Origin of the sequence: Neobacillus driksii (assembly GCF_013409995.1) — a bacterium.
In the GTDB taxonomy this organism is placed as follows: domain Bacteria; phylum Bacillota; class Bacilli; order Bacillales; family Cytobacillaceae; genus Neobacillus; species Neobacillus driksii.
Genome location: NZ_JACCBX010000010.1, coordinates 115344 through 173014 on the forward strand (window position 1 = coordinate 115344; position 57671 = coordinate 173014).

The 57671-nt window shown below is 38.6% G+C and carries 56 protein-coding genes and 2 other annotated features (1 of these 58 only partly in view); of the genes, 46 read left to right on the forward strand and 10 right to left on the reverse strand.

Translation table 11 applies throughout. From position 1 onward, the window contains the following. Positions 1-377: the 5' end (the start) of a M24 family metallopeptidase gene (locus F4694_RS21740; RefSeq protein WP_179601822.1), read on the reverse strand. Its footprint begins 721 nt before the window's first position; 377 of the gene's 1098 nt are visible here — the first part of the coding sequence; the start codon lies at positions 375-377; the stop codon falls past the left edge of the window. Positions 378-552: 175 nt separating this feature from the next. Here F4694_RS21740 and F4694_RS21745 point away from each other — a divergent pair, with 175 nt between their 5' ends. The 3 genes from F4694_RS21745 to F4694_RS21755 all read left to right on the forward strand — a co-directional run bounded on the left by F4694_RS21745 (position 553) and on the right by F4694_RS21755 (position 2983). After that, on the forward strand, positions 553-1233 hold the full coding sequence (locus tag F4694_RS21745) for a metal-dependent hydrolase (RefSeq protein WP_179601824.1): 681 nt from the start codon (positions 553-555) through the stop codon (positions 1231-1233). Between the two features lie 66 nt (positions 1234-1299). Beyond that, positions 1300-1536: a hypothetical protein gene (locus F4694_RS21750; protein WP_179601826.1), complete on the forward strand. Its 237-nt coding sequence runs from the start codon at positions 1300-1302 to the stop codon at positions 1534-1536. A 127-nt stretch (positions 1537-1663) separates the two neighbouring features. Continuing rightward, positions 1664-2983 carry a CBS domain-containing protein gene (locus tag F4694_RS21755; RefSeq protein WP_179601828.1) on the forward strand — a complete coding sequence of 440 codons (1320 nt, stop codon included), beginning with the start codon at positions 1664-1666 and terminating at the stop codon, positions 2981-2983. A gap of 37 nt (positions 2984-3020) precedes the next feature. On the opposite strand, the gene F4694_RS21760 is transcribed toward F4694_RS21755, so the two are convergent. Continuing rightward, positions 3021-3329, reverse strand: coding sequence for a YtpI family protein (locus tag F4694_RS21760; protein WP_179601830.1), 309 nt, complete (start codon positions 3327-3329; stop codon positions 3021-3023). 95 nt (positions 3330-3424) lie between these two features. Here F4694_RS21760 and F4694_RS21765 point away from each other — a divergent pair, with 95 nt between their 5' ends. After that, positions 3425-4369: a DHH family phosphoesterase gene (locus tag F4694_RS21765; RefSeq protein WP_218895783.1), complete on the forward strand. Its 945-nt coding sequence runs from the start codon at positions 3425-3427 to the stop codon at positions 4367-4369. Between the two features lie 38 nt (positions 4370-4407). Here the strand turns inward: F4694_RS21765 and ytrI are convergent, their stop codons facing one another. Continuing rightward, positions 4408-4911: a sporulation membrane protein YtrI gene (gene ytrI, locus F4694_RS21770; RefSeq protein WP_179601832.1), complete on the reverse strand. Its 504-nt coding sequence runs from the start codon at positions 4909-4911 to the stop codon at positions 4408-4410. After that, entirely contained in the window at positions 4908-5243 is a 336-nt protein-coding gene (locus F4694_RS21775) for a YtrH family sporulation protein (protein WP_045524254.1), read from the reverse strand. The genes ytrI and F4694_RS21775 overlap by 4 nt, the downstream gene beginning before the upstream one ends. A 152-nt stretch (positions 5244-5395) precedes the next feature. On the opposite strand from F4694_RS21775, the gene dnaE reads away from it, so the two are divergent. From dnaE to F4694_RS21815, 8 genes are all read left to right on the forward strand, one after another. Further along, positions 5396-8758, forward strand: coding sequence for a DNA polymerase III subunit alpha (dnaE, locus tag F4694_RS21780; protein WP_179601833.1), 3363 nt, complete (start codon positions 5396-5398; stop codon positions 8756-8758). 128 nt (positions 8759-8886) lie between these two features. Continuing rightward, entirely contained in the window at positions 8887-10125 is a 1239-nt protein-coding gene (locus tag F4694_RS21785) for an NAD(P)-dependent malic enzyme (protein ID WP_179601835.1), read from the forward strand. A gap of 7 nt (positions 10126-10132) precedes the next feature. After that, a complete protein-coding gene (locus tag F4694_RS21790) occupies positions 10133-10756 on the forward strand; it encodes a FadR/GntR family transcriptional regulator (RefSeq protein WP_308806510.1) in 624 nt (207 codons plus the stop codon). 200 nt (positions 10757-10956) lie between these two features. Then, entirely contained in the window at positions 10957-11832 is an 876-nt protein-coding gene (accD, locus tag F4694_RS21795; protein ID WP_179601837.1) for an acetyl-CoA carboxylase, carboxyltransferase subunit beta, read from the forward strand. After that, positions 11826-12800, forward strand: a complete 975-nt coding sequence (gene accA / locus F4694_RS21800) for an acetyl-CoA carboxylase carboxyl transferase subunit alpha (protein WP_179601839.1) — start codon at positions 11826-11828, stop codon at positions 12798-12800. The genes accD and accA overlap by 7 nt, the downstream gene beginning before the upstream one ends. A gap of 294 nt (positions 12801-13094) precedes the next feature. Further along, positions 13095-14054 (forward strand): 6-phosphofructokinase, encoded by a 960-nt coding sequence (gene pfkA / locus F4694_RS21805; RefSeq protein WP_179601841.1) that lies wholly within the window; start codon positions 13095-13097, stop codon positions 14052-14054. Between the two features lie 34 nt (positions 14055-14088). Beyond that, positions 14089-15852 carry a pyruvate kinase gene (pyk, locus tag F4694_RS21810; protein WP_179601843.1) on the forward strand — a complete coding sequence of 588 codons (1764 nt, stop codon included), beginning with the start codon at positions 14089-14091 and terminating at the stop codon, positions 15850-15852. 80 nt (positions 15853-15932) lie between these two features. Beyond that, a complete protein-coding gene (locus F4694_RS21815) occupies positions 15933-16319 on the forward strand; it encodes an FxsA family protein (RefSeq protein WP_179601845.1) in 387 nt (128 codons plus the stop codon). A gap of 38 nt (positions 16320-16357) precedes the next feature. Here the strand turns inward: F4694_RS21815 and ytvI are convergent, their stop codons facing one another. After that, the gene (gene ytvI, locus F4694_RS21820; protein WP_179601847.1) at positions 16358-17464 is read right to left on the reverse strand and encodes a sporulation integral membrane protein YtvI; all 1107 of its coding nucleotides are present in this window, start codon (positions 17462-17464) and stop codon (positions 16358-16360) included. Positions 17465-17565: 101 nt separating this feature from the next. Between ytvI and F4694_RS21825 the strand changes: the two genes are divergently transcribed. The 11 genes from F4694_RS21825 to coaE all read left to right on the forward strand — a co-directional run bounded on the left by F4694_RS21825 (position 17566) and on the right by coaE (position 30023). After that, positions 17566-18027 carry a DUF441 domain-containing protein gene (locus F4694_RS21825; protein WP_179601849.1) on the forward strand — a complete coding sequence of 154 codons (462 nt, stop codon included), beginning with the start codon at positions 17566-17568 and terminating at the stop codon, positions 18025-18027. 352 nt (positions 18028-18379) lie between these two features. Beyond that, entirely contained in the window at positions 18380-19498 is a 1119-nt protein-coding gene (citZ, locus tag F4694_RS21830; protein WP_179601851.1) for a citrate synthase, read from the forward strand. 150 nt (positions 19499-19648) lie between these two features. Continuing rightward, on the forward strand, positions 19649-20917 hold the full coding sequence (gene icd, locus F4694_RS21835; RefSeq protein ID WP_179601853.1) for an NADP-dependent isocitrate dehydrogenase: 1269 nt from the start codon (positions 19649-19651) through the stop codon (positions 20915-20917). Between the two features lie 113 nt (positions 20918-21030). Further along, a complete protein-coding gene (gene mdh / locus F4694_RS21840; RefSeq protein ID WP_179601855.1) occupies positions 21031-21969 on the forward strand; it encodes a malate dehydrogenase in 939 nt (312 codons plus the stop codon). A gap of 76 nt (positions 21970-22045) precedes the next feature. Further along, on the forward strand, positions 22046-22522 hold the full coding sequence (locus F4694_RS21845; RefSeq protein ID WP_179601857.1) for a MaoC/PaaZ C-terminal domain-containing protein: 477 nt from the start codon (positions 22046-22048) through the stop codon (positions 22520-22522). Positions 22523-22647: 125 nt separating this feature from the next. Further along, entirely contained in the window at positions 22648-23364 is a 717-nt protein-coding gene (locus F4694_RS21850) for a response regulator transcription factor (RefSeq protein WP_179601859.1), read from the forward strand. Continuing rightward, on the forward strand, positions 23361-25124 hold the full coding sequence (pnpS, locus tag F4694_RS21855) for a two-component system histidine kinase PnpS (protein ID WP_179601861.1): 1764 nt from the start codon (positions 23361-23363) through the stop codon (positions 25122-25124). Before F4694_RS21850 ends, pnpS begins: the two co-directional genes overlap by 4 nt. Before the next feature lie 18 nt (positions 25125-25142). Continuing rightward, the gene (polA, locus tag F4694_RS21860; RefSeq protein ID WP_179601863.1) at positions 25143-27776 is read left to right on the forward strand and encodes a DNA polymerase I; all 2634 of its coding nucleotides are present in this window, start codon (positions 25143-25145) and stop codon (positions 27774-27776) included. Positions 27777-27830: 54 nt separating this feature from the next. Further along, positions 27831-28658 (forward strand): DNA-formamidopyrimidine glycosylase, encoded by an 828-nt coding sequence (gene mutM, locus F4694_RS21865; RefSeq protein ID WP_179601865.1) that lies wholly within the window; start codon positions 27831-27833, stop codon positions 28656-28658. 89 nt (positions 28659-28747) lie between these two features. Next, positions 28748-29389 (forward strand): sporulation membrane protein YtaF, encoded by a 642-nt coding sequence (gene ytaF, locus F4694_RS21870; protein WP_179601867.1) that lies wholly within the window; start codon positions 28748-28750, stop codon positions 29387-29389. A gap of 25 nt (positions 29390-29414) precedes the next feature. Next, positions 29415-30023, forward strand: a complete 609-nt coding sequence (gene coaE, locus F4694_RS21875) for a dephospho-CoA kinase (protein ID WP_179601869.1) — start codon at positions 29415-29417, stop codon at positions 30021-30023. 707 nt (positions 30024-30730) lie between these two features. On the opposite strand, the gene F4694_RS21880 is transcribed toward coaE, so the two are convergent. Then, entirely contained in the window at positions 30731-31651 is a 921-nt protein-coding gene (locus F4694_RS21880; protein ID WP_179601871.1) for a nuclease-related domain-containing protein, read from the reverse strand. 206 nt (positions 31652-31857) lie between these two features. On the opposite strand from F4694_RS21880, the gene F4694_RS21885 reads away from it, so the two are divergent. The 13 genes from F4694_RS21885 to F4694_RS21945 all read left to right on the forward strand — a co-directional run bounded on the left by F4694_RS21885 (position 31858) and on the right by F4694_RS21945 (position 42890). Then, positions 31858-32889: a glyceraldehyde-3-phosphate dehydrogenase gene (locus F4694_RS21885; protein ID WP_179601873.1), complete on the forward strand. Its 1032-nt coding sequence runs from the start codon at positions 31858-31860 to the stop codon at positions 32887-32889. 322 nt (positions 32890-33211) lie between these two features. Then, the gene (speD, locus tag F4694_RS21890) at positions 33212-33586 is read left to right on the forward strand and encodes an adenosylmethionine decarboxylase (RefSeq protein ID WP_179601875.1); all 375 of its coding nucleotides are present in this window, start codon (positions 33212-33214) and stop codon (positions 33584-33586) included. A gap of 105 nt (positions 33587-33691) precedes the next feature. Next, the gene (locus tag F4694_RS21895; RefSeq protein ID WP_179601877.1) at positions 33692-34090 is read left to right on the forward strand and encodes a hypothetical protein; all 399 of its coding nucleotides are present in this window, start codon (positions 33692-33694) and stop codon (positions 34088-34090) included. 85 nt (positions 34091-34175) lie between these two features. Beyond that, positions 34176-34637 (forward strand): transcriptional regulator NrdR, encoded by a 462-nt coding sequence (nrdR, locus tag F4694_RS21900; RefSeq protein WP_179601879.1) that lies wholly within the window; start codon positions 34176-34178, stop codon positions 34635-34637. Between the two features lie 52 nt (positions 34638-34689). Continuing rightward, positions 34690-36078: a replication initiation and membrane attachment family protein gene (locus tag F4694_RS21905; protein WP_179601881.1), complete on the forward strand. Its 1389-nt coding sequence runs from the start codon at positions 34690-34692 to the stop codon at positions 36076-36078. 12 nt (positions 36079-36090) lie between these two features. Next, complete coding sequence (dnaI, locus tag F4694_RS21910) at positions 36091-37020, forward strand: primosomal protein DnaI (RefSeq protein ID WP_179601883.1); 930 nt, start codon at positions 36091-36093, stop codon at positions 37018-37020. Between the two features lie 149 nt (positions 37021-37169). Next, the gene (gene ytxC / locus F4694_RS21915) at positions 37170-38042 is read left to right on the forward strand and encodes a putative sporulation protein YtxC (RefSeq protein ID WP_179601885.1); all 873 of its coding nucleotides are present in this window, start codon (positions 37170-37172) and stop codon (positions 38040-38042) included. Between the two features lie 413 nt (positions 38043-38455). Next, positions 38456-40393: a threonine--tRNA ligase gene (thrS, locus tag F4694_RS21920; protein ID WP_179601887.1), complete on the forward strand. Its 1938-nt coding sequence runs from the start codon at positions 38456-38458 to the stop codon at positions 40391-40393. A gap of 171 nt (positions 40394-40564) precedes the next feature. After that, positions 40565-40697 (forward strand) — a sequence feature (ribosomal protein L20 leader region). Positions 40698-40809: 112 nt separating this feature from the next. Beyond that, a complete protein-coding gene (gene infC, locus F4694_RS21925; RefSeq protein ID WP_034676878.1) occupies positions 40810-41313 on the forward strand; it encodes a translation initiation factor IF-3 in 504 nt (167 codons plus the stop codon). A 17-nt stretch (positions 41314-41330) separates the two neighbouring features. Continuing rightward, positions 41331-41531 (forward strand): 50S ribosomal protein L35, encoded by a 201-nt coding sequence (rpmI, locus tag F4694_RS21930; protein WP_034676880.1) that lies wholly within the window; start codon positions 41331-41333, stop codon positions 41529-41531. 33 nt (positions 41532-41564) lie between these two features. Next, the gene (rplT, locus tag F4694_RS21935; RefSeq protein ID WP_133367531.1) at positions 41565-41921 is read left to right on the forward strand and encodes a 50S ribosomal protein L20; all 357 of its coding nucleotides are present in this window, start codon (positions 41565-41567) and stop codon (positions 41919-41921) included. 56 nt (positions 41922-41977) lie between these two features. Further along, entirely contained in the window at positions 41978-42235 is a 258-nt protein-coding gene (locus tag F4694_RS21940) for a DUF1294 domain-containing protein (RefSeq protein ID WP_179601889.1), read from the forward strand. Positions 42236-42302: 67 nt separating this feature from the next. Continuing rightward, entirely contained in the window at positions 42303-42890 is a 588-nt protein-coding gene (locus F4694_RS21945) for a TVP38/TMEM64 family protein (RefSeq protein ID WP_179601891.1), read from the forward strand. 5 nt (positions 42891-42895) lie between these two features. Here the strand turns inward: F4694_RS21945 and F4694_RS21950 are convergent, their stop codons facing one another. After that, on the reverse strand, positions 42896-43279 hold the full coding sequence (locus F4694_RS21950) for a sigma-w pathway protein ysdB (RefSeq protein WP_179601893.1): 384 nt from the start codon (positions 43277-43279) through the stop codon (positions 42896-42898). 98 nt (positions 43280-43377) lie between these two features. Between F4694_RS21950 and F4694_RS21955 the strand changes: the two genes are divergently transcribed. Together F4694_RS21955 and F4694_RS21960 are read left to right on the forward strand one after the other, a co-directional pair. After that, complete coding sequence (locus F4694_RS21955) at positions 43378-43869, forward strand: dUTP diphosphatase (RefSeq protein ID WP_179601895.1); 492 nt, start codon at positions 43378-43380, stop codon at positions 43867-43869. A gap of 63 nt (positions 43870-43932) precedes the next feature. Next, the gene (locus F4694_RS21960; RefSeq protein ID WP_179601897.1) at positions 43933-45018 is read left to right on the forward strand and encodes a M42 family metallopeptidase; all 1086 of its coding nucleotides are present in this window, start codon (positions 43933-43935) and stop codon (positions 45016-45018) included. Between the two features lie 238 nt (positions 45019-45256). Here the strand turns inward: F4694_RS21960 and F4694_RS31845 are convergent, their stop codons facing one another. Beyond that, positions 45257-45550, reverse strand: coding sequence for a hypothetical protein (locus F4694_RS31845; protein ID WP_218895784.1), 294 nt, complete (start codon positions 45548-45550; stop codon positions 45257-45259). A 5-nt stretch (positions 45551-45555) separates the two neighbouring features. Beyond that, a complete protein-coding gene (gene sspI / locus F4694_RS21965) occupies positions 45556-45762 on the reverse strand; it encodes a small acid-soluble spore protein SspI (protein WP_179601899.1) in 207 nt (68 codons plus the stop codon). A gap of 111 nt (positions 45763-45873) precedes the next feature. Here sspI and F4694_RS21970 point away from each other — a divergent pair, with 111 nt between their 5' ends. The 3 genes from F4694_RS21970 (at position 45874) to pheT (ending at position 50462) form a co-directional block, all read left to right on the forward strand. Beyond that, entirely contained in the window at positions 45874-46623 is a 750-nt protein-coding gene (locus F4694_RS21970) for a TrmH family RNA methyltransferase (RefSeq protein WP_179601901.1), read from the forward strand. A gap of 60 nt (positions 46624-46683) precedes the next feature. Further along, positions 46684-46927, forward strand: a binding site (T-box leader). A 71-nt stretch (positions 46928-46998) separates the two neighbouring features. Further along, positions 46999-48036 carry a phenylalanine--tRNA ligase subunit alpha gene (pheS, locus tag F4694_RS21975; RefSeq protein ID WP_179601903.1) on the forward strand — a complete coding sequence of 346 codons (1038 nt, stop codon included), beginning with the start codon at positions 46999-47001 and terminating at the stop codon, positions 48034-48036. 11 nt (positions 48037-48047) lie between these two features. Continuing rightward, a complete protein-coding gene (pheT, locus tag F4694_RS21980) occupies positions 48048-50462 on the forward strand; it encodes a phenylalanine--tRNA ligase subunit beta (RefSeq protein WP_179601905.1) in 2415 nt (804 codons plus the stop codon). A gap of 394 nt (positions 50463-50856) precedes the next feature. Here pheT and rnhC read toward each other — a convergent pair whose 3' ends face one another. Beyond that, a complete protein-coding gene (gene rnhC / locus F4694_RS21985; protein ID WP_308806523.1) occupies positions 50857-51789 on the reverse strand; it encodes a ribonuclease HIII in 933 nt (310 codons plus the stop codon). Between the two features lie 251 nt (positions 51790-52040). Between rnhC and zapA the strand changes: the two genes are divergently transcribed. The 5 genes from zapA (at position 52041) to F4694_RS22010 (ending at position 57463) form a co-directional block, all read left to right on the forward strand. Next, complete coding sequence (zapA, locus tag F4694_RS21990; RefSeq protein WP_179601907.1) at positions 52041-52301, forward strand: cell division protein ZapA; 261 nt, start codon at positions 52041-52043, stop codon at positions 52299-52301. Between the two features lie 7 nt (positions 52302-52308). Further along, the gene (locus tag F4694_RS21995; RefSeq protein ID WP_179601909.1) at positions 52309-52863 is read left to right on the forward strand and encodes a CvpA family protein; all 555 of its coding nucleotides are present in this window, start codon (positions 52309-52311) and stop codon (positions 52861-52863) included. Positions 52864-52943: 80 nt separating this feature from the next. Continuing rightward, a complete protein-coding gene (gene polX / locus F4694_RS22000; RefSeq protein WP_179601911.1) occupies positions 52944-54665 on the forward strand; it encodes a DNA polymerase/3'-5' exonuclease PolX in 1722 nt (573 codons plus the stop codon). A gap of 13 nt (positions 54666-54678) precedes the next feature. Then, positions 54679-57036 carry an endonuclease MutS2 gene (locus F4694_RS22005; RefSeq protein WP_179601913.1) on the forward strand — a complete coding sequence of 786 codons (2358 nt, stop codon included), beginning with the start codon at positions 54679-54681 and terminating at the stop codon, positions 57034-57036. 19 nt (positions 57037-57055) lie between these two features. Further along, positions 57056-57463, forward strand: coding sequence for a DUF350 domain-containing protein (locus F4694_RS22010; RefSeq protein ID WP_179601915.1), 408 nt, complete (start codon positions 57056-57058; stop codon positions 57461-57463). Positions 57464-57671 lie beyond the last annotated feature (208 nt).

Sequence of the window (57671 nt, forward strand, 5' to 3'; positions counted from 1 at the left end):
GTAAAAGCAGCATTTGGAAATAACGATGTCAAACGCTCATAACGTTCTACGTTCATATGTTCTTTTTCAATTGCGACGGTTCGGACAGTACTGATTCTATTATTGATTGAGGTATGTACTAATTCCCATGGGTTATCGATATCGCTATAGCCGATAATTTCTTGGTTCCAGCCTGAGCTTTTGACATCATGGACCTCCATTCCAGGACACACAAGGAAGGGCTCTTCTTCTTGAAAAACGGCTAGAGCAAGTAAACGTTCATGTGGATTTGAGAAAAATCCGCTTAAATAATATACATTTTCAGAAGAGGTGATAAAGCTGACTTCAATCCCATTTTCCTTCATCCATGCTTGAAGCTTGTGCAAACGTTGATTCATTTTTTTTCTCCTCCTAAACTATAAATTCCTATTTGAGGGTATCAATTTTATGTCCATGTGTAAACAATCTTACTATAGCATGTGCTAATTTACCCTATTTATGGATATAAATGAGGAAGGATTTTAGAAATTTTTATGGAAGTACATACTATAAAGTTTTTGGAGGAGATGGCTGATGAAAATATCTTATCATGGACATTCGGTTGTTCAAATTGAATTGGATGGGAAAAGAATCATCATTGATCCATTTATTAATGGTAATCAATTAACGGATTTAAAAGTGGAAAATCTAAATTTAGATGTCATTATCTTAACTCATGGTCACAATGATCACGTCGGTGATACCGTTGAGTTAGCCAAAAGAAACAATGCACTAGTAATCGCTAATCATGAGATTTCTACATTCTTAAGCTGGCAGGGTGTCAATACGCATGCTATGCATATTGGCGGGGCCCATCAATTTGATTTTGGAAAAGTAAAATTAACACAAGCATTTCATGGATCAAGCTATACCACAGAAAATAATGAAATAATCTATTGCGGTATGCCTGCGGGTATCCTATTTATGGCAGAAGGAAAAACAATCTATCATGCTGGTGATACAGCATTATTTTCGGATATGAAACTTATTGGTGAGAGACATCCGATTGATTTAGCATTCCTGCCAATTGGTGATAATTTTACGATGGGGCCGGAGGATGCAGCCTATGCAGCAAACTTGTTAGGAGCTAGAACAATTGTCCCAATCCATTACAATACATTCCCGCCAATTAAGCAGGATCCTAAACAGTTTATTGAAATGCTTGAAAATAAGAATGGGAAAGTTCTAGAGCCTGGCGAATTTATAGAATTATAATACTTTTTTATCCCTTCTATGCATAAAGTAATACAAGCAGTTAGTATGGAGGGGAGACGAAAACAATTGAAAAAAAACAGATATTTACTTTGCCTTTTACTTTGTGGATTCATGCTTTATTTTGCTGTTCCAAGACTATCGATACAAGCAGAAGGTCTTGAAGGGATTTTTTCGATTTCATGGCTTGCGTTTGCGTTAATTGTTATTGCGGGAAATCTCACAGCAATGTTATATAGCCCAAAAACAGCAGCCAAAAAACGACAGCAGCTTAGAGTTAACAAAAAATCACGCTCTTATTATTGATAACCATACTACAAGGGGAGCCTGTAAAAACGGCTCTTTTTGTGTTGGTTTATTATTCAAATTAATGGTATAAATAATATATCAATTCTTATTATTAATTAAAGGGTTAAAGAAATGGGTGAAGGTCTTGGCTACAAAACATGAACAGATTTTGCAATATATTGATGAACTTCCTGTTGGGGAAAAAATATCAGTACGGCAAATCGCCAAGGCGATGACTGTTAGTGAAGGTACAGCTTACAGAGCAATCAAGGAAGCTGAAAATAAAGGCTATGTAAGTACAATCGAACGTGTAGGTACGATTAGGATTGAACGAAAGAAAAAAGAGAATATTGAAAAGCTTACTTTTGCAGAAGTCGTTAATATTGTGGAGGGTCAGGTTTTAGGCGGCAAGACTGGCTTACACAAAACGCTGAATAAATTTGTTATCGGTGCCATGAAACTTGAAGCAATGATGCGCTATACTGGTCCTGACAATCTGTTAATCGTCGGAAATCGTACACAGGCTCAGGAACTTGCATTGAAAGCTGGTGCTGCTGTCTTAATAACCGGAGGATTCGATACCGAGGACCATATCAAGAAGCTTGCTGATAGTCTAGAAATGCCGATTATTTCAACAAGTTATGATACGTTTACAGTGGCTACCATGATAAACCGGGCTATTTATGACCAGTTGATAAAGAAAGAAATTATACTGGTGGAGGATATCTTAACACCACTTACTGAGACTTTTTATCTTAAAACTTCTGATAAGGTTTCTAGGTGGCATACTCTTAATCTTGAAACTACACATAGCCGTTATCCGGTTGTAGATCAGAACATGAAGATTCAGGGGATGGTAACTGCTAAAGATATCATGGGGCAGGAGTCTGATACGACCATTGAAAAGATTATGACAAAACAGCCGATGACTGTTTCTGGTAAAACAAGTGTGGCATCAACCGCACATATGATGGTCTGGGAAGGAATTGAAGTTCTTCCGGTTGTTGATGATACCAATCGTCTTGAAGGGATCATTAGCAGGCAGGATGTATTAAAAGCCTTACAGATGAATCAGCGTCAGCCGCAAGTAGGAGAGACACTTGATGATATTGTTACAAACCAAATGGTGTTAATGCGTGGAAAAGCCAAAGGGGAAGAAGTGTATACCTGTGAAGTTACTCCCCAAATGACAAACCATCTGGGTACGATTTCTTACGGGGTTTTTACCACGGTTGTTTCGGATGCTGCGAACAGGATATTACGGAGCTATAAAAAAGGTGATTTGGTTGTTGAGAATATGACCATTTACTTTTTAAAGCCTGTTCAGATGGAAAGTATTTTAGAAATTTATCCGAGAGTGCTGGAAGTGGGCCGTAAATTTGGTAAGGTCGATGTCGAAGTCTTTAATGATGGGATCTTAGTTGGTAAGGCTATGATGATGTGTCAGCTGATTGATCGAAATTAGAAAATGAAAAAGCCGCTTGAAAATAAGCGGCTATCATTTATTTAGCATTGTAACTGGCTGCTTCTTCTTCGGCATATGGGAGATAATGTTTATACTTTTTAAACCCAACCCAAGTAAAGATTCCGCCATACACAATAAAGATGATTGAGACAATTAGGGTGACCGTCGTTTGCGAAATAAAGAATAAATGATTAATGCCAAATAAGAAGACAAATAGACCAAGTGCTATATTCGATTTGGCACTGAGCCATTTCTTTTCCACTGGACGGCTGGTTCGAAAGTATTTGGTTTTATAAAATAAATAAAAAGCAAATAGTATGACTATGAAAAAAACTAGAACTGACATTACCTTTCCTCCAAGTTAAAAATTCTCTTATTAATTGTACATATTATTTTAAAAAAATACTACCCTTGCTTCAAAACAATAGAGAGGTGATCACATTGAATGAAAAAATTTTAGAAATGATCGAACAATATGAGACCATAATCGTACATCGCCATGTGCGTCCAGATCCAGATGCATACGGTTCACAATGTGGATTAGTTGAGATTCTAAAAGCATCATATCCAAATAAAAAGGTGTATGCAGTTGGAAAAGAAGAAAGGTCGCTCCATTTTATGCGCCGTCTGGATTCTATTCCTGATGAGGTATACAAAGGAGCACTGGTTATTGTTTGTGACACCGCTAATGAGGAACGAATTTGTGATAAAAGATATTCATTAGGGGATAAACTAATCAAAATAGACCATCATCCCAACGAAGATCCTTATGGTGATTTATTGTGGGTGGATACAACGGCAAGTTCATGTAGTGAGATGATTTATGAATTTTATTTATTTGGTAAGGATAGAGGGTTAAAATTAAATGATGCTGCTGCAAGGCTTTTATTTGGCGGGATTGTTGGTGATACAGGAAGATTCCTATTTCCAAGCACGACAGACAAAACCTTTGCTTATGCAGGGGAACTCATTCATTATGATTTTTCTCGTACCGAGCTTTTTGACAAAATGTACGAGCGTGATACCAATATTATTAAATTAAACGGCTATATTCTTCAAAACTTTGAAATGCAGGATAATGGTGTAGCTTCTGTGATGCTAACAAAGGAGCTATTGGATGAATACAACGCAGAGCCATCAGAGGCTTCATTACTAGTTGGGACTTTAGGCGATGTAAAAGGTATTAAAGCATGGGTGTTTTTTATTGAAGAAGAAGATCAAATCAGGGTACGTTTACGTTCAAAAGGTCCAGTCATTAATGGTGTTGCAAGAAAGTTTAAAGGCGGGGGACATCCACTTGCTTCTGGTGCATCAATCCATTCGTGGGATGAGGTTGAGAATGTAGTAAAAGAACTAAGCGCTGTTTGTGACAACTATCAATCATAATGCAAAGAATCGGCCGCGTACGCAGGCCGATTCTTTGATTATTGTTCGAATTCTATTTCTAATTGAATGGAAAGGGTGGTGAAGATAACCATTTCCTTGACCTTAAGTTTGTATCGTTTGTCGTTTATTTTAACGGGTTTATTTTGAATAATTTTCTTGATTAATTCTTTGCTTTTATAGACGGTATCAATGTCCTTTGCAAGCATCATACTAATATCATCTTTTACGGAGTCTTCAATTTCAGAAACACTTAACATATCCAGTTTGTATTTTTCCCCGTTGATTATTTTGACGTTGATTTTTTGAGTCGTCAACTGCTCAATCGTCCGCTTATTTATTTCTTTATATTCTTCCTGCCAAATCTTTTTTTCGTTTTCAAGGTCAATAATTTTTTCGCTCTGTTTATCAATGAGTGCAGTATGCTTCTCTTGCCACACTCCAAAAATATAGATAAAAATACACCAACTTATAGCGCCGCCTATAGCCATTCCTGCAAAAAAACGCTGCCATGAAGGTCGTCGATAATAGGGAGGAATTCTCACGATATATACTCCTGTGTTAACCAATTAATAATGAGTGCGCCTGTCTGGGCACCGCCTAATGCTGAAAGGATAATAAGGAGCTGTTTAAAAATGTCCCTTGTTTCTGCATTAAATAACCCTCTCTCAAAGGTGTAAACTGCATCAAAGGTTCCGCCGATAGCAGCGACAATTGCCCATATTCTTAAGTCTGTCGACAGCCTGTAAACAGCTGTAAGCGGTGGTTGTCCAGTTAGAAAGGCAGCGATTCCACCAATTAAGGAACCGCCTAGAATAACGCCCAATGCAATAAAATAACTTTCAATAAATGTAGGAAAAAAACCAATTTCTTTCATAACCTCAACCGCCCTCACGGAATATCAATACCCTTATACATTTATATGGACAAACAAGCTTGATTATGAATTTAAAAATAAGAACATATTTTCCTTTTTTTGAGTTTGGCTCTATAATATAAGTAAGAGTTTTTATTGGAAGGGGTGACAAAATGTCTTTTATTCACCTTCATGTTTATAGTGCTTATAGCTTGTTAACAAGCACAGCTTCGGTTCAAGAATTGGTTCATAATGCAAAGAAAAAAGGATTTAAGGCGATTGCATTAACCGATAGAAATGTGATGTATGGAAGTATTGAATTTTATAAATTATGTCTCAAAAACAATATTCAACCGATTATGGGGTTAACCGTTGATGTAGAAAGTGAACACAGGGAGGAAGAATCATTTCCATTAGTCCTGCTTGCTGAAAATGAAAAGGGGTTTAAAAACCTTTTAAAAATTTCTAGTGCCGTTCAAACGAAAGCGGCAACCGGTATTCCTTTTAAATGGTTAAAACATTATGCAGAAGGACTTATTGCCATTTCTCCAGGGATTGAAGGAGAGATTGAACAAAATCTATTAAGCAATCAACCTGAAGAAGCGATCGCTATCATAAAAAAACTTCAGCTTATCTTTGGCAAAAAGTCATTTTTTTTATGTGTCCAAAACCATCACTTAGAGGACGAAGCAATCGTAACAAAGAGGATTCAAGGTATTGCCGAGGAGCTAAGTATTCCATTAGTGGCTACAAATAGAGTTCATTACATAGACCAAGAAGATATGTTTGCTCATGAATGTCTATTAGCAATAAAAAATGGTGATAAACTTCAGGATGAGCACCGGGAAAGACTTGAAAGCGATCAATTTTATTTAAAAAGTGCAAATGAAATGGTAGAGGCATTTCCTGAATTACCCGAGGCCTTAGAGAACAGTATTACAATCGCAAGAAGGTGCATGGTAAATATCGAATTGAACAAAACCTATTTACCTGAATATCCGACAGAAAATAAGCTGTCAGCGGAAGATTACTTGGAAATTCTCTGTCAGAAAGGGTTAAAGGAGCGCTTTACTTCCCCTTCTAAAGAACACTATGAACGATTGTCTTATGAATTGTCAGTCATTAATTCCATGAAATTTAGTAACTACTTTTTAATTGTTTGGGATTTTATGAGATATGCCAGAGAGCATGGTATTTTGACCGGTCCAGGCAGGGGATCTGCTGCAGGATCACTTGTTGCCTATGTTTTGTATATTACCGATGTGGACCCGTTATCACATCAGTTATTATTCGAACGCTTTTTAAATCCAGAGCGAATATCGATGCCGGATATAGATATAGATTTTCCGGATCATCGTCGGGATGAAGTAATTGAATATGTTGCAAAAAAATACGGTGAATTACATGTTGCACAAATTGTTACGTTTGGAACCATGGCTGCTAAGGGTGCGCTAAGAGATGTTGGCAGGGCTTTTGGATTGAATACGAAGGAATTAGAACAGCTGTCTAGACGCATTCCCGCGCGTCTGGGAATTAGCCTTAAAGACGCCTATAAAGAATCGCAGCCACTTAGAGCCTTTATTGATGAAAGCCCAATGAATCGAAAACTCTATGAAACCGCATTAAAACTTGAGGGACTACCTCGCCATACTTCTACACATGCTGCAGGTGTCGTTATTAGTGAGAAGCAGCTCATTGAGTTAATTCCCATTCAACAGGGACATAATCAGGTGTATTTAACCCAGTATTCAATGGAGCATCTTGAGGAAATAGGCTTACTGAAAATGGATTTTCTTGGGTTGAGAAATTTATCATTAATCGAATCGATCTTATCTTCTATTCAAAAGAAAACGGGAAGAAAAGTGGATATTAAAACGATATCATTAAATGATGAAAAAACATTCGAACTTTTGGCAAGAGGAGAGACCACAGGTATTTTTCAGTTAGAATCAGACGGGATGAGGAAGGTATTATCGCGCTTACAGCCGTCACGCTTTGAAGATATCGTTGCTGTTAATGCTTTATATCGTCCAGGACCAATGGAGAATATTCCGCTTTTTATTGACCGAAAACATGGGAACGAAGCAGTGGAGTACCCGCATGAGGATTTGAAACCAATCCTGGAGAATACATATGGAGTCATTGTATATCAGGAGCAAATAATGCAAATTGCCTCAAAAATGGCCGGTTTTTCCCTCGGTGAAGCAGATTTGCTGCGGCGGGCGGTAGGGAAAAAACAAAAGGATGTTTTGGACAGGGAACGAAACCATTTTGTCCAAGGTGCTTTAAAGAAAGGTTATAATGTCGCACTTGCAAATGATATTTATGATTTAATTGTTCGATTTGCAAATTATGGTTTTAATCGAAGTCATGCTGTGGCATACAGTTTGATTGCATACCAGCTTGCCTATTTAAAAGCCAATTACCCCCTTTATTTTATGGCTGGGTTGTTAACATCCGCAATTGGGAATGAAACCAAAATAGCCCAATATATTTTGGAAACAAAACAAAAGGATATTGAAATCCTGCCTCCTTCCATTAATTACAGCGGGTTTTCCTTTCAAGTAGAGAGGTCTGGTGTCAGATACAGCCTTGCAGCGATTAAAAGTGTAGGTGCGGCAGCATTAAGAGAAATTTTTCAAGCAAGGAAAAGTAAAAAGTTTGAGGATTTATTTGATTTTTGCACAAGGGTATCTTCAAAAGCAATTAATCGAAAGACACTGGAGGTTCTCGTTCATTCTGGAAGCTTTGATGAATTTAAAGAAGATCGTGCAGTCCTGCTTGCAAGTTTGGATGTTGCCCTGGAACACGCGCAATTATTTAAGGTGGATGAATCAAGCCAAGTGGAATTATTTCATGAGGAATTCCAGCTTAAGCCGAAATATGTCCAAGTAGATCCTATTAGACTAGAGGATAAGCTTGCTTTTGAAAAAGAGGCTCTTGGCTTTTACCTGTCAGATCACCCAGTCTCGATTTTTGAAAAAAGACTTAAACAAGCTGGAGCAAATGCTTTATTTGAATTCTCGGCGAACCAAAGACGAGCTGCTGCTGGTGTGTATATAACATCTATACGGAAAATCAGAACAAAAAAAGGGGATTCCATGGCTTTCCTAAATGTAAGTGATTCAAGTGGTGAAATGGAAGCTGTTGCTTTTCCAGCAGTTTACAAAAAATATTCTCACTTGATGGAACCCGGGGGGTTTGCTGTTATAGAAGGGAAAGTGGAGGAACGTGAAGGGAAGCTTCAATTTATTGTTCAACAAGCCTCTGAAATCGATACATGGTTGAATACAAAAACAAAGCAGGACTCAATATTATATTTAAAAATAGCCAATGAAAAACAAGACGAGCACTCCCTAAACCACTTAAAACAATTATTTAAAGCAAATACTGGGCAAACGAAAGTAGTTTTACACTATGAAACCAGCAGGAAAACGATCAGACTGGGTAGTGAGTTTATGATTCACCCAAGCGATAATCTCATGAAAGGATTACGTGATTTTCTGGGAACAGACAATGTAGTTTTAAAAGAATAATTCTTTACAACTCTTGCAGATGTGTTATAGTGGTAAATGAAGATGGTGTGGTCTGACCACTAAAAAACAGACTATGATTCATTGTATTTATCGATATCTTTTTGTACTAATTGAAGGGGTGACATATCTTGACATTACGGGAAGAAGCACTACATATGCATCGAATTAATAAGGGAAAGCTTGAGTCAAAATCAAAAGTACCAGTAAGAAATGCCAAGGATTTAAGTTTAGCGTATTCTCCGGGCGTTGCCGAACCGTGTAAAGATATTTATGAAAAGCCTGAAACGGTTTACGATTACACAATGAAAGGCAATATGGTTGCTGTAGTTACTGATGGTACAGCAGTGTTAGGTCTTGGTAACATTGGACCAGAAGCTGCGCTCCCTGTAATGGAAGGGAAAGCAGTTTTATTCAAAAGCTTTGCCGGCGTCGATGCCTTCCCAATTTGTTTAAACACAACCGATGTAGAGAAGATTATTGAAACTGTTAAGTTGCTCGAGCCAACATTTGGCGGCGTGAATCTTGAAGATATCGCTGCACCAAATTGCTTTGTTATCGAGGAACGATTAAAAAAAGAAGCGAATATTCCTGTTTTCCATGATGATCAACATGGTACCGCTATTGTTACAGCAGCTGGTCTTGTTAACGCTCTTAAGCTGATTGACAAAAAAATCACTGAAATCAAAGTGGTCGCAAATGGTGCTGGAGCTGCTGGAATTGCCATTATAAAATTATTACACAGCTATGGGGTTCGAGATATTGTTATGTGTGATACGAAGGGTGCCATTTACGAAGGACGTCCGCAAGGTATGAATGACGTTAAGGCAGAGGTTGCAAAATTCACAAATCGTGATAATCTTACTGGTAGCCTTGAAGATGTAATAAAAGGTGCTGATGTATTTATTGGTGTATCGGTTGAAGGTGCTTTAACAAAAGAAATGGTTGCTTCAATGAACAAAGATGCAATCATATTTGCTATGGCAAACCCTAATCCAGAAATTATGCCACAGGCAGCAAAAGAAGCGGGAGCAAGAGTGGTAGGAACGGGTAGATCTGATTTTCCAAACCAGGTAAATAATGTCCTAGCCTTCCCTGGAATTTTCCGTGGTGCTCTAGATGTCCGTGCCACACACATAAACGAGGCAATGAAAGTGGCAGCCGTTGAGGCAATAGCCAGTTTAATAAATGAATCTGAATTAGATGAGGATTATGTCATCCCTGCACCATTTGATCCTCGTGTTGCTCCGGCTGTTGCTGCTGCAGTAGCAAAAGCAGCCATGGAAACAGGTGTTGCACGTATTAAGGTTGACCCTGAAGATATAAAAGAAAAAACAATGAGGCTCGCTATCATAGGTAAAAGTGAGTGATTGTTAAGTGACGAATACTAAAGTATATCTTGAGATTGTGAAACAGCTAAGAGAGATGATAGCTGCAGATAATTTGAAATCTGGAGATAAAATCCCATCTGAGCGGGAATTATCAGAGCGCCTGAATGTCGGGCGCTCTTCCGTTCGGGAAGCATTAAGAGCATTAGAACTGTTAGGCTTAATCGAAACGAGACGCGGTGAAGGCACCTTTATACGCGATTTTCGAGGAAATCAACTTGTACAGCTGCTGGGGACCTTTATTCTTCAGGATGAAAAGGCAAAGTTAGACGTTATTGAAACAAAGAACCTAATAGAAATGGATCTTCTTCGGTTAGTCCTAAATCGAGCGGATGAACAGCAGGTAGTAAAGCTAAAGAGCTTGGTAAAAGCCAAACAATTAAATGATGATCAATTCTTTTATGAACTTATTGAACTAGCAGACAATTATCTGTTTTCAAGAATATGGTTAATATTAAAGGACTATCACCATTCTTTGAGTTTACAAAACGAGGAGTACAATCGTGATAGCTATTTAATGTTAATCGAAGCCTTGATTGAAAAAGATGAGGAAAAAACATTATCTGCTTATCGCCAATTAAGAAATTTGTCTATTTTAACCGACAAATACTAACAGATTTTGAAGTATTTTTCCTTTATAGTGATAGACAAGCAATCAAGCCCAATTGGAAGTGGGCATTTTTAGTTTTTGGGTGGTCTGACCAATTATCGAGGTTAGGTTTGAATTGTCATTATTTAAGGCAAGACTTCAAATAAAGAATGATAAAAAAACTTGCCGATTGGCAGATTTTCGAACAAGGAGGTTTGGACAAATTGCTTAAAGATCTTTTTACAAAAAATACGGTAAAAAAGAAAAAATATGCAACGATTCCTACTGAGGCTGCTAAAAGTGATGTACCTGAAGGGATTATGACTAAATGTCCATCATGTAAGACGATAATGTATACGAAAGAATTAAATAAAAATTTGAAAGTATGTCTACATTGTGGATATCACTTTGCCATGAACGCAAAGGAGCGTATCATCAGCTTTTTAGATGAAGACAGCTTCATTGAAATAGACGAAAACATGGTTTCCGAGAATCCATTAAACTTCCCAGATTACTTGGAAAAAGTAGAAAAAGACCGTCAGAAAACGAAGATTAATGAGGCAGTCGTAACAGGCTCGGGAAGTGTCAACGGAAATAAAGTTGTATTGGCTATTATGGATTCTACTTTTAGAATGGGCAGTATGGGTTCTGTTGTAGGTGAAAAAATAACTCGTGCGATCGAAAAAGCTGATGAAATGTCAGTGCCTTTTATTATTTTTACTGCCTCTGGCGGTGCTAGAATGCAGGAAGGTGTCCTCAGCTTAATGCAAATGGCCAAAACAAGTGTGGCATTAAAGAGATTTAGTGAAAATGGCGGACTTATTATTTCGATTATGACGCATCCTACAACTGGCGGTGTTTCTGCAAGCTTCGCATCATTGGGAGACTATAACTTTGCAGAACCAGGTGCATTAATCGGTTTTGCAGGGCGTAGAGTTATCGAACAATCCATTCGTGAGGAATTGCCTGAGGACTTTCAAACAGCAGAGTTTCTCTTAAAGCATGGTCAACTGGACGCGATTATTACTCGTCCAGATTTAGTTGATAAAATCACAAACTTACTCGAAATTCATCAACCTGGAGGTGAGCTCGAATGGTAGGGGAATTAGAATTTGAACGCCCAGTCGTGCAATTAAGAAATAAAATTGCCGAACTTAAAGAGTTTACCAAAACTGCAGATGTAGACTTATCATCCGAAATTGAAAAGTTAGAATTACGACTTGAAAAACTTGAAAAAGATATTTATAACAATATAAAGCCATGGGACCGTGTTCAAATTGCCAGACATCCAAATAGACCGACTACATTAGATTATATCTCTAATCTATTTGACGGTTTCTTTGAATGTCACGGAGACAGAACATTTGGTGATGATGAAGCTATTGTCGGCGGTGTGGCCAAGTTCCGCGGGCTTCCAGTAACCGTCATTGGTCATCAAAGAGGAAAAGACACCAAAGAAAATATCCGCAGGAACTTTGGAATGCCTCATCCGGAAGGCTATAGAAAAGCACTTCGTCTAATGAAACAGGCAGATAAATTTAATCGTCCAATTATTTGTTTTATTGATACAAAAGGTGCCTATCCAGGAAAAGCTGCAGAAGAACGGGGACAAAGTGAAGCCATTGCCCGTAACCTATTTGAAATGGCCGGTCTTAAGGTCCCAGTTATTTGCATCGTTATTGGCGAGGGTGGAAGTGGTGGTGCGCTCGCATTAGGGGTGGGCAACCGCATGTACATGCTTGAGAATTCCACGTACTCTGTTATTTCACCAGAAGGTGCTGCTGCTATATTATGGAAGGATTCTGCACTAGCGAAGAAAGCAGCGGAGTCCATGAAAATTACAGCACCAGACCTAAAGGAACTGGGAATCATCGATGATATAATCCCAGAAATTAAGGGTGGGGCACATAAAGACGTTAAGGGTCAATCAGAAGCAATTGACAATTTCCTTAAGAAATCTTTAAAGGAACTTTTAGAACTCTCAGAAGAGGAACTTATTGCAGATCGATATAATCGATTTAGAACGATTGGTGAATACTCATTTATAAAGGATTATATTAAAATTTAAACGTGCTCTAAGAGCACGTTTTTGTATTTGGGACTTACTTCCTTTTTCACATTTATGTCAAAAATTATCCAATAAGTGTAAATGACTGCGTTTCCATTTCTTGGTTAAGCGGTTTCACTTTACAGATTATTTCGCCTATTTTTTTTACTAATATGATTGAGTTGTTATAGGGGTCTATTTAGTGGTATTTTATAAATATTACCGGCTTTTTAGTTTATAATAAATGAAGTACACGTATAAAGATAACTTCTATTTAGATATACATATTTTAGTAAATCCCATGAGGTGGTAGAAATGAAAAAAATTGGTGTATTAACAAGTGGTGGAGACTCACCAGGAATGAATCCTGCGATCCGGGCTGTAGTTCGAAAGGCTATATATCACAACGTTGAGGTATACGGAATATATGGTGGATACACTGGACTAATCTCTGGAAAAATAAAAAAACTTGAGCTCGGCTCTGTCGGTGATATTATTCATCGCGGTGGTACCATGCTGCAAACAGCACGATGCCCAGAATTTAAAACACCAGAGGGACAGCAAAAAGGAATTGAGCAGTTAAAAGCACATGGTATTGAAGGGCTAGTTGTCATTGGCGGCGATGGTTCTTATCGTGGTGCAAGAGCTTTAACTCAACAAGGATATCCATGTGTAGGGGTACCTGGTACGATTGATAATGATATTCCTGGAACAGAACTAACAATTGGATTTGATACTGCATTAAATACAGTTATTGACGCCTTGGATAAAATCCGCGATACGGCTACATCACATGAGAGAACCTTTGTGATTGAAGTAATGGGCAGGGATGCTGGTGACATCGCTTTGTATGCTGGTCTCGCAGGCGGTGCAGAAACCATCCTTATCCCTGAAGAAGGCTACGATATGGCTGAAATTACAGAAAGGCTCAGGAAAGGTCAAGAACGCGGTAAGAAGCATAGTATCATCATTGTTGCTGAAGGAGTTTGCGGTGGCGATGAATTTGCCAAACAGTTAAAAGAAGCTACGAACTTTGACACTAGAGTTTCTGTACTTGGGCATATTCAACGCGGTGGTTCGCCAACTGCAGCCGACAGGGTACTCGCAAGCCGCTTAGGTGCAAGAGCAGTTGAATTATTAATCGAAGGTAAAGGCGGACGTGCTGTAGGGATGGAAAGTAATCGTGTGGTAGATTATGATATCGTTGAAGCATTAGAAAGAAAGCACGTGCTGGACCTAGACCTTGTTAGGCTTTCAAAAGAATTATCCATCTAATTAGTACTAGTTGAAATATAGGAGGAAACAAAGAATGTTACGTAAAACGAAAATCGTCTGTACGATTGGTCCTGCAAGTGAGAGTGTAGAAAAACTAACACAATTAATCGAATCCGGTATGAATGTAGCACGATTAAATTTTTCCCATGGTGATTTTGAAGAGCATGGACAGCGAATCCGAAATATCCGAGAGGCTTCTAAATTAACAGGGAAGACTGTGGCCATTTTACTTGATACAAAAGGTCCAGAAATCCGCACGAATAATATGGTAAACGGTGCAATTGAACTTAAATCAGGGGAAAATATTATTGTCTCGATGACGGAAGTCGAAGGTACAACTGAAAAGTTTTCAATTACATACCCAGGATTAATTGATGATGTTCATGTGGGCTCTAAAATATTGTTAGATGATGGTTTAATTGGCCTAGAAGTCCTTAATATTGATAAGGCACAAAATGAAATCAAAACAAAAATCCTTAACAGTGGAACATTGAAAAACAAAAAAGGTGTGAATGTACCAGGAGTTTCTGTCAAACTTCCGGGTATTACAGAAAAAGATACAAATGATATCATTTTTGGAATCGAACAAGGTGTTGATTTTATTGCCGCTTCCTTTGTACGCCGTGCAAGCGACGTAATGGAAATTCGTCAGCTATTAGAGGAAAAGCAAGCTACACACATCCATATTATCCCTAAGATTGAAAACCAAGAAGGCGTCGATAACATTGATGAAATCCTTGAAATTTCTGATGGTTTAATGGTTGCTCGTGGAGATTTAGGTGTTGAAATACCTGCTGAAGAAGTACCACTCGTGCAAAAAATGTTAATCAAGAAGTGTAATGCACATGGTAAGCCTGTTATTACCGCTACACAAATGCTTGATTCCATGCAGCGTAATCCGCGCCCAACACGTGCCGAGGCTAGTGACGTGGCAAATGCAATATTTGATGGTACAGATGCTATCATGTTATCTGGTGAAACAGCAGCTGGAATTTATCCTGTTGAAGCTGTACAAACCATGCATAATATTGCATCTAGAGCAGAACAAGCATTAGATCATAAAGAAATTTTATCAGCACGCAGTAAAAATACCGAACACAATCTTACAGACGCAATTGGTCAGTCTGTTGCACATACAGCACTAAATCTTGATGTAAATGCAATTGTTACACCAACTGAAAGCGGTCATACTGCTAGAATGATATCAAAATACCGTACAAAGGCACCAATCGTGGCAGTTACGTACAATGAGCAAATCTGCCGCCGTTTAGCGCTTGTATGGGGTGTATATCCTAAGCTTGGAAGAATCTGCAGCTCTACGGATGAAATGCTGGATAGTGCTGTTGAGGAAAGTGTAAACAGCGGTCTTGTTAAACATGGTGACTTGGTTGTCATCACTGCTGGTGTACCAGTTGGCGAAGCTGGAACGACGAACCTAATGAAAATTCATGTTGTTGGGGATATTATTGCTAGAGCTCAAGGAATCGGTCGTAAATCTGCTTTTGGTAAAGTAGTTATTGCCCATGATGCAGGGGAAGCCATTCAGAAAGTTAAGCCAGGTTCCATTTTAGTTACGCTTGGTACAGACCGTGATATGGTACCAGCGATTGAAAAATGTGCGGCTCTTATTACTCAAGAGGGCGGGTTAACAAGCCATGCAGCAGTAGTTGGTCTAAACCTTGGTATTCCTGTTATTGTTGGTGTGGAAAAAGCACTTGAGTTATTTACTGATGGCCAAGAAATCACAGTAGACGCAACAAGAGGTGTCATTTATAACGGGCACGCTAGTGTATTATAGAATCAGAAAGAAGGGATTTCCCTTCTTTTTTTCTTTCTTCGATGTATAATAGACAAAGCTTGTTTGAAGGGGATGGAACAATGCGCTATTTAGCTTTATTCATTATTGTAATACCCGCAATAGATATCGGATTCCTGCTGTTATCAGGTAAAACAATAGGATTTTTGCCAACCCTGGCTTTTATCATTCTAACAGGAGTAATTGGTGCCTATTTGGCCAAGAGAGAAGGATTGCAGACGATAAAAAAAGCACAAGAACAGCTTGCATATGGTCAACTCCCTGGTGAATCTGTCTTGGATGGTATTTGTATTTTAATTGGAGGAACCCTGCTGTTAACACCTGGATTTATTACGGATTTATTTGGATTTTTATTGTTATTCCCTCCATCTAGAAAGCCCTTTAAATGGTTGATCATTAACGCTTTACGAAAGAGAATACAAAAGGGGAACATAAAAATTATCAAATAAAAACGTCAACTTCCAGTGGAGGTTGACGTTTTTACGTATTAGCCTTTAATAAATGTCCAGATATCGTGAAACACATTTGCTCGATAGAGTGTGTTAATAATGACGAGAGTCACAGGACCTAAAATCAGTCCTAGAAAGCCAACTAATTTAAATCCTACGAACAAGGCGATTAGTGTGGCTAATGGATCAAGACCGATATTAGACGATAGTATTTTTGGCTCCATAATCTGTCTTTGCACGATTACCAGTAAATATAAGACTCCTAAACCTATTGCAAGACTAATATCACCTGCAATCACCTCATAAATAATCCATGGTACAAAAACAGCTCCGGTGCCAAGATATGGAATAATGTCTACGATACCTGTTATCAAAGCGATGGTAATCGCGTAATCAACGCGAAGTACAAGCAGCCCAATAAGTATAATAACTGTTGTAATGGAAATTAGGGTTAATTGGGCCTTAAGAAAGCCAAATAAAGCTTTCTGTAAATCTACGAACACAGTTTTCCCGCTTGTTTTAGCTTTCTCAGGTAAAATGGAACTGCTCATACGTGAAAGTCTGTACCAATCCTTACTAATAAAAAAGGTTGCTAAAAAGGAGAAAATTAATACAGTTGCGGCATTTGGGAACCATGATAAGATGACTGGTATGTTGCCAAAAAGGTTTTGAATAAAGTTTCCAGCATTTGTTCCAATGGTAGAGCCAACGTTTTTAATATTAGATATGATTGTGTTTTGCTGCCCATCTTCTAATTGGTTAAACATACTTGTTAATTGATTATAAAGAGGGATAATTTGTGCTGTTATATACTCCTCGATATATCCGATTAAGGTATCCAAATGCTCAGGGACAACGCGGGCAAGATAATTTGCACCGGAAACCAATTCAGCTACTAAAAGTGTAACTAACCCCGCAACGAAGGCAAAAATGATAATTAATGCCACAAAAACAGCTAATCCACGGGGCATTCGAAGTTTTTTTTCAAAAACATTAACAATTGGGTTAATAAAAAAGGCAATTACTAAGGCAATAAGAAATGGATAGGTCACTTTTGACAAATAATAAAATGATAGAAGCCCTAGAAAAACAATGCTAATCACTAAAATGAATCTAAAGGATCGATACAAGTACTTTTTATCCAATAACATGCCTCCTTAACCAGTCAGATAGGTAGCTCTAGTTTAACATTTTTTGTACAATGCTGCATGATTTTCCCTATTGTAAGTAGGAAGGATGGAAATTTATGTTTAATCAGCCATTATTGTTTTTATTACTGCTTTTAGTCATTGGACTTATCGCAAAAAATAACTCATTATTAATTGCGATTGTCGTTTTACTCATATTAAAATTAAGCGGGCTTGAAACAAAATCCTTTACCTTTATACAAAGTAAAGGGATTAACTGGGGAGTTACGGTCATCACGATCGCAGTTTTAGCTCCAATTGCATCGGGTGAAATTGGTTTTAAAGATTTGACTGGTGCCTTTAAATCACCACTGGCCTGGGTAGCTCTTATTTCAGGCATGGCTGTTGCATTATTAGCTAAGGGTGGAGTATCTCTCTTACAAAATGATCCGCATATTACCACAGCTCTTGTTCTAGGGACTATTCTATCCGTTTCCATATTTAAAGGAGTGGCTGTAGGCCCTCTTATTGGTGCAGGAATAGCCTATACAGCGATGAAAATAATTGATTTTTTTAGTTAGCTTTTTTGTAAAATAATATTTTTTTTGAACTTTTCAGCCCCTTTTCATTCACAAAAATCTGATAATTGTTTATAATAGGACTTGAAAGCGCATCCTTTTTTACATAAGTCACATAAATATGCTAGATTACTTGTAAAGTAACTTTTTATTAAATAAAAGTTATTCCGCTTGCTGGATTTTTTCCGAGCAAGCGCTCAATCTAGATATTGTTTAAAAAGAGCGCTAATCATTCATATTTGAAATGAAGATTTTCTTTCAACATAGCTGTGACCATTAACAGTTTCAGCTGATAAAAATACTTCTTTTAACAAATGGGTAATGGGGAAATTAGAATGAGAAGGAGAGATTTTCTATGACAGTAACTCGAGGTCTTGAAGGGGTAGTGGCAACAACTTCTTCGATCAGCTCAATCATTGATGATACGTTAACCTATGTTGGTTATGACATCGACGATTTAGCTGAGAATGCGAGCTTTGAAGAAGTAATTTATTTATTGTGGCACCGCAGATTACCAACAGAGCCTGAATTAGCAGAATTAAAAAAACAGCTATCAGAAAATGCAGCACTTCCACAACAAGTGATTGAGCACTTTAAGATGTACCCTATTGAAAAGGTTCATCCAATGGCTGCATTACGTTCCGCTGTATCCTTACTGGGTCTTTATGACGAAGATGCCGACACCATGGATCCAGAGTCAAACTATCAAAAGGCGATTCGCCTTCAAGCAAAAATGCCAGCTATTGTGACAACTTTTGCACGCGTTAGAAAAGGGCTTGAACCAATCGCACCAAGAACTGATTTAAGCTTTGCGGCTAACTTCCTTTACATGTTGACCGGAAATGAACCGGATGAAATTGCAGTTAATGCCATGGACAAAGCCCTTGTATTACATGCTGATCATGAACTTAATGCATCAACATTTACTGCTAGAGTTTGTGTAGCTACATTATCAGATGTCTACTCCGGTGTAACTGCTGCAATCGGAGCTCTTAAAGGACCATTACACGGTGGTGCAAATGAAGCAGTAATGAAAATGCTTAAAGAAATTGGTACAATTGAAAATGTTGAGCCATATGTTCGTGGAAAACTTGAGAAAAAAGAAAAAATCATGGGCTTTGGACACCGTGTTTATCGCTCAGGCGATCCTCGTGCCAAGCACTTAAGAGCAATGTCCAAGAAATTAACGGAGTTAACAGGTGAGCCGCATTGGTATGAAATGTCTGAAAAAATTGAAAGCATTGTTACCGGCGAAAAGAAATTACCGCCAAACGTTGATTTCTACTCAGCGTCCATGTACCATAGCTTAGGCATTGACCATGATCTATTTACACCAATCTTTGCAGTTAGCAGGGTTTCAGGATGGCTAGCTCACATTCTAGAACAATATGATAACAATCGATTAATTCGTCCACGTGCTGAATATATAGGTCCTGGCATGCAGACATATGTACCAATTAATCAAAGAGGTTAATAAATATTTACTTTTTTCAAAAAAATTGTTCTAATAGGATTGTGGGAAAAGGTTAAAGCGTCAAATCTTTAACCTTGGACCCAATCTCTTTAATACGAAAAGGGACAAATGATTATTACCATTGATACATAACTAGGAGGGAGAACAACTATGCAAGGCGAAAAAATCACAGTAACAAACGGAGTATTAAACGTACCAAACAATCCAATTATCCCATTTATTGAAGGTGACGGTATTGGACCAGATATCTGGGCTGCTTCCGAGAGAGTATTAAATGCAGCGGTAGAAAAAGCATATAAAGGCGAACGTAAAATCGTTTGGAAAGAAGTTCTAGCTGGAGAAAAAGCTTTTAACCAAACTGGTGAATGGCTTCCACAAGAAACTCTTGATGTAATCAATGAATATTTGATTGCCATCAAAGGTCCACTTACAACTCCTGTTGGAGGCGGTATCCGTTCATTGAACGTTGCGCTTCGTCAAGAGTTAGATTTATTTGTATGCTTACGTCCAGTAAGATGGTTTGAAGGTGTTCCTTCTCCAGTTAAGCGTCCGCAAGACACTGATATGGTTATTTTCCGTGAAAACACAGAAGATATCTATGCAGGTATCGAGTATGAAAAAGGTTCAGAAGCTGTTAATAAACTAATCAATTTCTTAAAAACTGAAATGGGTGTAAACAAAATCAGATTTCCAGAGACTTCTGGTATCGGTATTAAGCCTGTTTCTGAAGAAGGAACTTCACGCCTTGTACGTGCTGCCCTTAATTACGCAATTAAAGAAGGCCGTAAATCATTAACACTCGTGCACAAAGGTAATATCATGAAATTTACTGAAGGTGCATTCAAAAACTGGGGTTATGAGCTTGCTGAAAAAGAATTCGGCGATAAAGTATTTACTTGGGCTCAATATGACCGTATTAAAGAAGAGCAAGGTACTGAAGCAGCAAACAAAGCTCAAGCTGATGCTGAAGCAGCTGGCAAGATCATCGTAAAAGATGCGATTGCGGATATCTTCTTACAGCAAATCCTTACTCGTCCACGTGAGTTTGATGTTGTTGCAACAATGAACTTAAACGGTGACTATATCTCTGATGCTCTTGCTGCACAGGTTGGCGGAATTGGTATTGCTCCTGGAGCAAACATCAATTATGAAACTGGCCATGCGATTTTCGAAGCTACACATGGTACTGCACCTAAATATGCAGGCCTTGATAAAGTTAATCCTTCATCTGTAATCCTTTCAGGTGTATTACTACTTGAGCACTTAGGATGGAATGAAGCGGCTAAAATGGTCATTAAATCAGTGGAAAAGACGATTGCTTCTAAAGTAGTAACGTATGACTTTGCTCGTTTAATGGATGGAGCAACAGAAGTTAAAACATCAGAATTTGGTGATGAATTAATTAAGAATATGGAATAATTGGCAAGCTAGTGCACCTAGAGTAAGAAACGTGACAAGGAAAATCAGGGCTGTTTTCGAACAGTCCTTTTTTCGAATAACGACAATAATACTTTCAAAGGGGAGAGTTAAAAATGTCATTAAAGCGTAAAAAGGTTTCCGTAATTGGTGGCGGTTTCACTGGTGCTACAACTGCATTCTTACTTGCACAAAAAGAATTAGGCGATGTCGTTCTAGTTGATATCCCTCAAATGGAAAACCCTACTAAAGGGAAAGCATTAGATATGCTTGAAGCAAGTCCAGTTCAAGGATTTGATTCAAACATAACTGGTACATCTAATTACGAAGATACTCGTGATTCTGACATCGTTGTCATTACGGCTGGTATTGCACGTAAACCTGGAATGAGCCGTGATGATCTAGTTCAAACAAACCAAAAGGTAATGAAAAGTGTCACACAGGAAATCGTAAAGTATTCCCCAAACTGTACAATCCTTGTATTGACAAATCCAGTTGATGCAATGACGTATACTGTATTTAAAGAATCTGGATTCCCTAAGAACCGGGTCATTGGCCAATCTGGTGTACTAGATACAGCTCGTTTCCGTACTTTTGTTGCGCAGGAATTAAATCTTTCTGTTAAGGATATAACCGGATTTGTCTTAGGTGGACACGGTGATGATATGGTTCCGCTTGTTCGTTATTCCTATGCTGGTGGTATTCCATTAGAAACATTAATTCCTAAAGAGCGTTTAGAAGCGATTGTTGAGCGCACTAGAAAAGGCGGCGGTGAAATCGTCAACCTTTTAGGCAACGGCAGTGCCTATTATGCTCCAGCAGCGTCATTGGTTGAAATGTGTGAAGCAATCTTAAAAGATCAGCGCCGTGTGCTTCCTTCCATTGCTTACCTTGAAGGAGAATTTGGATATGAGGGTATTTATCTTGGAGTACCAACAATCCTCGGTGCAAACGGAATTGAGAAGGTAATTGAGCTTGAATTAACGCCTGAAGAAAAAGCAGCGTTAGACAAATCAGTTGAGTCCGTTCAAAATGTAATGAAAGTATTAGTATAAGTGAAAAAATTCGGGGAATATGTTCCCCGAATTTTTTCAACTAAATATGAAACCGTTTACAAAGGGGCGTGACGGAATGCTTTTAGGAAAAAAGAGAAAGTTAGGAAGAGAAATTAAAGAAATGTCTGTTGGAGAAAAACTAGCGTTAACCGAAAAGGTGGAGGATAAGGATATTCTACTGTATTTGGGATTAACCGATGATGCAAATCCACTTTTTATTCAGCATGATTATGCTTCACAAACACCTTATAAAAAACCGATTGTTCCTAGTATAATGCTGACGGGTATGATTACTTCTGCTATTTCAAGGTATTTACCCGGACCTGGAAGTCATATTTTAAGTCAAGATATCCAATTTCCTAAGCCTGTTTATCATTATGCAACGGTTCAGTTGTTGCTAGAGGTTGTCGAAGTAAATCATGATGACCACACAGTGATGATGACGGTAGTGGGAACAAACGAAAAAGACGAGGTAGTGATTAATGGAAACTTGAAAGTTAGTCCTCCTCATCGTTTAGGCAGAATGGATGCAAATGTGTTAGATAACTTTTAATGCTCTAAGGAATGTAGCCCACATTCCTTTTTTTTTTGTCTTAAGGGTCGATAGTGGGTATTCTTTTTTATTCTATATTATAATGGTGGAAGGTGGCAAAATAGACAAAACACTCGGAGGTTTTTATGAAAAATAAGGTACTAGTTGTTGACGATGAACAATCGATTGTAACTTTGCTTCAATATAATTTGGAACAAGCTGGTTTTGAAGTAGTAACCGCAATGGATGGACTAGCGGGAAAACAATTAGCTGAAAGTATAACACCGGATATCATTGTTTTAGATCTTATGCTCCCGAAAATGGATGGAATCGAAGTATGTAAGCAGCTTCGGCAGCAGAAAATTATGACTCCAATCCTAATGTTAACAGCTAAAGATGATGAATTTGATAAAATATTGGGGTTAGAGCTCGGCGCGGATGATTATATGATTAAGCCATTTAGTCCAAGAGAAGTGGTGGCACGCGTAAAGGCAATTTTAAGAAGAGTTCAAATACAAACCAACAGTAATGAGGCTGAGCAACAGGATGGTACTGACATTGTTATTGGAGATCTTCAAATTATCCCAGAGAAATATGAAGCCTATTTTAAAAATCAACAATTGGAACTGACCCTGAAGGAATACGAATTACTTCATTACTTAGCACAGAATAAAAATCGCGTCCTAACCCGTGACCAATTATTGAGTGCTGTTTGGAATTATGAATTTGCTGGCGATACTCGTATTGTAGATGTTCATATTTCCCACTTAAGGGAAAAAATTGAAGTTGATACAAAAAAACCGGCTTATATTAAAACCGTCCGTGGACTTGGGTATAAGCTTGAGGAGCCGAAAGGTGAATGACCAAATTCCGCACAAAGCTTCTTCTTGCGCTAATTTCTTTACTAATAATAGGATTAATCGGACTTGAAATATTACTTGGACAACTTTTAAAAGGCTACTACCTTGATACATATAATGAACGTTTAGATAAAGAGAGTAATCTCCTAAGCTTGCATATTGAAAATAACGGTGGCGTGAATTCATTTAATCAACAAAAAATAATGGAAATAAGCAATATCCTAAATGTGAGACTTGCCATCACAGATCCAAAAGGGAAGATACTGTTTGACAGTGACGAAGTGAGTCCTTCTAAGATAAAAGGGATAAAGGAAATTATTAATGAGGTCTTAAAGGAAAAGCAAAAAAATAAGACCGAGCTTGTTGAGCGTGAGGAATACGACTTACACTATTCGTGGAAACCAATACAACAAGCAAATAAAAATGAAGGATATTTGTTCATTTTTACTAAAACGAGTGAACTGAAACAAGCATACGGGCAAATATGGTGGATTCTTTCCATTAGCCTGTTGATGGTGTTTATTGTCTTTATATATCTTGGATACAGAATAACTGGAAGGTATACAAAGCCAATAGAAGCTGCAACAAATGTCGCCATTGAGCTGGCAAAGGGGAATTACCGGGCAAGGATAGAAAGTAATAAATTAAATGAAACGAGTATGTTGAGTACTTCAATCAATGTTTTGGCCCAAAACCTTCAAGAAATGAGTAAAGCTCAAGAAATACAGCAGGACCGTTTAAGTGCATTAATTGAAAATATGGGTGCAGGACTACTATTAATGGATAGCCGTGGCTTCATCAATCTAATTAATAAAGGTTACATCGAGATTTTTCATGTGAACTCTTCTACCTATTTAGATAAATTGTATTATGAGGTTATTGAGCATGAGGAAATATGCAATATCATAGCGGATGTGTTCAGGACAGAACAAAAAATTAGAAAACATCTCCTTCTTCCATTGGGGATTGAGAGAAGATACTTTGATGTTTACGGTATACCAATTATAGGAATTAATAATGTGTGGAAAGGGGTTTTACTCGTTTTCCATGATATTACCGAAATCAAAAAACTTGAAGTCATGAGAAAGGATTTTGTGGCAAATGTGTCACATGAATTGAAGACGCCTGTTACCTCTATAAAAGGTTTTTCTGAAACGTTGTTAGACGGTGCGATGAATAATCAAGATACACTTGAAGCATTCTTATCGATTATTAATAAAGAAAGTGAGCGAATGCAATCGCTTATTCAAGATCTACTGGATTTTTCTAAAATTGAGCAGCAGGAATTTAAGCTGAACATCCAGGACTTTGACCTATTTGAATTAATAAAAGAAGTAATCACCATGCTTAATAAAAAAGCAAAATCAAAAGATATTCGTCTTGAACTTGAGTTTCAGAGGGAAGAATTATATATACAAGGAGACCATGACCGCTTAAAACAGGTATTTATCAATCTGATCAGTAATGCCATTTTGTATACTCCTCCGGGAGGCTATGTGTTCGTTTCACTGTTTGAATTCGAAAGAACCGTGAAAATCCATGTAAAAGACTCCGGTGTAGGTATTAAACAAGAAGAAATTCCACGTATTTTTGAGCGATTTTATCGTGTTGACCGTGCAAGAAGCCGAGACTCTGGCGGGACAGGCCTCGGATTAGCGATCGTAAAACATTTAGTTGAAGCACATCACGGAAACATTTCGGTAAGAAGTACCCTAGGTGAGGGCAGTGAGTTCATCATCGAACTACATAAATATATGAATTAACCTGAAAGGGGTAAATAGATGGAAAAGAAGAAGTTAGTATTAATAGATGGGAATAGTATCGCTTACCGTGCATTCTTTGCTCTGCCCCTGCTTAATAACGATAAGGGCGTACACACAAACGCAGTATACGGTTTTACCATGATGTTGAATAAGATTATCGAAGACGAGAAGCCAACGCATATACTAGTGGCATTTGATGCGGGCAAGACAACATTTCGTCATGCTACTTTTGGTGAATATAAGGGTGGAAGGCAGAAAACACCTCCTGAATTATCGGAACAATTCCCTTTTATTCGTGAACTTCTTGACGCATATGGTATCCAGCGATATGAGCTTGAGAATTATGAGGCAGATGATATTATAGGGACGCTGTCATTAACGGCTGAAAAAGAGGGTTATGAAATCAAGGTAATATCAGGAGATAAAGACTTAACTCAGCTTTCCTCGGAACATACTACCGTTGGAATCACTCGAAAAGGAATTACCGACATTGAGGAATATACTCCAGAACATGTTATGGAGAAGTATGGTTTAACGCCTGAGCAAATTATTGATATGAAGGGGCTGATGGGTGATCCTTCAGATAATATTCCAGGTGTACCAGGCGTCGGTGAGAAAACAGCGATTAAACTGTTAAAGGAATTTTCAACATTAGAAAAGTTACTAGACTCGGTTGATCAAGTGACTGGAAATAAGTTGAAAGAAAAGCTTGAAGAATTTAAGGATCAAGCAGTAATGAGTAAGCAGCTTGCTACTATAGAAAGACATGCACCAGTGGAAGTATCTGTAGAAAATGTCGCTTACGAGGGTTTTGAAAGAGAAAAACTCGTTGCAATTTATAAAGAGCTTGGCTTTCATTCTTTATTAGAAAAATTAGGTGGAGACGCTGCTAGCACTGAACAGCTCGAACTTGAAGACATTGAGTATGTAACCCCTGATATGATTAGTGATGATTTGTTTGCGGACGATAATTATTTCTATGTTGAAATGCTCGATGATAATTATCATTACGCCGATATCATTGGTTTTTCGCTCGTCAATGAAAAGGGATATTATTATTTACCAACTGAATTAGTCTTAAAGTCTGATAGTTTTAAAAAATGGGCGGAAGATGAAACAAAAAAGAAAACAGTCTACGACGCAAAGCGTTCCGAGGTATCTTTAAGAAGGTTTGATATTCATTTAAAAGGGGTTAATTTCGATACGTTAATGGCTTCTTATATTATTAATCCTTCTGAATCGATTGATGACCTTTCAACAATAGGGAAAAAATACGGGATTAGTATTCAATCAGATGAGTCGTTTTATGGAAAAGGGGCTAAGCGGAAAATACCAGAAGCTTCACTGCTTGCAGAGCATTTGGTCAGAAAAAGTCTTGCTATGTTTGATTTAAAACAAAAATTGGAAGACGAATTAAAAACAAATGAACAATTTGAATTATTTACTGACCTTGAAATGCCGCTGTCACTCATTTTAGCTGATATGGAATCCTGTGGGATCAAGGTGGATAGGGATCGTCTGCAAAGAATGGGCGGCGAAATTCATGATAAGTTGATCGAAATGGAAGGAATTATTTATGAGCTGGCTGGTGAAAAGTTCAATATTAATTCAACCAAACAATTAGGTGTGATTTTATTTGAAAAATTAAACCTGCCAACCTTTAAGAAAACAAAAACAGGCTACTCAACGTCAGCAGATGTTTTAGAGAAATTAGCAAATGACCATGAAATCATTGAGCATATTCTTACATACAGACAGCTAGGCAAGCTCCAGTCAACTTATATTGAAGGTTTGCTCAAGGTTATTAATCCTAAAACAGGTAAAGTTCATACACGCTATCAACAAACATTAACCGCAACAGGTAGATTAAGCTCCATAGACCCGAACTTGCAGAACATTCCGATTCGATTAGAAGAGGGTAGGAAAATCCGCCAAGCATTTGTACCATCGGAACCAGGATGGATCATTTTTGCAGCCGATTATTCGCAAATCGAGCTTAGAGTTCTTGCAGACATTGCTGGGGATGAAAAACTGATACAAGCCTTTAAGGATGACCTTGATATTCACACCAAAACGGCGATGGATGTATTCCACGTAAATGCGGATGAGGTAACATCCAATATGAGAAGGCAGGCAAAGGCGGTTAACTTCGGGATTGTCTATGGAATAAGTGACTATGGTCTTTCACAGAGCTTAGGCATCACACGTAAGGAAGCTGGTCTGTTTATTGACCGCTATCTTGCAAGCTACCCTGGGGTGAAGGATTATATGGACGACATTATTCATTCAGCCAAACAAAAGGGTTATGTATCTACTCTTCTGCAAAGAAGAAGGTATATCCCAGAGATTACACATCGTAATTTTAACATCAGAAGTTTTGCTGAAAGAACTGCCATGAATACCCCAATCCAGGGAAGTGCAGCCGATATTATAAAAAAAGCCATGATTGATATGGCGGAAGCATTAAAGGATTATGGATTAAAAACAAGACTACTGCTTCAAGTGCACGATGAACTTATTTTCGAAGCGCCAGAAGAAGAAATCGAAACACTCAAGAAACTCGTTCCAGATGTCATGGAAAATGCCCTCGAATTAAAAGTGCCATTAAAAGTAGACTATTCCTATGGTCCAACATGGTTTGATGCAAAGTAGAAAAGAGGAAGAGCTTAGGCGCTTTCTCTGGATAGCATAAAAGGGAGTTGCTTTATGCCAGAACTACCGGAAGTAGAAACAGTAAGAAAGACGTTAAAAAAGCTTGTTTCAAATAAACAAATAGAAAATATAACCGTTCACTGGCCTAAAATTATTAAAAATCCAGTTGAGGTTGAACAATTCGTTGATGCCCTTAGAGGAGAAATAATTGAGGACGTCGGTAGAAGAGGTAAGTTTTTAATTATTTATACCACCACGTTTGCCCTTGTTTCCCATTTAAGGATGGAAGGGAAATATGGGCTCTATGCAAAGGAAGAACCATATGATAAGCATACTCATGTTATCTTTCATTTTACCGATGGAAGTGAATTGAGATACCGAGATGTTCGGAAATTTGGAACCATGCACCTATACCTAAAGGGGGAGGAATTTGAGAAACCTCCACTTATTGACCTTGGACCAGAGCCTTTTTCAGAAGAATTCACAAAGGAATATTTATCCGACAAGCTGAAGAAGACCAACAGAAAGATAAAGCCTGCTCTACTGGACCAAAAAGTTTTTGTTGGGCTTGGAAACATTTATGTCGATGAGGCCCTGTTCCGTTCTGGAATACATCCTGAACGGATTGCAAACTCTTTGAGTGAGGAAGAATTAACAGTGCTGCACCAAGAAATTGTTAAGACATTGGAGGAAGCCGTTAAAAAAGGGGGAAGCACGATTCGCTCCTACGTAAACTCACAAGGGGAAATAGGGATGTTTCAGCTTGAATTATATGCCTACGGCCGTAAAGGGGAAGAATGCAAAAGGTGTGGAACCCCATTAGAAAAAACAACAGTAGGAGGACGAGGTACTCATTTTTGTCCTAAATGCCAAAAACTTTAATCTTTAGAAGTGAGATGACAATTTAATAACAAAGGATAGGCTCCTCCCATATACTATCGTAGTGATTGACGGAAGGAGCTCTAGACATCATGTTTCAATTGTTCTCACTTCTCCTGCTGGCTTTTGCTCTCAGTCTTGATAGCTTTAGCGTAGGGTTTACGTATGGACTAAGAAAAATGGTACTGCCGCTTAAATCAGTGCTCATCATTGCAACCTGTTCTGCCAGTTCTTTAATGATTGCGGTGTCAATCGGGCATGGACTAGAAAAAATCCTATCTCCTAGTATCACGGCAAGCCTTGGGGGAATTATATTAATCGCTCTTGGCGCCTGGGTATTATATCAATTTTTCAGGCCAGAAAAAGAAAAGGACTCAGAACTGCTCGAACATGAGAAGCTGATCATAAATTTTGAAATACGCTCCTTAGGTATTGCCATAAATATCTTAAGGAAGCCAATGTCAGCCGACTTTGACCGTTCGGGTACGATCACTGGAATTGAGGCATTTATGCTCGGCTTTGCCTTATCCATTGACGCGTTTGGTGCTGGAATCGGTGCTGCAATGCTAGGATACTCTCCTATTTATCTAGCCGCCAGTGTTGCTGTAATGAGTTCTTTATTTTTAGTTTTAGGAATAAAAAGCGGTGCTTTTTTTCATAAATTTAACATGGTCCAAAAGCTTACCTTTATACCAGGGATTTTATTAATCATCATTGGAATTTTGAAATTATGACCGTTCATGTGGAAAGGAACAGAGTATGTCACTAGTAATCGGACTAACAGGCGGAATAGCCAGTGGAAAAAGTACAGTCTCCAATATATTAAAAGAAATGAATATCACTATTATAGATGCAGACGTAGAAGCCCGCCTAGCCGTTGAAAAAGGGGAACCTGCTTATCAAAAAATTGTTGCTGAATTTGGTAATGATATTTTACTAACTAACGAGGAAATTGATAGGGTGAAACTCGGTTCCATCATTTTTCATAACGCTGAAAAACGACAGCTCTTAAATAGCATTGTTCATCCTGAGGTAAGAAAAAGGATGAACAATCAAGTCGAAGCAGCCAAGGAACGCGAGGAACAAGTCATTATCCTTGATATTCCACTACTGTTTGAAAGTAAACTAACGCATATGGTCGAAAAGACCATCCTTGTGTATGTTGATCGAGACATCCAGTTAAAAAGACTGATGGAAAGAAATGATTTATCATTGGAGGAAGCAGAGGCCAGAATAAAATCCCAAATGCCTCTTTTAGAAAAAGTAGCCCTTGCCGACGCCGTCATTAATAATAACGGCTCCATCGCCGAAACCAAAAAACAGGTAATTGAGGTTTTAAATGGCTGGGGAATAACAAGACTTATTTGAGAAGGGGCCATCCCCTTCTTTTTTGGTTTGTTTATGAAGCCCAAAATCAAAGGCTGAAGGTGAAAGTGGTACTTATGAAAGGCTCATGAAGCCCAAACTTGAAAAAGTGGTACTCATGAAAGGTTCATGAAGCCCAAAACCAAAGGTTGAAGGTAAAAGTGGTACTCATGGAAGGTTTATGAAGCCCAAACTTGAAACAGTGGTACTCATGAATGGTTCATGAAGCCCAAACTCAAAGGCCGAAGGTGAAAGTGGTACTCATGAAAGGCTCATGAAGCCCAAACTTGAAAAAGTGGTACTCATGAAAGGCTCATGAAGCCCAAACTTGAAAAAGTGGTACTCATGAAAGGTTCATGAAGCCCAAACTCAAAGGCTGAAGGTGAAAGTGGTACTCATGAAAGGTTCATGAGGCCCAAACTCAAAGGCTGAAGGTGAAAGTGGTACTCATGAAAGGTTCATGAGGCCCAAAATCAAAGACTGAAGGTGAAAGTGGTACTCATGAAAGGTTCATGAAGCCCAAAATCAAAGGCTGAAGGTGAAAGTGGTACTCATGAAAGGTTCATGAGGCCCAAAATCAAAGACTGAAGGTGAAAGTGGTACTCATGAAAGGCTCATGAAGCCCAAAATCAAGCGTGAAATGAAAAAAGGGTCCTCATGAAATTGTTCACAAGGCCCCATAATTTAAAAGCGATTGAATTAACCTATTGCTAAATAGGATTTTTACTGTCATCTACAAAATATGAATACTTACCATGCCCTTTAAGTATAAAATGTTTTAATAATATTTTCCTAATCTTCTTTTTTGGTGTAACCACCTTACACCATTCAAAAACAAGATTAGTGGTGATCTTTATATCTGGAAAAAGTTTCAACAATTCCTCCACATGTCGTAATACGGCTGCTTCCATCCGCTCCTCGCAACCACAATCCTTACAAGCTATTTTCGTTCTAGAGACAGAGACATCAAACGAGTGGCAGGAGCCACAGGTAATCCCTTTTACCACTGTGTCATAATCATATTTTGGTAATCGCACATAAGGGTTTTCAGTTTTATGCAAAGAAACTAACAGGTCTGCGAGTTTATGGTGCACATCACTTAATTTAGAGGGCATTTTATATAGCTTTTTAATAAAGGAATTAACTTGTGTTGGTAAGATAATCTGCGGATTTGGTGATGGTTGATACAAGGTAAACTGGGGGTTATTGAATACGAGAAAGGCATCAATGGGATAATTATATCTATATTTTTGAAGTAATTGCCGGAGTTCGGAATGACATCTATTTAACTGTAGCATAGGATCCTTCTTTTCACTTCCAGCTATTGTTTTAAACAGGCCATCTTCATAACAATATTCTCCTTCATAATATTTGATATCAATTAGATAAATTCGTCCATAAAAGATAATCAAAGTGTCAATTTGGAAAAATGTTTCACCGAATTCGAGTAACAATTCATTAATAACCAAAGTATCTAAGTCGCGTATTAAGCAATCAAACTCCAATTCCCCTGCATAACCCTTCTCTTTGTTAGAAAGTTGCAACTTTTCTTTTTCCGTTAATTTCGTTCTATAATTCAAAATTCTCAACTTAACCAATTCTGGAGGTATAGGTCGTTCTTTTTTAAACATGTTCCACTTCCTTTCTTAACTCTGATTCTATCTAACTTTTTAACCAAATAACATGGATGTTTTGTTAAATGTGTTAACATGTTACCTAAATTGTAAAACATTTTTAAAAATCCGCACTTTATATATTACATATTAAATTAAATATGTTATACTAATTACATCAAAACAAGTTAATAAGTATAACATATTACGGAAGGGGCCGTGAAATGAAGGCGAGAATTGCAATAAACGGTTTTGGGAGAATTGGAAGGATGGTTTTTAGAAAAGCGATCCTTGAAAATACGCTTGATATTATTGCTATTAATGCAAGTTATCCTGCAGAAACATTAGCTCATTTAATAAAATATGATACGGTTCATGGACCGTTTCAAGGGGATATCATTGCGCTCGATGAAGAGCTAATTGTAAACGGTAAGCGAGTGAAATTATTAAACAATCGAAATCCTGAGCTGCTTCCATGGAAAGAGTTAAATATTGATATGGTAATTGAAGCGACTGGTAAATTTAACTCACGAGACAAAGCAAGTCTTCACTTAGATGCAGGAGCAAAAAAGGTTATTATTACTGCACCCGGCAAGAACGAGGATATCACGATTGTTATGGGTGTAAATGAAGACAAACTAGACATCACTCAACATGATGTTATTTCCAATGCGTCTTGTACAACAAACTGTTTGGCGCCTGTAGCGAAAGTGTTGGATGAAAAGTTTGGAATTGAAAATGGTCTAATGACAACGATTCATTCGTACACAAACGATCAACGAAACATTGACAACCCACATAAAGATTTGCGAAGAGCTAGAGCATGTGGACAATCTATCATCCCGACCACAACTGGAGCGGCTAAAGCGTTAGCGCTGGTACTACCACAGTTAAAAGGGAAGTTGCATGGAATGTCACTTCGTGTACCTACACCAAATGTTTCACTCGTGGACTTAGTAGTTGATTTGAAACAAGATGTCACAATGGATGATATCAATCAAGCCTTTTTGGAAGCAAAAAATGGTCCATTAAAGGGTATCATCGACTTTACGATGGAGCCGCTTGTATCCGTTGATTTCAATACAAATCCGTACTCAGCGATTATTGATGGATTATCAACCATGGTAATGGGTAACAGAAAAGTAAAAGTGCTTGCTTGGTATGATAATGAATGGGGCTATTCTTCCCGCGTTGTCGATCTCACCTTATATGTCGCACATCTATTAGCCAATTCAAATCAAGTAAAAGTTGGATAAATCTTGAAAAAACACTGTCGATCGACAGTGTTTTTTTGTAGCTCTTAAAACCAATCGTACATAATATAGTTTGTAATTTGATTTTTGTCTTGAGGAGATAAGCTCTCTAAACACAGACACTGTAAAATTTTAGTATGATAGGTTGCAAAAGAAATATAAACTTAGTATACTAGTCATCGTGAACTTCTTGAAATTGGTAGCGATTAATTACTTAAAGGGTTAGGACCTCTCTGGACTAACTTTCCCCCGTGGTAATTACACCGATACTGGTAATAAACGATTTCAAGAATGAAGCAAAAATGTTTAAAGGGGGAAAATGAATATGGAAACAATGGGACGTCACGTGATCTCTGAATTATGGGGATGCGATATCGAAAAATTGAATGATTTGAATTTTATTGAACAAACTTTTGTCGAAGCAGCTCTTAAATCAGGTGCAGAAGTCCGCGAAGTAGCATTTCATAAGTTTGCACCCCATGGCGTAAGCGGTGTGGTCATTATTTCTGAATCCCACTTAACGATTCACAGCTTCCCTGAGCATGGATATGCTAGCATTGATGTATATACTTGTGGCGATTTAAATCCAAATATAGCAGCTGATTATATTGCTCAAAGCTTAAATGCGCAAACACGTGAAAATATTGAAATTCCACGTGGTATGGGTCCTGTTCAACTAAAACAGGCAAAAGCTCTATAATTTTAAAATAAAAAAGCGACGAGGGGTGTATTTATAGTACACCTCTTTTTATTTTTTTCGTAAAGTATTGTAAAATTAGATAAAAGACTATTATTGGAGGCGCACATGTCTATACTTGGAAATTTATTTATTCGTTTCAGAAAGCAAGTTGAAACCTCAGATCATCAAAAAGATAGTTCCTTAGCTACCCGTTATTATAAAGCTACTTTCAACCAGCTTTTTCAATCCGTTGAAGAATTATTTCGCCAGGATGCAGATTGCCGAATTGTTACAGTTTCAAAAGACCATGGCGAGATAGCTGTTGAGATTAATAAACCGATTCCTTGTTTTCTAATCGTTACGGTAGTTTCTGTAAGAGGAATGGAAACAGCAGTGGATTTTAGTATTTCTTCGGAAAAATTTTCACCCATCGGATTATACCCGGTTTTAAGAAAAAGGCTCGTTTCCTATTACGAGAAAATCGACAAATTACATACTCTAGTTAGAGTCGGAAAAAGCTCATAATACTTCTTGTGTTACCGTTTTCTTTCTAATAAGATAAAGAGTGGATAGTAATATTTATGAATGGATTGATTTGGGAGTTGATCAAATGAAGTGCCCTTCATGTCAAAATTATGGTACACGTGTGCTTGATTCCCGGCCGGTAGATGAGGGTCGTGCAACTCGAAGAAGACGTGAGTGTGAAGAATGTGGTTATCGTTTTACGACATTCGAGAAGATTGAAGAAATTCCACTCATTGTCGTAAAAAAGGAAGGTACGAGGGAAGAATTCAGCCGGGATAAAATCCTTAGAGGCTTAATTAAAGCTTGTGAAAAACGCCCTGTCGCGTTAAAAGAATTAGAGGATATTACCCAAGGGGTAGAAAAGGAATTACGCAATCAAGGAATTTCAGAAATTAAAAGTGAATTGATTGGTGAAATGGTTATGGACAGGCTTGCACATGTTGATGAAGTGGCATATGTGCGCTTTGCTTCTGTTTACCGTCAATTTAAGGATATAAATGTTTTTATTCAAGAATTAAAAGAACTGATTAACAAGGAGAAATCCTAGGGAGCTAAAGAACGTCTTTGGCTCTTTATTACTTTTTTAAAGGGTGAATGATATGGCGCAGCATTGGCAGGAATTGATTCCGATTGACCGTTATCTTGTTACGTCAAATGGATTGCTGCATGAATACGACCGCAAAGTGCTGACATTTTTGTATCAGCCCTTAATCGGCTCCACTTGTTTAAGTTTATATATGACTCTCTGGGCAGAGCTTGATGAAAATAAATTATGGTCTGAATCCTCCACTCATCATTTGTTAATGAATTTGTTAAGTGTCAACTTAAAGGATATCTACGAGGCTAGGTTGAGTTTAGAGGGGATTGGATTGTTAAAAACATATGTAAAAAGTGATGAAACTGGACGCTCATTTATATATGAACTTTATCCACCATTGAATCCAGAGCAATTTTTTCTAGATGGAATGTTAAATATTTATTTATATCGTAAAATCGGGAAAAATCACTTTGCGCGGTTAAAACGCTTTTTTAGCATAGCTAAAAAGCCTTTGGATGAAGATTATTTAGAGGTAACCAGAGCTTTTCAGGATGTGTTTGCGTCGGCAACTCCAGGCAGTCTTCAGTATATGCAAGAGCATGCAGAAGATTTGGGTGCACAATCCAATCAAGAATTTATTGGCCGTCAGGACCAAAAACCAATTCAAATTGATACCAATACGTTTGATTTTGAACTGTTAATGGCGGGGCTAAATGAATCACTGGTCCCTCCGAAAGCACTGACCAAAAAGGTAAAAGATGTTATCAGTAACCTTGCCTTTCTTTATGGAATCAGCCCAATTGAAATGAAAAACTTTATTTTAGGGGCAATCAATGAAAAGGATGAAATTGATATCGAGGACCTCCGAAAAGGTGCACGTGACTGGTATCAATTCGAAAATTATGATCAACTTCCGAGTCTTATTAATAGAACACAGCCAGCGGTCCACCAGGTCCAAGTAACGGAACCGAAAACGCAGGAAGAAAAATTAATTCGTTACTATGAAACCACACCTCCCATCGTTATTTTTAAAGAACTTTCAGGTGGAGTGGAGCCTTCTGCTGCCAATTTAAAAATACTAGAGGAAATCATGATTAAATATAAACTTCCTCCTGGTGTTGTAAATGTGTTAATCGAGGTTGTTCTTAGAAAAACAGATATGAAATTTACCAAGGGATTTGTTGAATCAATTGCAAGTCATTGGGCTCGGCTTAAAATAAAGACTGTAAAAGAAGCAATGGAAGCAGCTAGGAAAGAAGAGCGTGGCTTTCAAGAAAGCAAAAAGACTGGAAAATCAACGAAACAAAAACCAATTCGTACAGAAGTTTTACCTGATTGGTTTGATGACAGCGGAAAAGCAAGTGTTAAGGCAGAAACGAAAGACCAGAACACAGAGCTTGAAGCAAAAAAGCGTGCGATTGAAGAAAAGCTAAAAGCATTTCGCAAATAGGTGGTGAGAGAAATGGAAAGGATTAATCGAACAATTAAGCGGTTAGCCTCAAATGAGAATTTTTTAAAACGCTATGAAGAGCAGCGAAGGCAAGTGTTAAGTCATCCTGATATCCATGCATTCCTGACAGAACATGAAAATGAGCTCAATCAGAATACGATTGAAAAAAGCATGAGCAAACTTTATGAATACACGCAGCAAAGTAAAGAATGCAATCGCTGCGAGAGTCTGGATGGTTGTATCAATTTCATGAAAGGGTATCATCCCGATTTAGTACTCGTACGAAACTCTATTGATGTGGTTTATAAGCGATGTCCAAGAAAAGCGATGGCCGACGAGCAAAAGAAAAATCAAAAGCTTATTAAAAGTTTATATGTACCTCGAGATATATTGGAAGCTACTTTTGAGGAGTTTGAAGGTGACTTGGGCCGTCTGGATGCTGGAGACCGTGCCGCTACGTTTTTAATGAATTATGAGGCGGGATTAAAGCCGAAGGGATTGTATCTATATGGAAAATTTGGAGTGGGTAAATCCTATTTATTAGGAGCCATAGCCAACGAGCTGGCTAAAAAGCAAATTCCAACGATGATTGTTTATGTTCCAGAGCTGCTGCGCGAAATGAAAAGTGCGATTGGTGATTCTACATTAAATGAAAAAATTGAGGCATTGAAAAAGGAACCCATTTTAATGCTCGATGATATTGGTGCAGAAGCAGTTTCCAGCTGGACACGGGATGAAGTATTAGGTCCGATTCTGCAGTTCAGGATGCTTGAAAAGCTTCCAACCTTCTTTACTTCTAATTTTGATTTACAAGGGTTAGAGCACCATTTAACCTACAGTCAACGTGGTGAAGAGGAAAAGATGAAAGCACGAAGAATCATGGAAAGAATTCGTAGTTTAAGTGATCCTGTTCTTGTTGATGGCCCTAATCGCCGTGATTAAATGATAAATGCATGTGGATTACCGATATATTTTTCGGTAATCTTTATTTTTTTTCACAATATTGGTGCATTCATGATGTATGAACTTCTATTTTGGCCAATCCCCCCATATAAATGTAATACAGAGTATGGGACAAAGGGGGGATTTGGTTGGCAGAAATCATCTTCCGAAGCAAGATGGATGCGATGAGATGTTATGATCACTTGCTGAAGTGCTTAAAGTATCATCCAAATAATGAAGATATTCTTCTTTTAGAAGATCGACATATAGTAAAAATTTCGGAAAGCATTGTAAGGTTTGGAGAGGTCAAGGAAGCATTCTATGAATTTATTATAAAAATTAAACGAGATGACTGGTTTAGGGCTATTTTACAAGAGCAGTATTTCTTTGAGGATTCAGAAGAGCAGGAGCATATTATCGAGATTATTTATTCTGTTCTTGAAGGTCAGCGTGAGGACCTGGCTGTTTTCATTAAGGAAAATGCGGAAGAACCCAAAATTAGAGAAGCAGTGGAGGAAATCTTTCAGGACCATATTTCCTTTTCATTCGACTCCTTTTTTAAATTTCGATTGCGCCCTTATTTGAAATTGCTAGAGAGTTACGTAGAAATATCAATTGATGAATATAAAATGGAACAAGAATATCAAATGTTTATTCAAACATTAAGGGATTTTTTAGCCAGCCGTGATCCTAAAATGGACACTCTGCACCTTTTATTCGATGAGGAAATCACCTTCTTTGATGAGCAGTTTGAAGAGATAAAAAGGGGAGAGTTGATGAAAATGATTGACCGGAAGCTTTTGTTTAACCATCCGGTTTATGTCGATTCTGCTTCCATTGCACCTTTATTATCAATCGCACCAAAGAACATTCACCTTTATACAAAAAATCCCGAGGAGCCGCTTGTCAGGACCATTAAAAACATCTTTGAAGAAAGAGTATTGATAAAGTCATACAAAGGCTTGCGGCATACAAAAGAATGGATTCAGCAGAAAAACTCCGCAAAGGAAAACGGTGCTTGAAAAAAAATGAAAAAATTGTATGTTTGCTGTATTGATTTTTCAAAAATTAATCATTATAATAACCTACATAGTAAAATATGCGGCAAAAAGTAATGATAAGGACAACAGTATTTATTCACGGTTACCAGAGAGGGAGGACTCAGGCTGAAAGCCTCCTAGCACGGATTGAATGCTTACCACCTTTAAACTTCAGCGGTGAACGCTTCTTTGAAGTGAGTAATCGTCTGACGGGAAACAGCCCGTTACCCTGTCCTAAAGTCATTTTTAAGGCTGTTTTTTAAAAATGAAAAATTGGGTGGAACCACGTGTTTATTAAACTCGTCCCTTTTCCAGGGACGGGTTTTTTTATTTTAAAAAAAAGCGTACTTTGGACAAAATTTGTCTCGAGCGCTCAAATCAAAGGAGGAGTTACCATGTCAGACGTTGTTAAGATTTCGTTTCCAGATGGAGCAGTAAAGGAGTTCCCTCGTGGAACAACAACGGAAGATATTGCTGCTTCCATCAGCCCGGGACTGAAGAAAAAAGCAATCGCTGGGAAATGGAACGGTCAATTATTTGATCTTCGCCGTCCAATCGTAGAAGACGGTTCAATAGAAATCGTTGTACCAGAATCAAAAGAAGCTTTGGAAATTTTGCGTCATAGTACAGCTCACTTAATGGCTCAAGCGATAAAAAGACTGTATGGCAAACAAGTCAACCTGGGTGTAGGACCAGTAATCGAAGGTGGATTCTATTATGATATCGACCTTGAAGAATCGATTACGCCAGAGGACCTTCCTAGAATTGAAAAAGAAATGGCAAAAATCGTTAATGAAAATATTGAGATTGTTCGTAAAGAAGTCAGCCGTGCCGAAGCGGTACAGTTCTTCAAAGCTGAAGGTGACCCTTACAAGCTTGAACTAATTGAAGCGATTCCTGATGATGAGCAAGTTACAATCTATGAGCAGGGTGACTTTGCTGACCTTTGCCGTGGTGTTCATGTTCCTTCAACTGGAAAAATTAAAGAGTTTAAATTGTTGAGCATTGCCGGAGCTTACTGGCGCGGTGACAGCAAAAATAAAATGCTGCAGCGTATTTACGGCACTGCTTTCTTCAAGAAAGAGGATTTGAAAGAGCACCTTCGCTTACTTGAAGAAGCGAAAGAACGTGACCATCGAAAAATTGGAAAAGAGTTAAACCTATTTACTAGCTCTCAATTAGTGGGTCAAGGGCTGCCATTATGGCTACCAAAAGGTGCAACAATCCGCCGAGTGGTTGAAAGATATATCGTGGATAAAGAACAGCGTCTTGGCTATGACCATGTTTATACTCCAATCATGGGAAGTGTCGATTTATACAAAACTTCCGGTCACTGGGATCATTACCAGGAAGATATGTTCCCGGTAATGGACATGGATAATGAGCAATTGGTTCTTCGTCCAATGAACTGTCCGCACCATATGATGGTTTACAAAAATGCGATCCACAGCTATCGTGAACTTCCAATCCGGATTGCTGAGCTTGGAACAATGCACCGTTATGAAATGTCTGGTGCATTATCTGGTCTACAGCGTGTTCGTGGAATGACTTTAAATGATGCTCATATATTTGTGCGACCAGACCAAATCAAAGATGAATTTAAGCGGGTTGTTAATCTTGTGTTAGAAGTATACAAAGATTTCAACATAAATGATTATTCCTTCCGTTTATCCTACCGTGATCCACAAGATACTGAAAAGTATTTCGATGATGATGCAATGTGGGAAAAAGCGCAAAGTATGCTGAAGGAAGCAATGGATGACCTTGGTCTTGATTATTATGAAGCAGAAGGAGAAGCAGCTTTCTACGGTCCTAAACTGGATGTTCAAGTGAAAACAGCTTTAGGAAAAGAAGAAACACTGTCTACAGTACAATTGGATTTCTTGCTTCCTGAACGTTTTGATCTAAATTATGTTGGGGAAGATGGCAAGCAGCACCGCCCAGTGGTTATCCACCGTGGAGTCGTTTCAACAATGGAACGCTTTATCGCATTCCTAATTGAAGAGTACAAAGGGGCATTCCCAACTTGGCTGGCACCCGTGCAGGTCCAAGTCATTCCTGTTTCACCTGATGTACATTTTGACTTTGCGAAGCAGGTACAAGAGCAACTTCAAAACCAAGGCTTCCGAGTTGAATTAGACGCCCGTAATGAAAAAATCGGCTACAAAATCCGTGAAGCCCAAATGCAAAAAATCCCATATATGCTCGTTGTCGGCGACAAAGAAGTAGAAGAAAATGCCGTAAACGTCCGCAAATACGGCGAACAAAAATCAGAAACAAAGCCATTTGACCAGTTCCTTGAGTTGTTACTGGCAGAGGTTAAAAGAGGATAATAAAATTATCAAAGGGAGGTTTTCTCCCTTTGTTTTTTTTGAAAAGAAAAAATTTCTATTGAATAATTTTTCGTTTCTTGGTAGAATAAATTTCGTTGTCATAGGAAATGCATGTTTGACATCACGTCTTTGCTTATGTTATAGTAACTAAGGAAAATTGAATACTAGTTTTGGGAAAAGAAGAAGCACCCGCTTCTCACCTGATTGACGCGCTTGGCAGTTGGCAGGTTTTACGTGAACTATTTAGTTTATTTACTTTTGTTTCGTAAAGTGTGGGTGTATTCATCCGCACTTTTTTATTTGTGTAAAACAAAGAATCTAAAGTTGTTCATTACTTGCCGATGCAACAAACGTCAGATCTTGACCCAATGTTGTATTCGTGAAAACCTTGGAGGTGGCTAATTATTAGCAAAGACATGTTGTTAAATGAGGGTATTCGCGCTCGCGAAGTTCGTCTAATTGATCAAAACGGCGAACAATTAGGTATTAAAACCAAATTTGAAGCGTTGGAGATTGCCGGACGAGTGAATCTTGATTTGGTACTAGTTGCACCAAATGCGAAACCTCCGGTAGCCCGAATTATGGACTATGGCAAATTCAAATTCGAGAATCAGAAGAAAGAAAAAGAAGCTCGAAAGAATCAAAAGATTATCGTTACAAAAGAAGTTCGTCTCAGCCCAACAATTGATGAGCATGACTTTAATACAAAACTTCGCAATGCGATTAAGTTTTTGGAAAAAGGCGACAAGGTAAAAGCTTCTATCCGCTTCAAGGGCCGGGCGATTACCCATAAAGAAATCGGTCAACGTGTATTAGACCGTTTTGCTACAGAGTGCAAAGAAGTGGCAACAATCGAATCTCATCCAAAAATGGATGGACGAAGCATGTTCCTCGTTCTAGCACCTAAAACTGAAAAGTAATAAGGAGGACTATCCCAATGCCAAAAATGAAAACTCACCGTGGCGCTGCAAAGCGTTTCAAGAAGACTGGTTCTGGTAAACTGAAGCGTTCACACGCTTATACTAGCCACTTATTTGCAAACAAATCTACAAAGGCTAAGCGTAAGCTTCGCAAAGCGTCTCTTGTTTCTAAGGGCGATTTCAAACGTATCCGTTTCTTATTAACAAATCTTAAGTAATCTCGATCGATTGATATATAGGAGGGAAATTCAATGCCACGTGTAAAAGGCGGTACTGTAACGCGCAAGCGTCGTAAAAAAGTTATTAAATTAGCAAAAGGTTATTATGGTTCAAAACATACATTATATAAAGTAGCTAACCAACAGGTTATGAAATCTTTAATGTATGCATTCCGCGATCGTCGCCAGAAGAAGCGCGACTTCCGTAAACTTTGGATAACTCGTATCAACGCAGCAGCTCGTATGAACGGTCTTTCTTATAGCCGTTTAATGCATGGCTTAAAGCTTGCTGGTATCGAAGTAAACCGCAAAATGCTTGCTGAATTAGCAGTAAGCGATGCAGCAGCATTCACTGAATTAGCAAATGTTGCAAAACAACAACAGAAGTAATTAATCAAGCCATTCTCATTACGAGGATGGCTTTTTCTATAAAGGGAGATGGGAACATGATTTTAGGTGCCTATATCGTGATGAACCTAATTGGCTTAATCGTAATGAAACTAGATAAAGAACGAGCGAAGAAACATCAATATCGAATCAGTGAGAACACTTTGTGGCTAGTGGCTATATTCGGCGGAGCGGTTGGTACAACAGCAGGAATGCAGCTCTTTCGTCATAAGACGAAGCATGTAAACTTTAAAATTGGCTTTCCTATCCTTGCAGCAGCTGAAGTCATCCTTTTAAGCTATTTTTTCACGTTGTAGACATAACAGCATGACCCTATCTATATGCTTAATTAACAAGCAAGATAACACCTAGGGGGCATGTTACATGAATGAGGACTTGTCTTTGCTGTTAATCATGGTGGAAGCTGGCGGCATTATGGCCCCGCTTGCTTTCGTTGTATTTCATTTGCTTAGATCATTCTTATTAATTCCTGTATCAGTTGTCATCGTTGCAGGTGGGGTTCTGTTTGGAACTTTATGGGGAACTATTTATTCGGTTATTGGTTTAATGGGAGTTAGCGTCTTTTTCTATGTTTTTATTGATAGGATGCCAAAGACCCAGGAGCGCATTATAAAAATAAAAAATCGCTGGTTCGGTGAATATCGGAATCTAACCGTTGGTCAAATTGCTATTTTAAGACTTATTCCATTTGTACATTACCATCTATTAAGCTTTTGTTTAAAACAAAGAAAACCTAAATTTAAAGAGTATATGAGGGCTTCTTTCGTAACGAATATTCCAATCGCCCTTTTTTTTACAATCTTTGGAGAGTATATCAGCACTTTTACCCCTTCTGTTATTGGAATGATTCTTATCGGTTTAACTTGTCTTGTTTATCTGTTGAGAGAGAAACAAAATGTAATTAAATGGAGGGACTTCTTTAAAAGAAAAACAGAAAAAGCCGCTGGCTAGGCGACTTATTTTTTTTGATACAAAAATTCATGTATCGGACTTTTCCAGTTGATTTGTGCTAATGGATATTTTTCATGAATCTTTTTTTCGATGAAATAAAAGTCTTCCTTAGCCATTCCTTGAATGGAGGTTGTATGCTCCGGTGAAAGTGAAATAGAAACAACATCTATACTGTTTTTCGTGGCACCTAAGTATTTTTCACCCGTAAAAACAGCCCCGTTGTAGGTAAGTTGAAAATTCTTAATTACCTCATCATTATCTAACAGTAAAAAGCGTTTGTGTTTTCGTGCTGCTTCTAATTTACGGGTTGGTTTGAGGAGGAATTTAATCGTCCCAAATATCAAGAAGATGCACAAGAAAACTAACAGTAAGCGCAGCAGCCAAACCATGGTAATGCCTCCTGACCTTTTTCCTACTATACGAATTGTAATGAGAAAAGTTTCATTCTCCCCACAGTTTGATATAATTTTGCTTAGGGAGTGATAAAATGCAACTGGAAAAATTATTTAAAATGCAACGTGGTTTGGATCAGCATATTGAAGAAAAACATGGATTGCAGAATGAAGATTTATTCGATAGAAAGGTTTTGGCATTGCTGGTAGAGCTGGGAGAATTAGCTAATGAAACGCGCTGTTTCAAGTTTTGGAGTATCAAGCCATCGTCGGAAAAAAGTGTTGTTTTAGAGGAGTATGTTGATGGAATTCACTTCATTTTATCGTTAGGAATTGAATGTGGATTTCAAAACTTAGATTACACACTTGATATCGAACCATCAGCAGCGAGCACAACAGAACAATTTCTTTTGATTTATCAAGTAGTAAATAAATTTAGGGACACAAAAAGCGAATCTGATTTCAAAACCCTGCTACAATCTTATTTACAACTTGGTACCCTGCTTGGAATATCTTATGAGGAAATGGAAAAAGCATATTTTACAAAAAATGAAGTAAATTATCAAAGACAGCAGAATAACTATTAGCTGTAGATATACATTGTTTTCTGTATAATAAATTTCGAACATACATAAAAAGGGGGCGAAGCAATGGCTAAAATGGATGAAACCTTGACCATGTTTAAGGAACTGACAGATGCCAATGGCATTCCCGGCAACGAGCGGGAAGTTCGCGAAGTAATGAGAAAGTACATAGCACCATATGCGGATGAAGTCACAACTGATGGACTTGGTAGTTTAATTGCCAAGAAGGTCGGAAAAGAAGGCGGCCCGAGGATTATCGTGGCAGGCCACTTAGACGAAGTTGGCTTTATGGTAACTCAGATTGATGATAAGGGATTCCTGCGTTTTCAAACAGTAGGAGGCTGGTGGTCACAGGTTATGCTTGCACAGCGTGTGACGGTGGTTACCAAAAAAAGGGATATCATCGGTGTCATCGGGTCAAAGCCGCCGCATATTTTACCGGCGGAAGCTCGTAAGAAACCAGTGGAAATAAAAGATATGTTTATTGATATCGGTGCATCTAGCCGTGAAGAAGCAATGGAATGGGGCGTCCTGCCAGGTGATATGGTCGTTCCATATTTTGAATTTACGGTTATGAATAATGAAAAATTGCTTTTAGCAAAAGCGTGGGATAACCGAATTGGATGCGCGATTGCAATTGATGTAATGAAGCAATTAAAAGGGTCGGAGCATCCGAATGAGGTTTATGGTCTTGGAACAGTCCAGGAAGAAATCGGCTCTCGAGGCGCACGTACTTCCGCGGAAAAAATTAATCCGGATATTGGTTTTGCAGTCGATGTTGGGATTGCTGGGGATACCCCTGGGATTTCTGAAAAAGAAGCAATGAGTAAGATGGGGAAAGGACCGCAAATCATCCTATACGACGCAACCCTTGTAGCTCATAAAGGCTTGCGTGATTTTATTATCAATGTGGCTGAAGAGTTAAATATCCCTTATCAATTTGATGTAATTCCTGGCGGTGGAACAGACGCAGGTCCGATTCATACTACACATAATGGTGTTCCTTCCATACCAATTACAATCGCAACACGTTATATTCATACACACGCTGCTATGCTCCATCGTGATGACTACGATAATGCGGTTAAGCTGATTGTTGAAGTTATCAAACGATTAGATCGAGAAACAGTTGATAAAATCACCTATGAATAAAATGGATCAATCCTCGACACAGTGTCGGGGATTTTTTATTACATTAGTGGCGGAAGGCGAGATATACTGGCGGATGGCGAGAAACACTGGCGGAAGGCGAGAAACACTGGCGGATAGCGGGAAACACTGGCGGATGGCGAGAAATACTAGCGGATAGCAAGAAATACTGGCGGAAGGCGAGAAACACTGGCGGATAGCAGAAAATACATGGTGAGAAACACTGGCTTATGGCATGAACTTACTGGCGGATAGCGAGAAATACTAGCGGATGGCGAGAAATACTGGCGGATAGCGAGAAATACTGGCGGATAGCGAGAAATACTGGCGGATAGCGCAGAAACACTGGCGGATAGTGGGAAACACTGGCGGATGGCGAGAAACACTGGCGGAAGGCGAGAAACACTGGCGGATGGCGAGAAACACTGGCGGATGGCGAGAAACACTGGCGGATGGTGAGAAACACTGGCGGATAGCAAGAACTTACTAGCGGATAAGCATAAAAATAGCTGCCGAGTAATATCGGCAGCTTCATCTAAATTATTTTAATCCACTTTCAAGCGTTGCAAGCATTTCTTTCTTTTCTTCCTCAGAAGAATTTTTCCAAATGACTTCAAATAAAACCCCTAAGCCTGGCAACATTTTTTCTTCTCCATTTTGGATGGCGTCAACGATTGTATCTTCTAATTCGTCTTGTGAGTTACCAGCAACATTGTGGATAATGGCATTTCGTAAATTTAAGTTCATATGAATTCACTCCTTATTTATCCTGTATTACTCTAATATGTTTTCTAATTTTAGTTTTATTATGTATTTTTTTTGGGATATAATGAGAAAAAACACTGAAGGAGCACAAACTTGAAGCATATTGAATCCATTCAAAATCTAAAAGTAAAACAGTGGAAAAAGCTGTTAACAAAAAAGGAACGAGATAAATCGGGGACATTTTTAGTCGAAGGTTTTCATTTGGTAGAAGAAGCATTAAAACAAAGTGATCGTGTGATGGAGATTATCGTTTCTGATAAGACTGGTCTACCGCCGCGCTGGGATTCTGGTGAAACACCAGTCACGATTGTAACCGAGGAGATTTCAAATTCATTATCTGACACGGAGGCACCACAAGGGATTTATGCCGTTTGCCGGCAGGTTCAACTAGAAGTACCAGACGCGAAGACGTATCTTCTTATCGATGCCGTACAGGATCCAGGAAATCTAGGCACAATGATTCGTACAGCGGATGCGGCTGGCATTGACGCTGTGGTAGTAGGAAAGGGAAGCGTTGATGTTTATAACTCAAAGGTACTTAGGTCCGCGCAGGGAAGTCATTTTCATCTGCCAATCATAAGAGGGGATCTTCATGAATGGATCGAAAAGCTTCAAGAAAAAAATATTTCTGTATACGGTACAGCACTTGAAGGTGCTTCAGCATATACTGATATTTCAACAGCTGAGTCCTATGCATTATTAGTTGGAAATGAAGGAAATGGTGTTAGTAAAGAACTGCTAGCGAAGACGACCGCGAACCTTTACATTCCGATTTACGGAAAAAGTGAATCATTAAATGTTGCAGTGGCAACAGGTATCCTGTTATATTTTTTGAAAAAATGACGATACTAGTTTGAATCAACAAGGAAAGTATTATATAATAATTTACATTATTGAAAAATAACAAAGACGTTGACGGAGAAAAGTAACTAATCAAAAACCATTTAGGGAGAAAGTGCCGTGACTGAAAGCACTTTTATGGGCATGATAGGTGAAGTTCACCTCCAGAGTTGACATCGGGACCACGTGCACAAGCACGTGTAAAGATGTACCGGCCTAGCCGTTATCCGAATGAAGCGAACACATGTGTTTTATACATACCGTGTTTACAAGGGTGGTACCGCGAACTATAAACCTCGTCCCTTTCCAGGGATGGGGTTTTTTTGTTTTTTGGAAAGAAGCTGCCCGAAATTTGCACATTAAAAAGGAGGAAACACGATGCAAGAACGATTAAAGGAATTGCAGCAAGAAGCTATTCAAAAAATTGAACAGTCTTCAAGCTTAAAAGAATTGAACGACATTCGCGTTGCCTATTTAGGAAAAAAAGGTCCAATCACAGAAGTATTGCGTGGAATGGGTAAGCTTTCAGCAGAAGAACGCCCAATTATGGGGGCACTCGCAAATGAGGTTCGTGAAGCGATTGCGACTGTATTAGAAGCGAAGCAAAAAGAGTTAGAAGAAGCTGCCGTTTTAGAAAAGCTTGCTTCTGAATCAATCGATGTAACATTACCTGGAAGACCTGTTAAGGTTGGTAACCACCATCCATTAACAAGGATCATCGAAGAAATTGAGGATTTGTTTATTGGAATGGGTTATCAGGTAGCGGAAGGCCCTGAAGTGGAGCAGGATTATTATAACTTTGAAGCCTTAAATTTACCGAAGGGTCACCCTGCTCGAGATATGCAGGATTCCTTCTATATTACAGATGAAATTTTACTGCGCACACACACTTCTCCCGTTCAGGCGCGGACAATGGAAAAGAACCAAGGGAAAGGTCCAATCAAAATTATCTGCCCGGGTAAAGTATACCGCCGTGATAATGACGATGCGACACACTCTCATCAGTTCATGCAAATAGAAGGACTTGTGGTTGGTGAAAACATCCGCATGAGCGACCTTCATGGAACATTAGAGATTTTTGCGAAAAAAATGTTCGGTGAAGACCGTGAAATAAGATTGCGTCCAAGTTTCTTCCCATTTACAGAGCCTTCAGTTGAAATGGACATTTCTTGTATGATTTGCGGCGGACATGGCTGTAATGTTTGTAAGAAAACAGGCTGGATTGAAATTCTTGGAGCAGGAATGGTTCATCCAAACGTTCTTGAAATGGCTGGCTATGATTCTAAAAAATACACTGGATTCGCGTTCGGTATGGGACCAGAGCGTATTGCTATGTTGAAATACGGTGTCGATGATATTCGTCATTTCTATACAAATGATGTTCGGTTCTTAAAACAATTTTCTAAACATGAATAGGAGGTAGCGAAATGTTCGTTTCATATAAATGGCTCCAGGATTATGTAGATTTATCCGGAGTGTCAGCTGTTGAATTAGCTGAAAAAATCACAAAAAGCGGGATTGAGGTTGAGGGAGTAGACGTCCTTAACGAAGGAATTACAGGCGTAGTCGTAGGTCACGTCGTTGAACGTGTGCAGCACCCTAACGCTGATAAATTAAGCAAATGCCAGGTGGACATTGGTCAAGGTGAACCTGTTCAAATTATTTGCGGCGCACCCAATGTGGCACAAGGTCAAAAGGTAGCAGTTGCGACCGTTGGTGCGGTACTACCGGGTAATTTTAAAATTAAACGTGCGAAGCTTCGCGGCGAAGAATCAAATGGAATGATCTGCTCATTAACAGAACTGGGTGTAGAAGCAAAGGTAGTACCAAAAGAATATTCTGAAGGAATCTTTGTTTTTCCTCAGGATGCAGAGGTTGGTACGGACGCAATCGCATTATTAAACCGTGATGATGAAGTACTTGAGCTTGGCTTAACACCAAACCGCGCAGATTGCTTGAGCATGCTGGGTGTGGCTTATGAAGTAGCGGCGATTCTAGGCAGAGAAGTAAAGCTTCCAGAAATCGATGTTCAGCCAGTAACTGAAAAAGCGACTGATTATATTACAGTAAAAGTAGAAGCAAATGAAGATAATCCTTTGTATGCTGCTAAAGTCATTAAAAATGTAAAAATTGGTCCTGCACCACTATGGATGCAAACTAGACTTATGTCTGCAGGAATCCGTCCACATAACAACGTAGTCGATATTACTAACTACATTTTATTAGAATATGGCCAACCGCTGCACGCGTTTGACTATGATCGTTTAGGTTCCAATGAAATTCTAGTACGTCGTGCTAACGATGGTGAGAAATTCACAACATTAGATGATGTTGAACGTACATTAACTTCTGACCATTTAGTGATTACCAACGGCACAGAACCAGTTGCATTAGCTGGGGTAATGGGCGGTGCAAATTCAGAAGTAACATCTGATACAACTACTGTATTGCTGGAGGCGGCTTATTTTACAGGAGGTACTGTAAGAAAAGCTTCAAAAGACCATGGATTACGCAGTGAAGCTAGTGCTCGTTTCGAGAAGGGTGTCGATCCAAACCGCGTACGAGCTGCGGGTGAGCGTGCTGCTTACTTAATCGGGAAATACGCTGGCGGCGAAGTGTTAGAAGGGGCTTCTGAAGTTGATACACTAACGGTTGAACCTGCAGTTGTTTCAATCACGCTAGAAAAAATAAATAATGTCATCGGTACAAATTTAACTGTTGCCGATGTAGAAGCAATTTTCGAACGTCTTCAATTTGCTGTAAGCAGTGAAGGGGAAACTATTACAGTTACAGCTCCAACACGCCGCGGTGACATCAAAATCGAAGAAGACTTAATTGAAGAAGTAGCGCGTCTATATGGCTATGATAACATTCCTAAAACATTGCCAATCGGTTCCGCTACACCAGGTAAATTATCAGATTACCAAAAAAAGCGCCGAATTGTCCGTCAATATTTAGAAGGTGCTGGTCTTTTCCAAGCGGTTACGTATTCGTTAACAAGTGAGGAAAAAGCTGCACAGTTTGCACTTGAGAAACGCGATTTCATTCGTCTGGCAATGCCGATGAGTGAAGACCGCAGTATCCTGCGCTTAAGCATTATGCCGCAGCTGCTCGAAGTTGTAAAATACAACAGTGCGCGTCAAAACGACAGCCTTGCTGTATATGAGACAGGTGCAGTATTCTTAGCAAACGGTAACGAAGCCTTACCTGAAGAACAGGAGCATTTAGCAGGCGCGATTACTGGCTTATGGCACAGCCATTCATGGCAGGGTGAGAAAAAGGCAGTAGACTTCTATGTAGTAAAAGGCATTTTAGAAGGATTATTTGCAAAGTTTGGTCTTACTGAAAGTGTGACATATGTTCAGGCTAAAGTGGATAATATGCACCCAGGAAGAACGGCTGAAATTCACTTAAATGGTGAGAGAATCGGCTTTGTCGGTCAAGTTCACCCGACTATGCAAAAAGAATTAGATTTAAAAGATACGTATGTTTTCGAGCTTTCATTGAAGGCAGTCCTTGAAGAAGCAACAGCAGCACTAAGATACGAAGCGATTCCACGTTTCCCATCCATTACAAGAGATATCGCTCTTGTCGTTGATAAAGAAACAGTATCAGGCGTGTTGAAGGACGTTATTCAACAAGCAGGCGGCAAACTTCTTAAAGAAGTTAGCGTTTTTGATCTATATGAAGGTGAACGCATGGAAGAAGGTAAAAAATCCATTGCCTATTCACTCAAATATATGGATCCAGAACGTACTTTAACAGACGAAGAAGTAACAAAGGTTCATACCCAAGTGCTTGAAGCATTGAAGACTCAGGCTGGAGCAGTATTGAGAGGGTAATAATAGATAGAAAAAATGACCTAGTGAAAATCAACTAGGTCATTTTTTTATGTTATAGTTCATGAAGCCCAGAATTAATGTGATTCAGTCAAAAGAGGTCTCATGAACGGTTCATGAAGCCGAAAATTAAAGTAATTCAAAAAAAGAGGTCTCATGAACGGTTCATGAAGCTCAAAATTAATGTAATTCAAAAAAAAGAGTTCTCATGAACGGTTCATGAAGCTCAAAATTAATATAATTCAAAAAAAGAGGTCTCATGAACGGTTCATGAAGCCCATAATGAATGTAATACAAAAAAAGAGGTTTCATGAACGGATCATGAAGCCCAAAATTAAAGTGATTCAAAAAAAAGAGGTCGAATAAACCGTTCACATACAAGAAACAGTGGAATAAATTACCTTTTCTTTTTATTCACAAGAGTCATGGCTTTTTCGGTATTTGCAAAATGAAGCTTTACAAATTGCGGCAATACCTCACGACCCTTTTTCAAAATCAGCTTTGCTGCCGCCTCATCGACCTGAGATCCTGCCCCTTTTGGGATTTTAAAGCCTGCGGAGTCACTAAGCTTATCAAAATACTGAACAAAAGCATAACGTGCGAGAATCGATGCTGCTGCTACAGCAAGATGGATTCCCTCAGCCTTTGTGCTAAAATAAACATTTTCCCTCGCAACTTCTTTTTGATTTTTAACATGCTGGAAATAGGTGTTTTCTTGAACAAATTGATCGATTAGAATCGCTTCAGGTTTCACCGGTGAAATCTTCTCAAGCACTTTTAGGATGGCTTGGTTATGTAGAATGGCTTTCATTTTGCCCTGGGACATACCGGACTTTTGCAGCTGATTATACTTCTCATTTTTTAACGTCATTAGACTAAATGGAATAATATCTTTAATTACCTTTGCAATCGCGATGATTTTTTCATCATTTAAATCCTTCGAATCTCTGACCCCTAATTCTTTTAATAAAGGAATATCTTCCTTCTTCACATAGGCAGCTACAACGGTTATCGGACCAAAAAAATCACCGGTACCGACTTCATCGGAGCCGATAACGGACCAGTTGCTAAAACCTTGTGGAAGATTACCTTTAGGAGCACTAGCTTTCACAGGAGCTTTTGCAGCCGTCTCACCCCATCTACTGGCTTCTGCTTCACAGCCACTCCCTTGAAATAAAACTTTCCCAGACTTATAGGCAGTAATCATCGAGCCAGAAGTCTTGGCAGCAAACACACTTCCTGGAGGAGTTTTCTCTAGCAATTTACCTTCATAGTAGCTTTTCATTTTATTAATTTCAGACATACTTAGATTTAACACAACATTTCCCACTCCCAAAACACTCCTCGACATTATTTTAAAAAAAGTAAAAAAACTCCAGTTAAAACTGTTTCTCTGTCTAGCTCCAGCGCCTAGCCCTCGAGGTCGCTTCGGTCCAACTGGCGAAGTCAAAAGGTGCGACTTCACCTGTTGGCCATCCAGCGCTTGTTCCGAAGGCGCTTTTGCTTTTCTCTTTTCGACACACATCCGTTCGTGTTATATTATAAATTAGGGATTTCTTCGAATCGAATGGAGGCAGTAATTTGTCAAATACAGAAAAAACTAGAACAACCGTTGATATTTACGGAACTCAATACGTAATATTAGGAACCGAAAACCAAAGTCATGTTCGACAAGTCGCTTCCTTAGTTGACAAAAAAATGCGCGAAATTGGTTCCAGGAATCCATTACTAGATGTAAATAAACTCGCTGTATTAACTGCAGTGAATGCAGTCAATGATTATATTAAAATGAAGGAACAATTAGAGCGGCTGCAATCTGAACTACAAAAGGAAAAGGACTGAATAAGTCATGTTGGATTTAGCAATTATTTTATTATTAGTTTTTGGTTTTTTTATTGGATTAAAAAGAGGTTTCATATTGCAGTTATTCCATTTAACAGGTTTTATTATTGCATACATCGTGGCAAATTTATACTATGATGATTTAGCGCCCAGATTAACGCTATGGGTTCCGTATCCGAATCTAGGTACTACTTCCCCTCTAAAACTATTAAGTGAAGATGGGAATATGGAGGTAGCTTTTTACCGTGCGATTGCCTTTATCATTATTTTCTTTGCCGTAAAAATCCTGCTGCAAGTGATAGCATCGATGCTCGATTTTATTGCCCATTTACCAATTCTAAGGCAATTAAATGTATGGGCTGGCGGAATACTTGGATTAGCTGAAGTCTATTTACTTCTCTTTATTTTATTATATATTGCTGCGCTAGTTCCAATGGAAGTTTTACAAAAACCATTGGATGATTCCATTATGGCGAATCTTATTGTTAATCATACGCCGTTTCTATCAGAACAAATTAAGAATATTTGGATAGAATATACAGCTGCATTGACTTCTCTCTAAGGAGAGAATGCCCTTACTTCTCTCTAGGAGAGAAGTTTTTCTATTAAAAGGTTAAAATAATGGTAAGGTAGGTGGAAGTAATGGAGGTAAATAAAAAAGACTTAATTCGATTATTAGAAACGATCGCGGTTTACATGGAGTTAAAGGGTGAAAATCCCTTTAAGGTATCCGCATTCCGTAAAGCTGCGTCTGCACTTGAATTTGATGACCGCAGTTTATTGGAAATTGAGGATTTTACGTCCTTATCAGGAATTGGTAAGGGGACCGCTGGTGTTATTGAAGAATACATAAATGAAGGCACTTCCACGGTATTAAATGAACTAAAGGAAGAGGTTCCGAAAGGGTTAATTCCTTTATTACAATTGCCTGGACTTGGCGGTAAAAAAATTGCAAAGCTCCATAAAGAACTGGGAATTGAAGATGTCACAACCTTGGAAGAAGCTTGTAAAACAAGCAAAGTCCAAGCATTAGCAGGGTTTGGAAAAAAGACAGAAGAGAAAATTTTAGGCGCGATTGCCAATGTAGGCTCTAGACCAGATCGCCTGCCGCTTGCTTATATGCTGCCAATTGCTGATTTAATAGAGGCAAAACTTGCTGAACTTCCTGAGATTCATCAATATTCTCGTGCTGGAAGCTTGCGTAGAGTACGGGAAACCGTAAAAGACCTTGATTTTATCATTTCAAGTGAACAGCCGGAAATAGTAAAACAATTTCTGCTGGAATTACCTAATATAAAGGAAATTATTGGCGCTGGAGATACAAAGGTATCAATGGTTTTTGGATTTGAGTACGATGTATCGGTAGATTTTCGTCTCGTTAAACCAGAGGAATTCATCACAACTCTTCACCATTTTACTGGTTCAAAGGGCCATAATGTCCGGATGAGACAGCTGGCTAAAGAACGTGGAGAAAAAATAAGTGAGTATGGTGTTGAAAATGTTGAGACTGGCGAAATTCTTACTTTTTCATCAGAGGAAGAGTTTTTCAAACATTTTGACCTGCCGTTTATTCCTCCAGAAATACGAGAAGATGGAAAAGAAGTAGAGGATTTTCCTGCTTACGAAGGTGAGTTAATTGAACTAAGTGATATAAAGGGCGACCTTCATATGCATTCCACATGGAGCGATGGGGCTCACACGATGGAGGAAATGGTAGAAGCTTGCCGTTCAAAGGGCTATAAGTATATGGCCATAACCGACCACTCCCAATACTTAAAAGTGGCTAATGGACTCTCGCGTGAGCGACTATTGCAGCAAAAGGAAGAAATTAAAAAATTAAATGAAAAATACGATGATATACTAATTTTATCAGGAGTTGAAATGGATATCCTGCCAGATGGCACGTTGGATTATGAGGATGATCTGCTTGCTGAAATGGATTTCGTTATCGCGTCCATTCACTCCGCTTTTTCACAGCCAAGAGAAAAAATCATGGAGCGGTTACGCACGGCATTAGAAAACGCGCATGTGGATTTAATTGCCCATCCGACTGGACGGAAAATTGGCAGACGTGAAGGTTATGATGTCGATATCGATATGCTGATAGAATTAGCAAAAGAAACGAATACTGCTTTAGAGCTTAATGCCAATCCTAATCGATTGGATCTGAAAGCTGAATATTTACGAAAAGCACAGGACGCGGGAGTTAAACTATTTATTAATACCGATGCTCATAAAAGAGAAACGCTGTCCCATATGGGTGTAGGGGTTTCGACAGCGAAAAAAGGCTGGATAAAAAAATCATCGGTAATTAATGCACTTGAACCGAATGACTTACTAGAATTTTTGCATAATCGAAAATAGGGGGTTCATCTCCATGCAAGAAAGAACGTTAAAGGTATTGGAATTTACCAAAGTGAGAGACCAGCTCATTGAACATGCAGCTTCGTCTCTTGGAATAGATAAGTTAAAAAGATTAGTACCATCAACAGATTTTGAAGAGGTCGTTAAACTTCAGGCAGAAACAGATGAGGCAACGACCGTGTTACGAATAAAAGGAAACGTCCCGTTATCAGGAATTCACGATATTCGTGCACATATTAAACGTTCGGTCATTGGGGGCGTACTTAGCTCGCATGAGTTAATTCAGGTTGCGAGTACCATCCATGCAAGCCGGCTAATGAAACGGTTCATTGAAGATATTGCGGAAGAAAGAACGGAAATTCCTATCTTAATGGAACAGGTTGACCGTATTATTCCTCTAGTTAATTTGGAGGAATCGATCAGACATGCGATTGATGAGAGTGGTGAAGTCCTCGATAGTGCAAGTGACCTGCTGCGTTCATTAAGAAACCAGCTGCGCTCGAATGAAGCACGAGTGCGTGAAAAACTAGAGAGTATGATTCGCTCATCGAATGCAGCAAAAATGTTATCAGATTCGATTATTACCATCCGAAATGACCGCTTTGTTATACCTGTTAAACAGGAGTATCGAGGTCATTATGGCGGTATCATCCATGATCAGAGCTCATCAGGGCAGACTCTATTTATTGAACCGCAAGTGATTGTGCAATTAAACAATCAATTACAAGATATTAGAGTAAAAGAACAGCTTGAGATTGAAAGAATATTGACTGAGCTCTCTGCAAAGACCGCTGAATTTGAGTCCGAGCTGCAGGTAATTGTTGAGGTTCTAGGCAATCTTGATTTCATCTTTGCAAAGGCAAGATATGGCCGGAAGATGAAAGCAAGTATGCCTCGAATGAATAATGAGGGGCGAATTGCCTTATACAAAGCTAGACACCCGTTAATTCCGATTGACGAAGTGGTAGCGAATGATATTTTGCTTGGGAAAGACTATACAACGATTGTCATTACCGGACCAAACACTGGTGGTAAAACGGTAACCCTAAAAACGCTTGGTTTATGTTCAATAATGGCCCAGGCGGGCTTACAGGTTCCTGCCTATGACGGCTCAGAACTCGCTGTTTTTGATGCGATTTATGCGGATATCGGCGACGAGCAATCCATTGAACAGAGCTTGAGTACCTTTTCTTCTCACATGGTAAATATCGTGGATATTTTGAAAAAGGTCGACTTTAATTCCCTTGTCCTATTTGATGAGCTTGGTGCAGGAACAGACCCTCAGGAAGGTGCTGCGCTAGCGATTTCCATTTTAGATGAGGTCCATAATCGAGGTGCGCGAGTGATTGCGACTACTCATTATCCAGAATTAAAGGCCTATGGATATAATCGCGAAGGTGTCCTTAATGCCAGTGTTGAATTTGACGTTGAAACGTTAAGCCCAACCTATAAGCTTCTACTTGGTGTACCAGGACGAAGCAATGCGTTTGAAATTTCAAAGCGTTTAGGGTTAAATGAACGTGTTATTGAGGCGGCAAGATCTCATGTTAGTGAGGATACAAATCAAATCGATAAGATGATTGCATCCCTTGAGGCAAGTAAGCGTCAAGCTGAAATCGAACATGAGGAAGCACGTGATTATTTAAGACAGGCAGAAAAACTCCACCAGGATATGCAAAAGCAAATGATAGAATTTTATCAGAACAAAGATGCTATGCTTGAAAAAGCGGCTGAACAAGCTGGTGAAATACTGGAAGAAGCAAAGAGTGAGGCAGAAAAGGTTATTCGTGACCTTCGTAAAATGAGGATCGAAAAGCATGCTGATATTAAGGAACACGAATTAATTGATGCAAAGCGGCGTCTCGAAGACGCAACTCCTGAAATAAAGAAATCTGCCGCTCAAATGAATAAGAAAACGATGAAGCATACCTTCACACCTGGTGATGAAGTGAAAGTTCTGACATTTGGTCAAAAGGGTACACTGCTTGAAAAAGTCACTGATAACGAGTGGCAGGTTCAAATCGGCATCCTAAAAATGAAGGTAAAAGAAAAAGATTTAGAGTATATCAAAACACCAAAACCAGTAGAAACAAGACCAATGGCGATTGTCCAAGGCAGAGACGCTGATGTAAAGTTAGAGTTGGATTTACGCGGAGAAAGATATGAGGCCGCACTCATGAGAGTGGAAAAATATATAGATGATGCGTTATTATCAAACTATCCTCGTGTTTCAATTATTCACGGAAAAGGCACGGGAGCATTAAGACAGGGAGTCCAGGAATATTTACGAAATCACCGTTCAGTCAAGAAAATTCGTTTTGGAGAAGCTGGTGAGGGCGGTTCTGGTGTTACTGTAGTTGAATTTAAATAATATCTGGGGAGAATAGGGAATGAACCAGTTTTGGGATAACGTGTATATTCAAAGTGCTGCCAATTATAGTGTGGTTATCTTATGTGTCATTGTCTTTTTAGCTATTTTTGAATTGGTAACGAGATATAAAAATTGGGAAGAAATCCAGAAGGGCAATATCGCTGTTGCAATGGCAACCGGAGGGAAAATCTTCGGAATTGCTAATATTTTTCGCTTCTCCATTGAACAAAATGATTCATTGGTTACAATGATCAGCTGGGGAGTATTTGGCTTTGTGCTTTTATTGGTTGGATATTTTATCTTTGAATTCTTAACACCTAAATTTAATATTGATCATGAAATTCAAAATGATAATCGTGCGGTTGGATTCATTGCAATGATCTTGTCAATCGGCTTATCTTATGTGATAGGTGCAGGAATATCGTAAGGGGAGATTTTTGTGGAGACATTAGCGAAAGTGCTTTTTGGTTTATGCGCCTTGTTTTTGCTAATTGGTTTGGGGTACCTGTTGTTTTTTTAACACGAAAGTCATCGCTGATGGTATAAAGTTTAAAAATATACTAGGATTATTAAGTATGAGCTCGTCCCTGCATGCAGGGGCGTTGAGAAAGGAAACAGCATAGTTGCTGTTTTCT

Coding starts and splice junctions, on each gene's coding strand:
- F4694_RS21895 (WP_179601877.1), top strand. CDS start 33,692: ATGTCTATACTTGGAAATTTATTTATTCGTTTCAGAAAGCAAGTTGAA.
- F4694_RS31845 (WP_218895784.1), bottom strand. CDS start 45,550: ATGAAGCTGCCGATATTACTCGGCAGCTATTTTTATGCTTATCCGCTA.
- polX (WP_179601911.1), top strand. CDS start 52,944: ATGGAGGTAAATAAAAAAGACTTAATTCGATTATTAGAAACGATCGCG.
- F4694_RS21880 (WP_179601871.1), bottom strand. CDS start 31,651: ATGTTTAAAAAAGAACGACCTATACCTCCAGAATTGGTTAAGTTGAGA.
- infC (WP_034676878.1), top strand. CDS start 40,810: ATGTTGTTAAATGAGGGTATTCGCGCTCGCGAAGTTCGTCTAATTGAT.
- F4694_RS21845 (WP_179601857.1), top strand. CDS start 22,046: ATGCTTTTAGGAAAAAAGAGAAAGTTAGGAAGAGAAATTAAAGAAATG.
- pfkA (WP_179601841.1), top strand. CDS start 13,095: ATGAAAAAAATTGGTGTATTAACAAGTGGTGGAGACTCACCAGGAATG.
- pyk (WP_179601843.1), top strand. CDS start 14,089: ATGTTACGTAAAACGAAAATCGTCTGTACGATTGGTCCTGCAAGTGAG.
- F4694_RS21955 (WP_179601895.1), top strand. CDS start 43,378: ATGCAACTGGAAAAATTATTTAAAATGCAACGTGGTTTGGATCAGCAT.
- F4694_RS21850 (WP_179601859.1), top strand. CDS start 22,648: ATGAAAAATAAGGTACTAGTTGTTGACGATGAACAATCGATTGTAACT.
- ytaF (WP_179601867.1), top strand. CDS start 28,748: ATGTTTCAATTGTTCTCACTTCTCCTGCTGGCTTTTGCTCTCAGTCTT.
- F4694_RS21905 (WP_179601881.1), top strand. CDS start 34,690: ATGGCGCAGCATTGGCAGGAATTGATTCCGATTGACCGTTATCTTGTT.
- F4694_RS21950 (WP_179601893.1), bottom strand. CDS start 43,279: ATGGTTTGGCTGCTGCGCTTACTGTTAGTTTTCTTGTGCATCTTCTTG.
- pheT (WP_179601905.1), top strand. CDS start 48,048: ATGTTCGTTTCATATAAATGGCTCCAGGATTATGTAGATTTATCCGGA.
- F4694_RS22005 (WP_179601913.1), top strand. CDS start 54,679: ATGCAAGAAAGAACGTTAAAGGTATTGGAATTTACCAAAGTGAGAGAC.
- F4694_RS21760 (WP_179601830.1), bottom strand. CDS start 3,329: ATGTCAGTTCTAGTTTTTTTCATAGTCATACTATTTGCTTTTTATTTA.
- dnaE (WP_179601833.1), top strand. CDS start 5,396: ATGTCTTTTATTCACCTTCATGTTTATAGTGCTTATAGCTTGTTAACA.
- rpmI (WP_034676880.1), top strand. CDS start 41,331: ATGCCAAAAATGAAAACTCACCGTGGCGCTGCAAAGCGTTTCAAGAAG.
- F4694_RS21995 (WP_179601909.1), top strand. CDS start 52,309: ATGTTGGATTTAGCAATTATTTTATTATTAGTTTTTGGTTTTTTTATT.
- nrdR (WP_179601879.1), top strand. CDS start 34,176: ATGAAGTGCCCTTCATGTCAAAATTATGGTACACGTGTGCTTGATTCC.
- coaE (WP_179601869.1), top strand. CDS start 29,415: ATGTCACTAGTAATCGGACTAACAGGCGGAATAGCCAGTGGAAAAAGT.
- F4694_RS21775 (WP_045524254.1), bottom strand. CDS start 5,243: ATGAAAGAAATTGGTTTTTTTCCTACATTTATTGAAAGTTATTTTATT.
- speD (WP_179601875.1), top strand. CDS start 33,212: ATGGAAACAATGGGACGTCACGTGATCTCTGAATTATGGGGATGCGAT.
- icd (WP_179601853.1), top strand. CDS start 19,649: ATGCAAGGCGAAAAAATCACAGTAACAAACGGAGTATTAAACGTACCA.
- F4694_RS21940 (WP_179601889.1), top strand. CDS start 41,978: ATGATTTTAGGTGCCTATATCGTGATGAACCTAATTGGCTTAATCGTA.
- polA (WP_179601863.1), top strand. CDS start 25,143: ATGGAAAAGAAGAAGTTAGTATTAATAGATGGGAATAGTATCGCTTAC.
- accA (WP_179601839.1), top strand. CDS start 11,826: ATGGTAGGGGAATTAGAATTTGAACGCCCAGTCGTGCAATTAAGAAAT.
- pheS (WP_179601903.1), top strand. CDS start 46,999: ATGCAAGAACGATTAAAGGAATTGCAGCAAGAAGCTATTCAAAAAATT.
- mutM (WP_179601865.1), top strand. CDS start 27,831: ATGCCAGAACTACCGGAAGTAGAAACAGTAAGAAAGACGTTAAAAAAG.
- dnaI (WP_179601883.1), top strand. CDS start 36,091: ATGGAAAGGATTAATCGAACAATTAAGCGGTTAGCCTCAAATGAGAAT.
- sspI (WP_179601899.1), bottom strand. CDS start 45,762: ATGAACTTAAATTTACGAAATGCCATTATCCACAATGTTGCTGGTAAC.
- F4694_RS21745 (WP_179601824.1), top strand. CDS start 553: ATGAAAATATCTTATCATGGACATTCGGTTGTTCAAATTGAATTGGAT.
- citZ (WP_179601851.1), top strand. CDS start 18,380: ATGACAGTAACTCGAGGTCTTGAAGGGGTAGTGGCAACAACTTCTTCG.
- F4694_RS21960 (WP_179601897.1), top strand. CDS start 43,933: ATGGCTAAAATGGATGAAACCTTGACCATGTTTAAGGAACTGACAGAT.
- pnpS (WP_179601861.1), top strand. CDS start 23,361: ATGACCAAATTCCGCACAAAGCTTCTTCTTGCGCTAATTTCTTTACTA.
- F4694_RS22010 (WP_179601915.1), top strand. CDS start 57,056: ATGAACCAGTTTTGGGATAACGTGTATATTCAAAGTGCTGCCAATTAT.
- mdh (WP_179601855.1), top strand. CDS start 21,031: ATGTCATTAAAGCGTAAAAAGGTTTCCGTAATTGGTGGCGGTTTCACT.
- F4694_RS21885 (WP_179601873.1), top strand. CDS start 31,858: ATGAAGGCGAGAATTGCAATAAACGGTTTTGGGAGAATTGGAAGGATG.
- thrS (WP_179601887.1), top strand. CDS start 38,456: ATGTCAGACGTTGTTAAGATTTCGTTTCCAGATGGAGCAGTAAAGGAG.
- F4694_RS21825 (WP_179601849.1), top strand. CDS start 17,566: ATGTTTAATCAGCCATTATTGTTTTTATTACTGCTTTTAGTCATTGGA.
- rplT (WP_133367531.1), top strand. CDS start 41,565: ATGCCACGTGTAAAAGGCGGTACTGTAACGCGCAAGCGTCGTAAAAAA.
- F4694_RS21945 (WP_179601891.1), top strand. CDS start 42,303: ATGAATGAGGACTTGTCTTTGCTGTTAATCATGGTGGAAGCTGGCGGC.
- F4694_RS21815 (WP_179601845.1), top strand. CDS start 15,933: ATGCGCTATTTAGCTTTATTCATTATTGTAATACCCGCAATAGATATC.